The sequence below is a fragment of the Roseateles sp. L2-2 genome (genome assembly GCF_050613215.1).
Taxonomy (GTDB): Bacteria; Pseudomonadota; Gammaproteobacteria; order Burkholderiales; family Burkholderiaceae_C; genus Roseateles; species Roseateles noduli.
The window spans coordinates 2,700,659-2,756,288 of record NZ_CP192509.1 but is presented as its reverse complement, the minus strand read 5'-3'; the positions used below and the strand labels follow the sequence as shown (position 1 = coordinate 2,756,288).

Annotated in this window: 50 protein-coding genes, 1 tRNA gene and 1 pseudogene (2 of these 52 cut by a window edge); 25 read left to right on the top strand and 27 right to left on the bottom strand. The window is 68.9% G+C overall.

The features are described 5' to 3' along the window. On the top strand, nt 1-647 hold the 3' portion of the coding sequence (locus tag ACQZ13_RS12360; RefSeq protein WP_431052307.1) for a TetR/AcrR family transcriptional regulator. It extends 1 nt beyond the left edge of the window; the window shows 647 of its 648 coding nt (coding positions 2-648); its start codon straddles the left edge of the window (only 2 of its three bases are visible, at nt 1-2); the stop codon is at nt 645-647. A gap of 244 nt (nt 648-891) precedes the next feature. On the opposite strand, the gene ACQZ13_RS12355 is transcribed toward ACQZ13_RS12360, so the two are convergent. The 4 genes and pseudogenes from ACQZ13_RS12355 to ACQZ13_RS12340 all read right to left on the bottom strand — a co-directional run. Next, nucleotides 892-1,515 (bottom strand): phosphohydrolase, encoded by a 624-nt coding sequence (locus ACQZ13_RS12355; RefSeq protein ID WP_431052305.1) that lies wholly within the window; start codon nt 1,513-1,515, stop codon nt 892-894. Between the two features lie 61 nt (nt 1,516-1,576). Beyond that, complete coding sequence (locus tag ACQZ13_RS12350) at nt 1,577-2,053, bottom strand: hypothetical protein (RefSeq protein WP_431052303.1); 477 nt, start codon at nt 2,051-2,053, stop codon at nt 1,577-1,579. After that, nucleotides 2,050-3,069: a threo-3-hydroxy-L-aspartate ammonia-lyase gene (locus ACQZ13_RS12345; RefSeq protein WP_431052301.1), complete on the bottom strand. Its 1,020-nt coding sequence runs from the start codon at nt 3,067-3,069 to the stop codon at nt 2,050-2,052. The genes ACQZ13_RS12350 and ACQZ13_RS12345 overlap by 4 nt, the downstream gene beginning before the upstream one ends. An 88-nt stretch (nt 3,070-3,157) precedes the next feature. Then, a pseudogene (locus ACQZ13_RS12340) lies at nt 3,158-3,478 on the bottom strand (hypothetical protein); the annotation flags it as partial. A gap of 151 nt (nt 3,479-3,629) precedes the next feature. Here ACQZ13_RS12340 and ACQZ13_RS12335 point away from each other — a divergent pair. The 3 genes from ACQZ13_RS12335 to ACQZ13_RS12325 all read left to right on the top strand — a co-directional run bounded on the left by ACQZ13_RS12335 (nt 3,630) and on the right by ACQZ13_RS12325 (nt 5,447). Beyond that, a complete protein-coding gene (locus ACQZ13_RS12335) occupies nt 3,630-4,160 on the top strand; it encodes a gamma carbonic anhydrase family protein (RefSeq protein WP_431052299.1) in 531 nt (176 codons plus the stop codon). An 18-nt stretch (nt 4,161-4,178) separates the two neighbouring features. Then, entirely contained in the window at nt 4,179-4,772 is a 594-nt protein-coding gene (locus ACQZ13_RS12330; RefSeq protein ID WP_431052297.1) for an alpha-ketoglutarate-dependent dioxygenase AlkB, read from the top strand. A 222-nt stretch (nt 4,773-4,994) separates the two neighbouring features. Continuing rightward, nucleotides 4,995-5,447, top strand: coding sequence for a VOC family protein (locus ACQZ13_RS12325; protein ID WP_431052295.1), 453 nt, complete (start codon nt 4,995-4,997; stop codon nt 5,445-5,447). 31 nt (nt 5,448-5,478) lie between these two features. Here ACQZ13_RS12325 and ACQZ13_RS12320 read toward each other — a convergent pair whose 3' ends face one another. The 3 genes from ACQZ13_RS12320 to ACQZ13_RS12310 all read right to left on the bottom strand — a co-directional run bounded on the left by ACQZ13_RS12320 (nt 5,479) and on the right by ACQZ13_RS12310 (nt 7,010). Next, nucleotides 5,479-5,856, bottom strand: coding sequence for a DUF1801 domain-containing protein (locus ACQZ13_RS12320; RefSeq protein ID WP_431053208.1), 378 nt, complete (start codon nt 5,854-5,856; stop codon nt 5,479-5,481). Between the two features lie 185 nt (nt 5,857-6,041). Continuing rightward, nucleotides 6,042-6,455, bottom strand: a complete 414-nt coding sequence (locus ACQZ13_RS12315) for a VOC family protein (protein WP_431052293.1) — start codon at nt 6,453-6,455, stop codon at nt 6,042-6,044. Between the two features lie 84 nt (nt 6,456-6,539). Next, nucleotides 6,540-7,010, bottom strand: coding sequence for a helix-turn-helix transcriptional regulator (locus tag ACQZ13_RS12310; RefSeq protein ID WP_431052291.1), 471 nt, complete (start codon nt 7,008-7,010; stop codon nt 6,540-6,542). An 87-nt stretch (nt 7,011-7,097) separates the two neighbouring features. On the opposite strand from ACQZ13_RS12310, the gene ACQZ13_RS12305 reads away from it, so the two are divergent. The 4 genes from ACQZ13_RS12305 to ACQZ13_RS12290 all read left to right on the top strand — a co-directional run bounded on the left by ACQZ13_RS12305 (nt 7,098) and on the right by ACQZ13_RS12290 (nt 11,991). After that, on the top strand, nt 7,098-9,311 hold the full coding sequence (locus ACQZ13_RS12305; protein WP_431052289.1) for an OsmC domain/YcaO domain-containing protein: 2,214 nt from the start codon (nt 7,098-7,100) through the stop codon (nt 9,309-9,311). A gap of 159 nt (nt 9,312-9,470) precedes the next feature. Continuing rightward, on the top strand, nt 9,471-10,334 hold the full coding sequence (locus ACQZ13_RS12300) for an alpha/beta hydrolase family protein (RefSeq protein WP_431052287.1): 864 nt from the start codon (nt 9,471-9,473) through the stop codon (nt 10,332-10,334). 17 nt (nt 10,335-10,351) lie between these two features. Further along, nucleotides 10,352-11,134, top strand: a complete 783-nt coding sequence (locus ACQZ13_RS12295; protein WP_431052285.1) for a lipase secretion chaperone — start codon at nt 10,352-10,354, stop codon at nt 11,132-11,134. 32 nt (nt 11,135-11,166) lie between these two features. Further along, the gene (locus ACQZ13_RS12290; protein ID WP_431052283.1) at nt 11,167-11,991 is read left to right on the top strand and encodes a helix-turn-helix domain-containing protein; all 825 of its coding nucleotides are present in this window, start codon (nt 11,167-11,169) and stop codon (nt 11,989-11,991) included. A gap of 9 nt (nt 11,992-12,000) precedes the next feature. On the opposite strand, the gene ACQZ13_RS12285 is transcribed toward ACQZ13_RS12290, so the two are convergent. The 8 genes from ACQZ13_RS12285 to ACQZ13_RS12250 all read right to left on the bottom strand — a co-directional run bounded on the left by ACQZ13_RS12285 (nt 12,001) and on the right by ACQZ13_RS12250 (nt 19,389). Next, complete coding sequence (locus ACQZ13_RS12285) at nt 12,001-12,798, bottom strand: N-acyl homoserine lactonase family protein (protein WP_431052281.1); 798 nt, start codon at nt 12,796-12,798, stop codon at nt 12,001-12,003. Nucleotides 12,799-13,167: 369 nt separating this feature from the next. Continuing rightward, the gene (locus tag ACQZ13_RS12280) at nt 13,168-14,673 is read right to left on the bottom strand and encodes a sensor histidine kinase (protein WP_431052279.1); all 1,506 of its coding nucleotides are present in this window, start codon (nt 14,671-14,673) and stop codon (nt 13,168-13,170) included. Next, nucleotides 14,645-15,328 (bottom strand): response regulator transcription factor, encoded by a 684-nt coding sequence (locus tag ACQZ13_RS12275; RefSeq protein ID WP_431052277.1) that lies wholly within the window; start codon nt 15,326-15,328, stop codon nt 14,645-14,647. Before ACQZ13_RS12275 ends, ACQZ13_RS12280 begins: the two co-directional genes overlap by 29 nt. A gap of 136 nt (nt 15,329-15,464) precedes the next feature. Next, on the bottom strand, nt 15,465-16,172 hold the full coding sequence (locus tag ACQZ13_RS12270; protein ID WP_431052275.1) for a hypothetical protein: 708 nt from the start codon (nt 16,170-16,172) through the stop codon (nt 15,465-15,467). A gap of 245 nt (nt 16,173-16,417) precedes the next feature. Then, the gene (locus tag ACQZ13_RS12265; RefSeq protein ID WP_431052273.1) at nt 16,418-17,590 is read right to left on the bottom strand and encodes a sensor histidine kinase; all 1,173 of its coding nucleotides are present in this window, start codon (nt 17,588-17,590) and stop codon (nt 16,418-16,420) included. Then, nucleotides 17,587-18,312 carry a response regulator transcription factor gene (locus ACQZ13_RS12260; RefSeq protein WP_431052271.1) on the bottom strand — a complete coding sequence of 242 codons (726 nt, stop codon included), beginning with the start codon at nt 18,310-18,312 and terminating at the stop codon, nt 17,587-17,589. The genes ACQZ13_RS12265 and ACQZ13_RS12260 overlap by 4 nt, the downstream gene beginning before the upstream one ends. Then, the gene (locus ACQZ13_RS12255; RefSeq protein WP_088407048.1) at nt 18,290-18,613 is read right to left on the bottom strand and encodes a 4Fe-4S binding protein; all 324 of its coding nucleotides are present in this window, start codon (nt 18,611-18,613) and stop codon (nt 18,290-18,292) included. Before ACQZ13_RS12255 ends, ACQZ13_RS12260 begins: the two co-directional genes overlap by 23 nt. Beyond that, a complete protein-coding gene (locus ACQZ13_RS12250; RefSeq protein ID WP_431052269.1) occupies nt 18,613-19,389 on the bottom strand; it encodes a hypothetical protein in 777 nt (258 codons plus the stop codon). The genes ACQZ13_RS12255 and ACQZ13_RS12250 overlap by 1 nt, the downstream gene beginning before the upstream one ends. A 400-nt stretch (nt 19,390-19,789) precedes the next feature. Between ACQZ13_RS12250 and ACQZ13_RS12245 the strand changes: the two genes are divergently transcribed. Further along, a complete protein-coding gene (locus ACQZ13_RS12245) occupies nt 19,790-22,657 on the top strand; it encodes a valine--tRNA ligase (protein ID WP_431052267.1) in 2,868 nt (955 codons plus the stop codon). Here the strand turns inward: ACQZ13_RS12245 and ACQZ13_RS12240 are convergent. Then, complete coding sequence (locus tag ACQZ13_RS12240; protein WP_431052265.1) at nt 22,599-23,573, bottom strand: NAD(P)-dependent oxidoreductase; 975 nt, start codon at nt 23,571-23,573, stop codon at nt 22,599-22,601. The two genes, ACQZ13_RS12245 and ACQZ13_RS12240, sit on opposite strands and share 59 nt — an antisense overlap. 84 nt (nt 23,574-23,657) lie before the next feature. Here ACQZ13_RS12240 and galU point away from each other — a divergent pair, with 84 nt between their 5' ends. Further along, the gene (gene galU / locus ACQZ13_RS12235; protein WP_067274262.1) at nt 23,658-24,527 is read left to right on the top strand and encodes a UTP--glucose-1-phosphate uridylyltransferase GalU; all 870 of its coding nucleotides are present in this window, start codon (nt 23,658-23,660) and stop codon (nt 24,525-24,527) included. 163 nt (nt 24,528-24,690) lie between these two features. Here galU and ACQZ13_RS12230 read toward each other — a convergent pair whose 3' ends face one another. The 3 genes from ACQZ13_RS12230 to cysM all read right to left on the bottom strand — a co-directional run bounded on the left by ACQZ13_RS12230 (nt 24,691) and on the right by cysM (nt 26,511). Next, the gene (locus ACQZ13_RS12230) at nt 24,691-24,918 is read right to left on the bottom strand and encodes a sulfurtransferase TusA family protein (RefSeq protein ID WP_088406471.1); all 228 of its coding nucleotides are present in this window, start codon (nt 24,916-24,918) and stop codon (nt 24,691-24,693) included. 67 nt (nt 24,919-24,985) lie between these two features. Next, on the bottom strand, nt 24,986-25,513 hold the full coding sequence (locus ACQZ13_RS12225; RefSeq protein WP_431052262.1) for an NUDIX domain-containing protein: 528 nt from the start codon (nt 25,511-25,513) through the stop codon (nt 24,986-24,988). A 68-nt stretch (nt 25,514-25,581) separates the two neighbouring features. Then, nucleotides 25,582-26,511 carry a cysteine synthase CysM gene (cysM, locus tag ACQZ13_RS12220; RefSeq protein WP_088406469.1) on the bottom strand — a complete coding sequence of 310 codons (930 nt, stop codon included), beginning with the start codon at nt 26,509-26,511 and terminating at the stop codon, nt 25,582-25,584. A gap of 144 nt (nt 26,512-26,655) precedes the next feature. Between cysM and ACQZ13_RS12215 the strand changes: the two genes are divergently transcribed. The 8 genes from ACQZ13_RS12215 to ACQZ13_RS12180 all read left to right on the top strand — a co-directional run bounded on the left by ACQZ13_RS12215 (nt 26,656) and on the right by ACQZ13_RS12180 (nt 42,500). Then, nucleotides 26,656-26,740: transfer RNA gene (locus ACQZ13_RS12215), tRNA-Leu, on the top strand. A 514-nt stretch (nt 26,741-27,254) separates the two neighbouring features. Then, nucleotides 27,255-28,649 carry a TolC family protein gene (locus ACQZ13_RS12210; RefSeq protein WP_431052260.1) on the top strand — a complete coding sequence of 465 codons (1,395 nt, stop codon included), beginning with the start codon at nt 27,255-27,257 and terminating at the stop codon, nt 28,647-28,649. Nucleotides 28,650-28,750: 101 nt separating this feature from the next. Further along, on the top strand, nt 28,751-31,642 hold the full coding sequence (locus ACQZ13_RS12205; RefSeq protein ID WP_431052258.1) for a C2 family cysteine protease: 2,892 nt from the start codon (nt 28,751-28,753) through the stop codon (nt 31,640-31,642). Nucleotides 31,643-31,752: 110 nt separating this feature from the next. Further along, nucleotides 31,753-33,921 (top strand): type I secretion system permease/ATPase, encoded by a 2,169-nt coding sequence (locus ACQZ13_RS12200; RefSeq protein ID WP_431052256.1) that lies wholly within the window; start codon nt 31,753-31,755, stop codon nt 33,919-33,921. After that, entirely contained in the window at nt 33,918-35,261 is a 1,344-nt protein-coding gene (locus ACQZ13_RS12195) for an HlyD family type I secretion periplasmic adaptor subunit (protein ID WP_431052254.1), read from the top strand. The genes ACQZ13_RS12200 and ACQZ13_RS12195 overlap by 4 nt, the downstream gene beginning before the upstream one ends. A 123-nt stretch (nt 35,262-35,384) precedes the next feature. Then, a complete protein-coding gene (locus ACQZ13_RS12190; RefSeq protein ID WP_431052252.1) occupies nt 35,385-38,369 on the top strand; it encodes a C2 family cysteine protease in 2,985 nt (994 codons plus the stop codon). Between the two features lie 85 nt (nt 38,370-38,454). Continuing rightward, on the top strand, nt 38,455-41,760 hold the full coding sequence (locus tag ACQZ13_RS12185; RefSeq protein WP_431052250.1) for a C2 family cysteine protease: 3,306 nt from the start codon (nt 38,455-38,457) through the stop codon (nt 41,758-41,760). A 155-nt stretch (nt 41,761-41,915) separates the two neighbouring features. Beyond that, the gene (locus ACQZ13_RS12180; RefSeq protein WP_431052248.1) at nt 41,916-42,500 is read left to right on the top strand and encodes a rhomboid family intramembrane serine protease; all 585 of its coding nucleotides are present in this window, start codon (nt 41,916-41,918) and stop codon (nt 42,498-42,500) included. A 40-nt stretch (nt 42,501-42,540) separates the two neighbouring features. Here ACQZ13_RS12180 and ACQZ13_RS12175 read toward each other — a convergent pair whose 3' ends face one another. Then, entirely contained in the window at nt 42,541-43,464 is a 924-nt protein-coding gene (locus tag ACQZ13_RS12175) for an SDR family oxidoreductase (protein ID WP_431052246.1), read from the bottom strand. A 56-nt stretch (nt 43,465-43,520) separates the two neighbouring features. Here ACQZ13_RS12175 and ACQZ13_RS12170 point away from each other — a divergent pair, with 56 nt between their 5' ends. Together ACQZ13_RS12170 and ACQZ13_RS12165 are read left to right on the top strand one after the other, a co-directional pair. After that, on the top strand, nt 43,521-44,558 hold the full coding sequence (locus ACQZ13_RS12170; protein ID WP_431052244.1) for a CDP-6-deoxy-delta-3,4-glucoseen reductase: 1,038 nt from the start codon (nt 43,521-43,523) through the stop codon (nt 44,556-44,558). A gap of 83 nt (nt 44,559-44,641) precedes the next feature. Continuing rightward, a complete protein-coding gene (locus ACQZ13_RS12165) occupies nt 44,642-45,388 on the top strand; it encodes a 2OG-Fe dioxygenase family protein (RefSeq protein WP_431052242.1) in 747 nt (248 codons plus the stop codon). Here ACQZ13_RS12165 and ACQZ13_RS12160 read toward each other — a convergent pair. Next, nucleotides 45,375-46,499: a hypothetical protein gene (locus ACQZ13_RS12160; protein WP_431052240.1), complete on the bottom strand. Its 1,125-nt coding sequence runs from the start codon at nt 46,497-46,499 to the stop codon at nt 45,375-45,377. The genes ACQZ13_RS12165 and ACQZ13_RS12160 overlap by 14 nt on opposite strands. After that, on the bottom strand, nt 46,496-47,188 hold the full coding sequence (locus ACQZ13_RS12155) for a hypothetical protein (protein ID WP_431052238.1): 693 nt from the start codon (nt 47,186-47,188) through the stop codon (nt 46,496-46,498). The genes ACQZ13_RS12160 and ACQZ13_RS12155 overlap by 4 nt, the downstream gene beginning before the upstream one ends. A gap of 282 nt (nt 47,189-47,470) precedes the next feature. On the opposite strand from ACQZ13_RS12155, the gene ACQZ13_RS12150 reads away from it, so the two are divergent. From ACQZ13_RS12150 to ACQZ13_RS12140, 3 genes are all read left to right on the top strand, one after another. Next, nucleotides 47,471-48,577 (top strand): Glu/Leu/Phe/Val family dehydrogenase, encoded by a 1,107-nt coding sequence (locus ACQZ13_RS12150; protein ID WP_431052236.1) that lies wholly within the window; start codon nt 47,471-47,473, stop codon nt 48,575-48,577. Between the two features lie 245 nt (nt 48,578-48,822). Then, nucleotides 48,823-49,452 carry a CHRD domain-containing protein gene (locus ACQZ13_RS12145; protein ID WP_431052234.1) on the top strand — a complete coding sequence of 210 codons (630 nt, stop codon included), beginning with the start codon at nt 48,823-48,825 and terminating at the stop codon, nt 49,450-49,452. Between the two features lie 219 nt (nt 49,453-49,671). After that, the gene (locus ACQZ13_RS12140; RefSeq protein WP_431052232.1) at nt 49,672-51,882 is read left to right on the top strand and encodes a hybrid sensor histidine kinase/response regulator; all 2,211 of its coding nucleotides are present in this window, start codon (nt 49,672-49,674) and stop codon (nt 51,880-51,882) included. 22 nt (nt 51,883-51,904) lie between these two features. Here ACQZ13_RS12140 and ACQZ13_RS12135 read toward each other — a convergent pair whose 3' ends face one another. After that, nucleotides 51,905-52,759 carry a DUF3667 domain-containing protein gene (locus ACQZ13_RS12135; protein WP_431052230.1) on the bottom strand — a complete coding sequence of 285 codons (855 nt, stop codon included), beginning with the start codon at nt 52,757-52,759 and terminating at the stop codon, nt 51,905-51,907. Nucleotides 52,760-52,949: 190 nt separating this feature from the next. Between ACQZ13_RS12135 and ACQZ13_RS12130 the strand changes: the two genes are divergently transcribed. Next, complete coding sequence (locus ACQZ13_RS12130) at nt 52,950-53,414, top strand: hypothetical protein (RefSeq protein ID WP_431052228.1); 465 nt, start codon at nt 52,950-52,952, stop codon at nt 53,412-53,414. Nucleotides 53,415-53,420: 6 nt separating this feature from the next. On the opposite strand, the gene ACQZ13_RS12125 is transcribed toward ACQZ13_RS12130, so the two are convergent. The 4 genes from ACQZ13_RS12125 to ACQZ13_RS12110 are packed head-to-tail and all read right to left on the bottom strand — an operon-like array spanning nt 53,421 to nt 55,329. After that, nucleotides 53,421-54,026, bottom strand: a complete 606-nt coding sequence (locus ACQZ13_RS12125) for a chlorite dismutase (RefSeq protein WP_431052226.1) — start codon at nt 54,024-54,026, stop codon at nt 53,421-53,423. Between the two features lie 16 nt (nt 54,027-54,042). Beyond that, entirely contained in the window at nt 54,043-54,471 is a 429-nt protein-coding gene (locus tag ACQZ13_RS12120) for a GNAT family N-acetyltransferase (RefSeq protein ID WP_431052224.1), read from the bottom strand. Between the two features lie 4 nt (nt 54,472-54,475). Next, complete coding sequence (locus ACQZ13_RS12115; protein WP_431052222.1) at nt 54,476-54,997, bottom strand: hypothetical protein; 522 nt, start codon at nt 54,995-54,997, stop codon at nt 54,476-54,478. Nucleotides 54,998-55,005: 8 nt separating this feature from the next. Next, nucleotides 55,006-55,329: a metalloregulator ArsR/SmtB family transcription factor gene (locus tag ACQZ13_RS12110; protein WP_431052220.1), complete on the bottom strand. Its 324-nt coding sequence runs from the start codon at nt 55,327-55,329 to the stop codon at nt 55,006-55,008. Nucleotides 55,330-55,427: 98 nt separating this feature from the next. Between ACQZ13_RS12110 and ACQZ13_RS12105 the strand changes: the two genes are divergently transcribed. Next, nucleotides 55,428-55,630, top strand: partial view of a thiol-disulfide oxidoreductase DCC family protein gene (locus ACQZ13_RS12105; protein WP_431052218.1) — the 5' portion only. Its footprint extends 208 nt past the window's final position; only the first 203 of its 411 coding nucleotides appear in the window; the start codon lies at nt 55,428-55,430; the stop codon falls past the right edge of the window.

The window sequence follows — 55,630 nt, the reverse complement described above, 5'->3', positions numbered from 1 at the left end:
TGCCCACGAAGACCGCCAGGGCCGTCGCGAGGACCGAGCAAGTATTGAAGGCCGCCTACCCGGAGGACCGGGCCGAGACCAAGCGGCTGATCCTGGCGCAGGCCCTGTCGGCGTTCAACGCGCGGGGCATCGAGGCCACGACCATCGACGACCTGCGCGCGGCCAGCGGCCAGAGCGTGGGGACGATCTACCACCACTTCAAGAACAAGGAAGGCGTGGTCGCGGCGCTGCTGTTCGCGGCGGTCGACGACCAGAGCCGCGCGATCGCGGCGCAGACCGAGGGGTTGGAGGACAGCCATGCGGTGGTCGACGCCCTGATCACGGCTTATGTCGGCTGGATCACCGAGGCGCCGGATCTGGCGCGCTTCTATTTCATTGCGCGGGAGGTGGTCGCGGGCGGTCCGTTCGGGGACGACCTGCGCGCGCGGATCGCCGCGCGGTATGCCCCCATCGACGCCTGCTTCGCGCGCGACGTGAAGTACGGGCGCGTGATGCCGCTGCCGGAGGAACTGATCCCGGCGCTCGTGCTGGGCGCGGCGGAGTGGTACAGCCGCTCGTGGCTGGCCGGACGCCGGCTGGCGAGCCCCGCGGATCGCGCGGCGGTGCTGGCCGAGGCCGCCTGGCGGTCGATCGCGCGGCAAATCTGAAGAACGCCCGGCTGACTGCGTGCGGCCGCTGGCCCTCACCCCTGCCCTCTCCCGCAAGCGGGAGAGGGAGTGCGGTCGGTTCGACTCGCGGCACCGGCGACTCTTGCCCCCTCTCCCGCTTGCGGGAGAGGGAGTGCGATCGGTTCGACTCGCGGCACCGGCGACTCTTGCCCCCTCTCCCGCTTGCGGGAGAGGGTTGGGGTGAGGGCCAGCGGCGGTGGCAGTCAGCCCAACCTGGGCGGGGTCAGGTCTTGAGCGTCCGCAGCGCTTCCAGGAACCGTCCCGCCGCGATGTCCGCCGGCCACGGCTCCCACGGCGTGCCGCCGTACGCGGCGTGAAGCGGATCCGCGTCCAGCACCGGTTGCGTGATACCGAGCACTTCGCGCACCTCGCGCTCGGACCAGCCCGTGCACCGCACGGCCTCGGTCGCGGCGGCGATGCTGTCGGCGCGCTTGTGCGTCGCGTAGGTGTCGGGGGTCCATGCCGGCAGCCGGTAACGGACGGCGATGGCGGCCATCAGCCGATCGCCGACGATCCGGAACGGCTCACCCAGCGCGCGCTTGAGCGGCGAGATGCAGTCGAAGCCGAGGAAGCCTTCCTCCGCGTCGTGCAGGAGCTCGGCGCGTTGGAGCGCGGTTGAGAGCGGTTCGCCGGCCTCCTCCGCCCATCCACGGCGAAGCGCGAGCACCAGCAGCGAATGCTGGGCGACCGACAACGGCCACGGCCAGATGGACTCGCCGCCCCAGCGGTAGGTGCGCGCCAGGCGCAGCGCGAGGTCCTCGTCGGTCCAGGCGTCGGGGGACGGATTGATCAGGTCGAGTGCCGCCCCGGAGGGCAGTCGGATCCAGGCACGGGGGCTGTCGGTCATGGATCGACTGTAGCGAGCGCCGGGACGCGCCCTGTCAGCAGGGCGCAGTCCGAGGACACGCTCAGTCCATCTGCTCGCGCAGCGTCTTGGCCTTGGCGCGGTAGAACTTCGCCGAAGCGGCATTGCCCGCCTGCTCGAAGCGGTCCGCGGCGGCCGACGCGGCCTTGGCCGCTTCCTCGAAGGCCTGGACAGTCACCTGGCGGTCATCGGACGCGACGAGCTTGCCCTGCGCGAAGCGGCCGGCCATGAAGCCCTGGTCGGGGATGTCGACGACACCCAGCGCCAGTTCGCCCTTGGCGACGCGGCCGAGGAACATGCGTTTCACGGCGGAGCCCTGCTGCTCCTTGAGCACGCCCAGGCCGTCGGCCTGGTTGGGCTGGCCGGCGGCGCAGGGACCGTCCCAGCGCGCCGATCCCGCCGCCCAGCCGTCGGGCAGCGTGGTCACGTTGCAGGCCGCCAGCGCGGGCTGGAAGGCGGCGATCATGATCAGGCCGCTCAGGGCCAGCACGCGGAAGACGGCAATCGGTTGAAGTCTCATGGCGTCGGAGTATCGACGGCGGCCCGCGCGCCGACCAGCTCGCAGAAGCGCGCCATGTCGACGTTGCCGCCGCTGATCACGATGCCGACGCGCTGGCCTTTCAACTGGTCCTTCATCGCCTTCGCCGCGGCGAAGCCGAGGCAGCCGGTCGGCTCCACCAGCATCTTCATGCGCGACGCGAAGAACCCCATCGCGTCGACCAGCTCCGCGTCGCTGGCGGTGAGGACGTCGTCGACATGCTGGCGGATCAGCGCGAAGGTGATGTCGCCGAGGTGCGGTGTCTGCGCGCCGTCGGCGATGGTGCGCGGCGTATCGATGGTGACGATGGTGCCGCTGCGGAAGGACTGCTGGCCGTCGTTGCCGGCCTCCGGTTCGACCCCGTACAGCTTCGCCTTCGGCGACAGCGCGCGGGTCGACAGGGCCGTGCCCGACAGCAGCCCGCCGCCGCCCAGCGGCGCGAACACGGCGTCGAGCGCGCCCACCTCGTCGAACAGCTCCTTCGCGGCGGTGCCCTGCCCCGTCAGCACGTCGGGATGGTCGAAGGGCGGGATCAGGGTCAGGCCGTGCTTCTCGGCGAGGTCGCGGCCGATCTGCTGGCGGTCCTCGGTGTAGCGGTCGTAGAGGACGACCTGGCCGCCGTAGCCGCGCGTGGCGGCGATCTTCGCCGCGGGGGCGTCCTGGGGCATGACGATGGTGGCCGGCATGCCCAGGAGGCGCGCCGACAGCGCGATCGCCTGCGCATGGTTGCCCGACGAGAACGCGACCACGCCGAAGCGGCGCTGCTCCGGCGTGAAGCGCGACAGCGCATTGAACCCGCCGCGGAACTTGAAGGCGCCCATGCGCTGGAAGTTCTCGCACTTGAAGAAGACCTGCGCGCCGAACAGCTCGTCGACGGTGCGCGAGGTCAGCACCGGCGTGCGATGCGCGTGGCCGTCGATGCGGCGGGCGGCGGCCTCGACGTCGTCGTAGGTCGGAAGGGCCACGGGCGTGGCGGCGGAAGGGGACGTGACGCTCATCTCGACTCCTGGACAAAGGGCCGCTGCATCATGCCGCAGCGCTGTATCGCAACAGTGTCGGGCCGGCCATTCAGGCCTGCCGGACGCTTCAGGCCTGCCAGACGCCGTAACCCGCCTCGCGCAGGCCGATCGCGAGTTCGACCTCCATCTCCCGCGCGGCCTCGTAGGGCATGGGGTTGTAGACCTCGTACAGCTGCGGCAGCAGGCGCAGGCCGTAGTCGAAGACGTAGCGATTGGACTGGATGCCGGCCTTGTGCTTGTCGAAGCGCAGGTCGGGATCGAGGCCCGTCATGCCGACGTAGACGAAGGGCATGCCGAGGCGGTAGTCCGGATTCGCCTTGCGGAAGCGCGGCTCGTTCCAGACCTGGTCGGCGAGCTCGACGACGTAGACGTAGTGGTGGTGGCGCTTCTCGCGCGGTGCCTTTGCCGCGGGCTTCGAAGCGGCCGTCGCGCTGGCTTTCGGCGCCGGCTTCTTCGTGGCTCTGGCAGCAGGCTTTGCGACGGTCTGCTTCGACGCCGCGACAATGTCCTTCTTCTTCCGCTGCCCGCCCTCGCCTGCCATGCCGCTGTCCCCTTACCTCGATACTGCCCCGGTGCTCGCCGAGCGCGTCTTCGTCCATGAATCCGCGCAGGTGATCGGCGACGTCACCCTCGGTCCCGACAGCTCGGTCTGGTGCAACACCGTGCTGCGGGGCGACGTGAACCGCATTGTGATCGGCGCCGGCACCAACGTGCAGGACCTGACGATGGGGCACGTCTCGCACAAGAATCCGAAGAAGCCGGAAGGCTCGCCGCTGATCATCGGCGACCACGTGACGGTCGGCCATTCCGTCATCCTGCACGGCTGCCGCATCGGCAACGAGTGCCTCATCGGCATGGGCAGCATCGTCATGGACGACGTCGTCATCGAGGACCGCGTCATGCTGGGCGCCGGCAGCCTGGTGTCGCCGGGCAAGGTGCTCAAGAGCGGCCACCTCTACATCGGCCGGCCCGCGATGCCCGTGCGCGAACTCACCGCCGACGAGATCGCCTACCTGAAGTATTCCGCCGAGCATTACATCCGGGTGAAGGACAACTATCTGCGAGGCTGAGCGGTAGAGCGGTTTCTCATGGACCAGTCCAGCCTCTTCGACGATCTCGATCCGCCCGCCGACGCGTTGCCCGAAGGCATGACGTATCGCTCGGGCTTCCTGACGTCGGACGAGGAACTCGCGTTGATCGCACTGATCCGCTCGCTGCCGCTGGAGGCTGCGCAGTACAAGGAGTACACCGCGCGACGCCGCGTCGTGAGCTATGGCGGCAGCTTCGACTACGACGCCAACCGCCTGCGCCCGACGCAGGCGCTCATCGAGGAACTGCAGCCGCTGCGACGTCGCGTCGCGGAGTGGGCGGGCGTTGCACCGGAGGCGCTCGTGCACGCGCTGGTGGCCGAGTACTCGCCCGGCACGCCGCTGGGTTGGCATCGGGACGTGCCTGACTTCGAAGAGATCTTCGGCGTGTCGCTCGGCGCGGCGGCGACGCTGCGCTTCCGGCCCTACCCGTCCGATGCGCCCAAGCGCAGCGACGTCATCAAGGTGAGCGTCGAGCCGCGGTCGATCTACGCGTTGCGCGGTCCGTCGCGCTGGGCGTGGCAACACAGCGTCGCACCGCTGGAGCGCCTGCGCTGGTCGGTCACGTTCCGCACCGCGCGGCGAGACCGATGACGACGGCCGTCCGCGCGATGAAGCCGATCATCCGCTGATCGCACGACGAGATTTCCGGTCTTCTCGGCGAGCTTGACCACGCTCGCACCGCGCCACTACGATGGCGACCGCTCCGCAGTCCTCACGACCGCACCGAGCCGTAAGCGTTTACGTCAGCCAACGCGCAACCCCACTGGCATTCCGACGCCCTTCGCGTCATGCCGGCTTGCGCACAGGCATACCATGACCACGCATTCCACGACGGTTCGTTCCACGCTCAACCATCTGAGCTTCCCCTCCCACGACGTCCCCGCCACCGCTGCGTTCTTCGAGCATTTCCTCGGCTTCGCCGTGCTCGCGATGGGCCGCAGCCGTGTTGTGAAGAAGGACGCCCTCGACATCGTCATCGAGGACGCCCGCGATCGCGACATCAACTGGCCCGGCAACTTCCACATCGGCGTCGAGGTGTCGACGATGGCCGACCTCCAGCGCATCCACGCCGACATGATCGGCGCGGGCGTGCCGATGGAGACCGAGCTCATCTCGCACGCACGAGGCTCGCGCTTCTTCTGCTGGATGCCTGGGAAGCTGATGCTCGAAGTCAACACCCGCGAGGACGCGGCACCGGAGTTCCGCAGGACCTTCGCGAGCCAGCAGGCTGAAGCGCAAAGACTGAAGTCGACGATCGATCGCTGACGACTGAAGTCGACGTCCCGAGCCGGCGGCCTCAAGCCGCCGGCTTGGCCTTCTTCGGCTTCGCGGCTGCGTCGTTCAGCGCCGCGGCTGCCTGGAACAGCGCCTTCAACGCCGCCTCGTCGATCTTCTCGCCCTTGCGGATGTCGATCGCGCGGCGCGCGTTGCCGTCCAGGCTCGAGTTGAAGAGCTTGCCCGGATCCGCCAGCTTCGCGCCCTTGGCGAAGGTCATCTTCACGACGTCCTTGTAGGTCTCGCCGGTGCAGATCTGGCCGTTGCGCTCGAACACCGGCGTGCCGCGCCACTTCCACGTCTCCTCGACACCCGGCACCGCCTGCTTCATGAGCTTGCGCAGCCGCGCGAGCATCTCGCCGCGCCAATCGCCGAGCTCCTCGATGCGGGCATCGATCATCTTGGAAGCGTTCACGCCGGGGACGTTGTCGTCGCTGGGCGCGGCGCTTCGGAAGGTGCTCTTGACGGCCGGCTTGACCGTCTTCTTCGCCACGTACGTCGCGGCGTGCTTGGCGGAGGTCTTCGCGGCGCCGGTCGAGGGCTTCTTCTTCGGATCGGTGGTGCTGGGCATGCGGGTCTCCGGGGTCAGTTCTTGAGCTGCTGGATACGGATCATGTTCCCCGCCGGGTCGCGCACACCGAAGTCACGCACGCCGTAGGGCTGGTCGGTGGGCTCCTGCACGATCTCGGCGTCCCGCGACTGCAGGCGCTGGAAGGTCTCGTCCAGGTCCTTCGCGCCCAGCAGCAGCATCGCGTAGGTGCCCTTGGCCATCATCTCGGCGATGGTGCGCTTCTCCTCGTCGGTGAGGCCCGGCGTGGCGTTGGGCGGGAACAGCACGATGGACGTGTCCGGCCTGCCCTTGGGCCCGATCGTGATCCAGCGGTTGCCGCCGAAGGCCGCGTCCTTGCGGATCTCGAAGTCCAGTCCGTCGCGGTAGAAGGCCAGCGATTCTTCGGCGTCCGTGTGCGGCAGGAAGGTCGAGTGGATGGTGATGTCCATGTCTGTCTCCAGATGAGTGATTCCAGGTGTTGTCAGAGGGCTTGGCGGCCGTCGCCGCCAGGGTCCGGACCCTTGGAACGCAGTCTAGGGGGACGATTTCTCCGGCGCTTCTCGATTCCTGATCGGACGCGTCACCTGCTTGGCGACGCAGGACGGCAGGCCCTCCGCCTCGGCCGCGGAGTCGCGGCGGTAGACGCTGGGCGGCACGCCGACCAGCTCGGCGAAGCGCGTGCTGAAGGTACCCAGCGAGGAGCACCCGACCTCGAAGCAGACCTCGGTGACGCTCAGATCGCCGCGCCGCAGCAACGCCATCGCCCGTTCGATGCGGCGCGTCATCAGATAGGCGTAGACGGACTCGCCGTAAGCGAGCCGGAACTGCCGGCTCAGATGACCGGCAGACATGCCGATGCCCTGCGCAAGCGCGTCCACGTCCAGCGGCTGGGCGTACTCGCGGTCGATGCGGTCGCGCACGCGCCGCAGGCGCGCGAGATCGCGCAGCCGCGTGCCGGGGATGTCGGGGATGGCGGGAGTGGCCGGAGTTTCTGGGGAACTCATCCGGACATCCTATCCGCCGGTTCCGACTCTCCAGGCCCTCGAAGACCGCCCGCGATAATGCTGGATAACCCGCAGAAGAGTCATCGCATGGAAATCAAGGTCAACTTTCTCGACAAGCTCCGCCTGGAAGCCAAGTTCGATGATTTCACGGTCATCGCCGACCAGCCCATCCGCTACAAGGGCGACGGCTCGGCGCCCGGTCCGTTCGACTATTTCCTGGCCTCCTCGGCCCTGTGCGCGGCCTACTTCGTCAAGCTGTACTGCGTCACCCGCGACATCCCGACCGAGAACATCCGCCTCTCCCAGAACAACATCGTCGACCCGGAGAACCGCTACCAGCAGATCTTCAAGATCCAGGTCGAGCTGCCCGCGGACATTTCCGAGAAGGACCGCCTGGGCATCCTGCGCTCCATCGACCGCTGCACCGTCAAGAAGGTGGTGCAGGCCGGGCCGGAGTTCGTGATCGAGGAGGTCGAGAACCTCGACGCCGACGCGCAGGCCCTGTTGACGCTGAATCCGGACTCGGACGCGGCGACCTACATCCCCGGCAAGGACCTGCCGCTGGAGCAGACCATCGCCAACATGACGGCGATCCTGGCCAATCTGGGCATCAAGATCGAGATCGCCTCCTGGCGCAACCTGGTGCCCAACGTGTGGTCGCTGCACATCCGCGACGCGCATTCGCCGATGTGCTTCACCAACGGCAAGGGCGCCACCAAGGAAAGCGCCCTGGCCTCGGCCCTGGGCGAATACATCGAGCGCCTGAACAACAACCACTTCTACGCCGGCGTGTTCTGGGGCGAGGACATCGCCGACGCGCCCTTCGTGCATTACCCCGACGAGCGCTGGTTCCAGCCCGGCCCGGACGATGCGCTGCCCGAAGGCCTGCTCGACGAGCGCTGCCTCGCCTGGTACGACCCCGACGGCGAGCTGCGCGCCTCGCACCTGATCGACACCAACTCCGGCAACGTGGCGCGCGGCATCTGCGCGCTGCCGTATGTGCGGCGCTCCGACGGCGAGACGGTCTATTTCCCGTCCAACCTCGTCGAGAACCTGTACGTCAGCAACGGCATGAGCGCCGGCAACACCCTGGCCGAGGCGCAGGTGCAATGCCTGTCCGAGATCTTCGAGCGCGCCGTCAAGCGCGAGATCCTGGAAGGCGAGATCGCTCTGCCCGACGTGCCGCAGGCCGTGCTCGACAAGTACCCCGGCATCGTCGCCGGCATCCGCAGCCTGGAGGAGCAAGGCTTCCCGGTGCTGGTGAAGGACGCGTCGCTGGGCGGCGTCTATCCGGTGATGTGCGTGACGCTGATGAACCCGAAGACCGGCGGCGTGTTCGCCTCCTTCGGCGCGCATCCCAGCCTGCAGGTCGCGCTGGAGCGCAGCCTGACGGAGCTGCTGCAGGGCCGCAGCTTCGAAGGGCTGAACGACCTGCCCCGCCCCACCTTCGCCAGCAACGCCGTCACCGAGCCCAACAACTTCGTCGAGCATTTCATCGACTCCAGCGGCATCGTGTCGTGGCGCTTCTTCAGCGCCAAGGCCGACCACGAGTTCGTCGAATGGGACTTCTCCGGCCAGGGCGCCGACTCCAACGCCGAGGAGGCCGCCACGCTGTTCGGCATCCTCGAGGACATGGGCAAGGAGTCCTACATGGCCGTGTACGACCAGTTGGGCGCGACGGCCTGCCGCATCCTGGTGCCGGACTACTCGGAGATCTATCCGGTCGAGGACCTGATCTGGGACAACACCAACCAGGCCTTGGCGTTCCGCGCCGACATCCTCAACCTGCATCGGCTGGACGATGAGCAGCTGGCGGCGCTGCTGGAGCGCCTCGAAGACAGCGAGCTCGACGACTACACCGACATCGCCACGCTCATCGGCATCGACTTCGACGAGAACACGGTGTGGGGTCAGCTGACGCTCCAGGAACTGAAGCTGCTGATCCATCTCGCGCTGGGGCAGCTCGAAGAGGCGCAGGAGCTGGTCGGCGCCTTCCTGCAATACAACGAGAACACCGTCGAGCGCGGCCTGTTCTATCAGGCCGTGAACGTGGTGCTGGAAGTGCTGCTGGACGACGAGCTGGAGCTGGACGACTACGTCGCCAACTTCCGCCGCATGTTCGGCAACGAGCGCATGGACGCCGTGCTCGGGTCGGCGGACGGCAGCGTGCGCTTCCACGGGCTGACGCCGACCAGCATGAAGCTGGAGGGGCTCGACCGGCATCACCGCCTGATCGACAGCTACCGCAAGCTGCACGTGGCGCGTGCCGCGGCGGCGGCCCGCAAGGGCCAGGCGGGCTGACACGCAGCGTCCATCCCGGGGATCCATGCCGGGTTTTCCCTGAACGATCCTAGGGGGTTCCTCCCCCGGATGCGTACAAGGCACTCCGACGGTGCGCTTCCTAGACTGGGTCCGCCCTGTCGCATCTCGCGGCATGGGCGCCTCATCAAGGGAGACACCATGACTCAGAGAGCTTCGCTGCGGACCGCCCTGCGGGCCGCCGCCCTGTGCGTCGCCTTCGCCACCTTCGCCGCGGGCAGCGCCTCGGCGCAGATCGGCCCGGATCCCACGTCCGCCAGCCTCAACGCCACCGCGGGGTCGTTCGCGGTCTCGACCAGCAACGTGACGCTCGCTCGCGGCTTCGGCGGCGGCACCATCTACTACCCCACCACCGCCGGCCGCTACGGGGTCGTGGCCATCAGTCCCGGCTTCACCGCCACCGAATCCAGCATCGCGTGGCTGGGACGCCGGCTGGCGACGCACGGCCTGGTGGTGATCACGATGAACACCAACTCGACGCTGGACCAGCCCGCCAGCCGCGCCACGCAGCTGATGGCGGCGTTGAACTACGTGGTCAACAGTGCCAGCAGCACGGTGCGCAGCCGTGTCGACAGTACCCGGCTGGCGGTGGCCGGGCATTCGATGGGCGGCGGGGGCGCGCTGATCGCCGCCGAGGACAACCCGACGCTCAAGGCCGCGCTGCCGCTGACGCCGTGGAACCTCAGTACCAGCTTCACGCAGGTGCGGGTGCCGACGCTCATCGTCGGCGCGGACGGCGACACGGTGGCGTCGGTCGCCGCGCACGCGCGGCCCTTCTACGCGAGCCTGCCGGCCTCGACCTTCAAGGCCTATGCGGAACTCAACGGCGCCACCCACTTCACACCCAACAGCACCAACACGCCGATCGGCCGTTACGGCGTGACCTGGATGAAGCGCTTCGTGGATGCGGACACGCGGTACTCGCCGTTCCTGTGCGGCGCGGCGCACACGGCCTACGCCACCGCGCTGGTCTTCGACCGCTACAACCAGAACTGCCCGTACTGAGCCCGACGGAGGACGCCATGTCGCACCCATCCGATCGTCACCGGGGCCGGCGCGTCGCGCTGGTCCTCGCCGCCGGCGTGGGCGCCGTGGCGCTCCTCGGCTGGCTGGCCGCCGGGGCTCATGCGCCGGCGGCCGTTGAAGACCTGAAGACGGCCTTCCCGTGGTCGCGAGCGGCCGGGGCGTCCGCGCCGGTCGACGCGCAGACCGCGAACGCGAACGGGCTGCCTCCGTTCGACGGAAGCGTCAGCGCGCTGTCACTCGATCAGAGGTCGGCGTCGGTATCTGTGTCGGCTTCGGCTTCGGCTTCGGCGTCGGCTTCGGGGGCAGGTCTTGCCGCACCGGCGCAACGTGTCTTCCGCACCGACGCCAAGGGGCGACTGGTCGTCGACCAACCGATGCGGCTGCGCGCCGAGGCGCTGCTGGCGCTCAACGAAGGCGCGGCGCTGACCGCGCGCGTGGACGCCGAGCTGGCCGAACTGCCGGCGCCGGCCGCCGCGCGGGCGCGCGAACTGGTCGCGCAGTTCGAGGCCTACCAGACCGCGCAGGCGGCCGCCTTCCCGCCGGGCCAGGCGCCGCTGGTGCCGGAGGAGGGACTCGCGCAACTGCAGACGATGCAGGCGCTACGCGCGGCCCACTTCGGCGCGGAAGCGGCCCGGGAGATGTTCGCGCAGGACGACGCGGTCGCGCGTCGCATCCTGGAGCTGATGCGCGAAGACACGTCCACCGCGCGCAGCATGGAGGAGAAGGCGATGCGCGCGCAGCTCCGCTATGACCAGGAGCGCGGCGCGGTCCAGCCTTGACGCGATGGCGCTGCCGGTCGCAGCATGTCCTCATGACGTCTGGCAACTTCGTCGGCCCTCGTCTGGGCCTGTTGGGGGACAGCTTCATCTATGCGAGCGGCGCGGTGCGCTCGCGCGTGCGGCGCCACTCGGTCACGCTGGCCTGCGCGCTGACGCCGCAGCCGCTGCGCGTCAGCGTCGGCGGACAGCACTGGTCGGGCCGTCTGGTGGCGGTGCGCCCGTTCTCGACCCGCGCCATCGACTCCGGCGGGCAACCCGCCGTGCTGATCGACCTGGAGCCCACGCACCCACGCTACAACACCTTCAGCCGCTCCGCGGACCGCGCGCCCGTACGCGTGCTGGATGAGCAGCACTTCGCCGGCCTGCTCGACTGCGCGTCCGCCTTCGCGTACCAGGCGCTGAGCGGCCGGCGGCTGCAGGCCTCGGTGCAGATGCTCGTGGGCAGCGTGGCCGACAGCGTCGCGCCGCATCGACCGCTGGATCCGCGCGTGCTGCAGATGATGGCGGGGCTCCGGCTCGATCCGGCGCAAGACCTGGCATCGCTGGGCGCGCCGGTGGGACTGTCCGCCGCGCAGGCTTCGCGGGGCTTCCTGAAATCGCTGGGCATCTCGGCGCGGCAGTACGCGCTGGCCGTGAAGATCCAGCGCGCGGCGATGTTCTTCGGCAGCGGACGAGCGCTGACCGCCATCGCGCAGGCGTCAGGGTTCACGGACTCCGCCCATCTGGCGAAGGTGTGGGTGCGCTGCTATGGCGAATGCCCTTCGCGCTACTTCGGGCAACTCCGCAGCGCACCGGAGGGCCACGTGGACCATGCCTGGCGGCAGCGGGTCAGCTTGATGGGCGCGATCGGCGGGTGACGTCGACGGTTACTTCGCCGCCGCCGGGAACGCCGGCAGCTTGCCGATGTCGCGCGGGTCGTGCTGGATGATGACCGTCGCCTTGAGGTTCTTCTCGATCTGCTTGACGCGCTGGATCGAGGCGAGCGTCTGCGCCCGGTCGTCGTTGAAGCTGGGCACGCCGTCGTGCTCGTAGTTCTCGTGGAAGTGGACGGAATCCCCGCTGAGGATCACCGGTCCCATCTCCTTGAGGCGGACCAGCAGGATGCTGTGGCCCGGCGTGTGGCCCGGCGCGCGCAGGACCATGACGGTGCCGTCGCCGAAGACATCCTTGTCCGCGGTCAGCGGGTCGACCTTGCGCTTCTCGGCGATCCACTCGGCGAAGCCCTTCGCGTTGGCGCCGGCCATCGGCGGCGTCGCGTTGATCGCGTCCCAGTCGGCCTTGCCGATCAGCAGCGTCGCGTTCTTGAAGAGGCTCACCTGACCGGTGTGGTCGGCGTGGAAGTGGCTGATGCCGACGAACTTGACGTCCGCCGGATCGACCTTGATCTGCTTGAGCAGATCTCCCAGCGGCTTGTTGGTCGCGTTGGGCACGGAACCCGGCAGGTAGCCGGTGTCCCAGACCATCACGTCCGAGCCGTGCCGGATGACGTAGCAGCTGAAGGTGAAGGGCTTGCTGGTCTCTGTGTAGGCGAAGGTGTCGCTGAAGCGCCGCGGGTCGTTGGTCCCGTTGCCGCAGTCGAGCCGCGTCAACGTGACCTCCTGGGCCGCCGCCGACAGGGAGAAAAGTGCGCCCGCGGTGAGCGCCAACCAGAAGCGTGTCTTCATGTCCGTCTCCTTGATCGCGCGGATGATAGCCATGAAGCGGTCTGGCGTGGGCCCGGCCCCTTACGAACGCGGAACGGCGTCGTCAGCCGTGCGCGACAGGGAGCGGGCACGGCCCGAGGTTCTTGAGGGACGTCGCCAGGGACCATCCCGTCGCTCCATCCCGCGTCTTGACCTGGACCGCGCCGGCATCGCACGTCCGGCGTCCGATCACGACCAGCTCCGATTCGACGACGAGCGTCCGAGGCACGGCGCCTGGATGGCCCGACGCCACGGCGGTCGCTTCCTGTTCAGTGCTGAAGACGGAGATGGCGTCCGCCCACTGGGTCTGGTCCTCTTCGGGCTGGACGGGTTGCAAAGCCTGGCAGGCGGTCAGACCGAGAACGACCGCGAGGGCCGTCGCGCCTCTGGCGGCGCCGAGCCGATGGGGGTGTCGAGGGGGGTGCTGCATGCCGGCAGGATAGCGCCGGCCGCAGGGTCGGTCGTTGCGGGATCGGTCGAATCGGTCGTCGGTGCCATCTCGCAACGCACCTCCAATCCCGGCCCCGGCACCCGCCGGTGCGCGCTCAGCCGCCAGCCGTGCGCCGCCGCGATTTCGGTGCAGATGGCCAGCCCCAGTCCCGCGCCCTGCTCCCGCCGGTCGGCGCCGCGCCAGAAGCGCTCGAAGATGCGCGGCAGGTCCTTCTCCGCCACGCCCCTGCCCTGGTCCGAGACGGAGAAACCGTCCGCGTCCGCCATCAGCGTGACCACGCTCTCCCGCGGGCTGTGCTGGATCGCGTTCTCCAGCAGGTTCTTGAGCAATGTGAAGAGCGCGCCGCGATCCGCGCGCCAGGCCCGCAGTGAGGGGCTCAGGTGCAGGCCCAAGGTCACGTCGTGCCGCGCGGCCACGCGTTCCATGAAGTCGAAGACTTCCCGCAGCGCCGGCGTCGGATCGATCGCCTCGACGCGGTAGTTGCGCTGCTCGCTGGCCTCGGCCAGCAGCAGCAACTGCTGCACCTGGCGCGCCACGCGATCGACGTCATCCAGGATCTGCTCGCGCCAGGCGCCTGACTCCGCCTGCTCCACCTGCGCGCGGATCAGCGCCAGCGGCGTCTTCAGCTCATGCGCGGCATTCGACAGGAATTCCTGCTGCGTCTTGAATCCGCCCTGCAGCCGGTCCAGCGCCGCGTTGAAGGCCTCGACCAGCGGACGGAGTTCGCGCGGCTGGTCCGCCGCCGGCAGGCGTTCGGCCAAGGTTCTCGGCGAAATGCGACGCGCGGCGCCGGAAGCCGCGCGCACCGGCAGCAGCGCCTGCCGCAAGGCCACGTGGATCGTGATCATGAAGATCAGCACGAAGGTCGCGCCCAGCGCCGCCACGCCCTGCCGGAAGACGTCGAAGCCGATGGATTCGCGCATCTGCAGCACGATGCGATCGGTGACGGCGAACTGCACGTACCACCGCTTCCCCGCACGATCGAAGGGAACGGTCGCCGCATGCATGGCGATGCCCTGCCGCTGGAAGGCGAACGACTGCCGCCGGGGTTCAAAGCCCTTTCCCGCCGGCGCGATCGTGGCGAGCACGCCGTCCGTGGCATAGGCGACACGCCCCTCGCCGTCCGCCACGCGGAGCATCACCTCGTTGCGCAGACTGTCGAACAGCCAGGGCTCGATCGCCCTCGCCTCGATGCCGACCGGTCGCCCCTGGGCGTCGAACTCCAGGTGCTCCGCCAGCGATTTGCCGTTGCCTTCGATCTGGTGCCGCAGCACCCAGCGCGAGAAAGGCTCCCACAACACCATGGAGGCGAGTCCGACCACGACCGCGCTCAGCACCATGCTGGCCGCCAGCACGGCCAGCACGCGGTTGCGCAGGCTATTCGGCCACCGCATCTTGAAGCGCATACCCGTGGTTCCTGAGATTGACGATGCGCAGCTCCGATCCGAGCGAGCTCAGCTTCTTGCGCAGCCGGTGCAACGCGACGTCGAGCGCGTTGGGCGTCACCGCCTCCGACAGGCCCCAGGCCGCTGCCTCCAGCGCCGCGCGACGCACCGTACGCCCCTGCTGCTGCACCAGCGCGATGGCGATCTGCAGCTCCGCCGGCGCCAGCGCCACGGACACCTCGCCGCGGACCAGCAGGGCTTCCTCGATCACGACCTCGATGTCGCCGAAGACCGCGCGCGGCGGTCGCACCGCGACGGAGCGGCGCATCAGCGCCCGCACGCGCGCCACGAGCTCCTCCATCGGAAAGGGCTTGGCGAGGTAGTCGTCGGCGCCCGACTCGAGGCCGTCGATGCGGTCGTGCAGCGCGTCGCGCGCCGTGAGCATCAGGCAGGGGGTGCCTTGGTGCGCGGCGCGCAGGCGCTTGACCAGGGACAGGCCATCGCCGTCCGGCAGCCCGCGGTCGATGACCAGCGCGGCATACCCGACGTCACGATGCGCGACCCAGGCGGCCTCCATCGCATGGAAGACGTCGGTCGGAATGCCGGCGGCCTGCAGCGCCTGACGGATCAGGTCGGCCAGCCGGACGTGATCCTCGACCAGGGCAATTCGGTTCATGGGCAGCGGGGGCGGAAATGCGGATGTTAAAGGCGCATCCTCCACCGCCCCGACTTACCCGTGGCTTACCGGGCGCGCCCGCCGGCCGCGGTCGAACGGGTGGAACGGGCCGCGACGGATCGCAACCCCTGGCGCCTCAGTCCGCCTCGCAGGCCACGGGCTCGTGGTACTGCACCACCGCCACGCCGTCGCGGATCGCCTGCTCATAGACGCCCAGCATGCCCAGCGCCTCGCGCAGGTCGTCGCGGATCGCACCGGAGGCCACGACCGCTTCGTCGTCGTTGCACAGCGCGCCTTCTTCCTCGTCGTCGCGCTTGAGGCGGCAGACCAGCTCGGCGATGACGGCCGCGCGCTCGATGCGCTCGCGCAGCGTCTTCATCGCCAGCCCCACCGTGATGTCGCGCCGCGGCACGAAGTACTCGACACCGCCCGCCGCGAAGCGGCTCAGCGACGGGTACATGCGCGACTGGTAGAGGAAAGCTTCGAATTCCTCGCCGTTCAGGCGCAGCAGCGGGCGGAGCTCCAGCAGACGGCGCTGCATGAAGAGCGTCCTCGCGCGGCGCGGGGCCGGCGCGGAAGGCCCACCGGCCGTGGACATCCGCGGCGGCGCGGACGGCTCGCTGCCGCCGGCGACCGAGGCAGCGGCACCACGGGCGTCATCGGTATCCAGCGCGCGCGCGGCGAGCTCGGCACCGGGATCGTCGTCGAGCTCGTCGTCGAGGCTGGGGTGGAAGCGCGCCGGACCGCGGAAGCGGGCTGCAGCCGCGGAAGCGACAACAGAAGCGACGGCAGAGGCGGCAGAGGAGCCGGACGCACCGGCATGAGAGAAGGACATCGGGGACATGGACAACTCCAGTCAGATCGGATCAATTCATAAACATCACCTTCGTCGGGATGACATGGACCGCGCCTGACGACGCGGGAGAGGGATCTTGCTCGCGCCGCCGACAAGACCTGGCACGAAAAGATCAATGAAATCGATTCAATGAAATCGTCGGCATCGCCGCCACACGGGTTCTCGCAGGCGGACTGACTTGACTCGGTAGGCGAATCGTCAGCTCCCACTCGGATGAGTGGGCGCGCGTCCCGTCAGGGGAATCTCACGACCGCCTCGAACCCCGGTTGCGCGTTGCGCAGCTCCAGTCGACTGCCGTGCGCCTCGGCGACGAGACGGCACAGCGAGAGGCCCAAACCCACACCGCCCTCGCTGCGGGCCCGCGCCTCGTCCGGCCGGAAGAACGGCTGGCCGAGCTGCGACAGCACCTCCGGCGACACGCCCGGTCCGTGATCCCGCACCGAGAGCTTCGCGCCGCCGCCGTTACCGTCGCGCTCGACGGACACCATCACCGGACCGACGTCCGGATCGTTGTGCCGCAGCGCGTTGTGCACCAGGTTCCTCAGCAGCAGTTGCACCCGCATGCGGTCGAGCTTCAGCACCGGCAGGTCGCGGTCGATGCGCAGCGCCACGCCGGGCTGGTCGTGCTCCCGAGCCAGCGCGCCCAGATCGCAGTCGGCCACCTGCAGTGCCCGGTGGCCGCTGCCCAGGCGCTCGCTCTCCAGCAGCGCCGAGATCAGCTCCCGCATCTGCGCGAGCTCGTCCAGCAGCGCCTCCTTCGACGCGCCCTCGTCGACCAGCTCCGCATGCAGCCGCGCGCGCGTCAGCGGGCTTCTCAACTCGTGGCTGATCGCCAGCAGCAGCGCGCGCTTGCCGTCGAGCATCGCCTGGATGTCCTCGGCCATCTGGTTGAAGCGGTGCACGAGGTCGCCGATCTCGTCGCGGTGGTAGATCGGGACGCGATGGTCGAGGTCACCCCGCCCGAAAGCCTCCGCGCCGGCCGCCAGCTCGCGCAGCGGTCCCACCAGATGGCGGATGCCGCCGTAGGCAAGACCCGTCACCAGCAACAGCAGCGGCACCGCCCACAGCAGGCCGTACTCGACCTGCATCGAGGCCCACAGGATGCAGAAACCGACGCAGGCCAGCACGACGAAGATCGCGGTCAGCCGCGCGCCCAGCGAGTGCTTGAACTGCGCGTGGTGCCGGTGCCAGCGCTGGTGCCAGCGGTTGCGCGCCCGCATGTGCCAGCGCCAGCCGCGCTCGCGCGGGAACGGGATGCCTCCGGCCTCCATCTCCGCCCAGCGGCGCATCTTCTCCAGCTTGTGCATCCGGCGCATCTGCCGCGCGCGACGCCGCCATTCCTCGCGGTGCGCGTGGCGCTGGCGCGGATCGTTCCAGTGGTCGTAGGGGTGGCGCGGATCGCTCATGCGCCCTCCTCCGCCGCAGGCAGCGCAAAGCAGTAGCCCGCATTGCGCAGCGTCTTGAGCGCCTCCAGCGGTTCGAGCTTGCGGCGCATCCGGCTCACCAGGATGTCCACCGCCCGCGTGTAGAGGTCGGCCTCCTGGCCGCGCAGCCGGTTCAGGATCTCGTCGCGCGAGAACACCCGGCCGGGCTCGCGGGCCAGCATCAGGAGCAGTTCATATTCGGTGCTGGTCAGCTCGACGGGCCCCGCCGCCGCCGCCGCCGTCACTGTCATTGACACGACACGGCGCACGGTGTCGATCTCCAGGCCCGCGAAGCGCAGCAGCGTCGCCGGCACGGCCGCGGCCGGCGCCAGCCGCGTGCGCCGCAGGATGGTCTGCAGCCGCGCCGCGAGCTCGCGCGGTTCGAAAGGCTTGGCCAGGTAGTCGTCCGCGCCCAGCTCCAGGCCGACCACGCGGTCGGTCAGGTCGCCGCGCGCGGTCAGCATCAGGATCGGGATCTCGCGCCACGGCTCGGTCCCGCCGCGCACGCGCTTGCAGAATGCGAACCCGTCCATCTCCGGCAGCATGCCGTCCAGGATCAGGGCGTCGAAGCGCTCCTCGGCCAGGCGCGCGAGCGCGGCGCTGGGCCGCGTCACCGCGCTCAGCTCGAAATCGAAGCGCGCCAGGTAGCTCGCCAGCGGCGCGGCCAGCGCCTCGTCGTCGTCAATCAGCAGCAATCGATGCATCGTGACGTCCATTGTGGCTGTGCCGGACCAGCGTGATCGCCCGTTCGGGACAGGCCTTGACGCAGTGGCCGCAGGCGCGGCACACGTCGGCGTTCGGCGTGAAGGCCTGCTGCCAGCCGTGCGCGTAGCCGCGCAGCTTGCCGAACAGGTTCAGCTCCTTGCGCCGTTCCACCGGCAGCGTGCCGACCGAGAAGACACCGTACGGGCAGACCTCGACACAGTCGCCCTTGCCTTCGCAGCGGTTGCGGTCGATGACCGGGCGCAGCAGCCCTGGAGGCTGCCGGCAGTCGCGGCTGTCCATCAGCGGCTCCGGCCGTCGGTGCCGGCGGTGCCATCGCGGTCCGGGCGAACATCACCACGGCCACGGCGACCCCGCCCGTCACGATCCTCGCCGTCCCGACCAGCCCGGCGGCGCAGCCGGCGCAGCAGGAAGCGCAGCATCTGCTGCTGGTCGAAGTCCAGGGCGTCGAAGAAGTCGCCGAAGGCGGCCACCAGCGCCGGACCGGTCGCCCGCAGCGCCTCGATCTGGCCGTCGAAGAGTTCCTGCGCCTCTTCGCGCCGGAAGTTGTCGCTGTCGACGAGCCGGGCGACCTCGGGACCGCGCGCCAATGCCTTGACCGCGCGTCGCGCCGTCGCAAGCTGGACGATCAGCCGCTCCAGCAGGTCGAACTGGCTGTCGCTCAGGTCCAGAAAGGCGACGGCCCGGGCTTGCAGCCTCTCGCCGCGACCGGCGTGGTGGGCATCGGATCCCAGGCCCCCGCCGAAGCCGTCCCACCCATGACCGCCGTGGTGACCATGGCGACCGTGGTGGCCGTGGCCGCCGTGTCCGCGTCCATGTCCATGCCGCCGGCCATGGTCATGCCCCCAGCCGCGCCCCCAGCCGTGGGCGCCTCCAAGACCGCCCCACCCCCAGGGGAAACCGCCGAAACCACCGAAGCGGTACCAGGGGCCGGTGACGGGCAGCGGGCCGTAGAAGCCATCGTCACACACAGGGCCGACAGGACCGAAGCGACCATCGTGGCCGAAGTGAGCGTGCTGACGTTCATGGTGGTGGCTCCAGCGTCGAAACAGATGCATGTTGCAATTCCTCGGTAAAGCCCGGGTGTCCGGGCGGTGAATCCATGTCGCCATGATTCCCATGCCCCCTCGCCAGGGCATCTCACCGCGGTATCGCTGTTTTTCGTTTTGTATCGCCGTTGCCCTGTCCGAGGGAATGCCTCCAAGGGGGGAAACGGGCGAAACGCGGCGGCTACAGCGGCCTCTGCTGACACGACGCGTCAGGGGGTCGGGTTTCGACATCCCCCTTCCGGTCGGGACGCTCCCCTCTCTTCCCCTCTCTTTGTCCCTCTCCCGCCCTCTCTGGGGTGTCCCCCGTCTCCGGGCGCCCGGACAGGGCATCACCGGGTCCCGCCGTCCTACAATCGTCGGCTCACCTTGTCCCTCGCCCAGATGACACCGCTTCACGGCGGCGCCCCCCATGACCGAACTCGCCAAGTCCTTCGAACCCGCCTCTCTTGAAGCCCATTGGGGCCCGTTGTGGGAGTCCAAGGGCCTCTACGAGCCGACGCTCGATCCGGCCAAGCCATCGTTCAGCATCCAGCTGCCCCCGCCGAACGTGACGGGCACGCTGCACATGGGCCACGCGTTCAACCAGACCATCATGGACTCGTTGACGCGCTACCACCGCATGCGCGGCCACAACACGCTGTGGGTGCCCGGCACCGACCATGCCGGCATCGCCACGCAGATCGTCGTGGAGCGCCAGCTGCAGGGCCAGGGTCAGAGCCGCCACGACCTGGGCCGCAAGAACTTCGTCGCCCGCGTCTGGGAATGGAAGCAGCAATCCGGCTCCACCATCACCCAGCAGATGCGCCGCATGGGCGACTCGGTGTCCTGGGGCCATGAGTACTTCACGATGGACGAGAAGCTCTCGCCCGTCGTCGTCGACACCTTCGTCAAGCTCTTCGACGAGGGCCTGATCTACCGCGGCAAGCGGCTGGTGAGCTGGGATCCGATCCTGAAGTCCGCCGTCTCCGACCTCGAGGTCGAGAGCGAGGAGGAAGACGGCTCGCTGTGGCACATCCGCTATCCGATGGCCGAGGGCGAGGAGACGCTGGTCGTCGCGACCACCCGTCCCGAGACCATGCTGGGCGACACCGCCGTCATGGTCCACCCCGAGGACGAGCGCTACCGGCACCTGATCGGCAAGCAGGTGAAGCTGCCCATCACCGGCCGACTGGTGCCCGTGATCGCCGACGATTACGTGGACAAGGAATTCGGCACCGGCGTCGTCAAGGTCACGCCGGCGCACGACACCAACGACTACCAGGTCGGCCAGCGCCACAAGCTGCCGATGCTGACGATCTTCACGCTGGACGCGACCGTCGTGGACACGATGGACGAGATCCCGGCCGAGTACCGCGGCCTGGACCGCTTCGCCGCGCGCAAGCTGATCGTCAAGGCGCTGGAGGACCAGGGCCTGCTGGTCGAGGTCAAGAAGCACAAGCTGATGGTGCCGCGCTGCACCCGCACCGGCCAGATCATCGAGCCGATGCTGACCGACCAGTGGTTCGTCGCCACCAGCAAGCCCGGCCGCGACGGCAAGTCCATCGCGCAGAAGGCGATCGACGTCGTCGCCAGCGGCGAGGTGAAGTTCGTCCCCGAGAACTGGGTCAACACCTACAACCAGTGGATGAACAACATCCAGGACTGGTGCATCTCGCGCCAGCTCTGGTGGGGCCACCAGATCCCCGCCTGGTACGGCAGCAACGGCGAGATCTTCGTCGCCCATGACGAGGCCGAAGCCCAGGCGAAGGCCGCCGCGGCCGGCTACACCGGCGCGCTCAAGCGCGACGAGGACGTGCTGGACACCTGGTACTCGTCGGCGCTGGTGCCCTTCTCGACGCTGGGCTGGCCGGCCAAGACGCTGGAGCAGGACCTCTTCCTGCCGTCGTCGGTGCTGGTGACCGGCTACGACATCATCTTCTTCTGGGTCGCCCGGATGATCATGATGACGACGCACTTCACCGGCCGGGTGCCCTTCAAGCACGTCTACATCCACGGCCTGGTGCTGGACGCGCAGGGCAAGAAGATGAGCAAGTCCGAGGGCAACGTGCTCGACCCGGTCGATCTGATCGACGGCATCGAGCTGGCCCCGCTGCTGGACAAGCGCACCCAGGGCCTGCGCAAGCCCGAGACCGCGCCCAAGGTCCGCAAGGCCACGGAGAAGGAATTCCCCGAAGGCATTCCCGGCTACGGCGCCGACGCGCTGCGCTTCACCTTCGCCGCGATGGCGACGCTGGGCCGCAGCGTCAACTTCGACAGCAAGCGCTGCGAGGGCTACCGGAACTTCTGCAACAAGCTGTGGAACGCCACGCGCTTCGTGCTGATGAACACGCAAGGCCAGGACTGCGGCCTGGTGGAGCACACGAAGGAGCAATGCGCCCCCGGCGGCAGCGCCCACGGCTACCTGCAGTTCTCGCAGGCCGACCGCTGGATCGTCAGCGAGCTGCAGAAGGTCGAACAGGCCGTCGCGCAGGGCTTCGCGGACTACCGCCTGGACCAGGTCGCCAACGCGATCTATTCCTTCGTGTGGGACGAGTACTGCGACTGGTACCTGGAGCTGGCCAAGGTGCAGCTGCAGACCGCGCAGGCCGACCAGAACGGTAGCAACGAGGCCGCGCAGCGCGCCACGCGCCGCACGCTGATCCGCGTGCTGGAAACCATCCTGCGCCTGCTGCACCCGATCGCGCCCTTCATCACCGAGGAACTCTGGCAGACGGTCGCCCCGATCGCAGGCCGCAAGGCCACCGACTACCTGGTGACGGCCGCCTATCCGGTCGCCCAGCCGGAGCGCATCGACCCGCAGGCCGTCGCCTGGGTCGAGCAGTTGAAGTCCGTGGTCGGCACCTGCCGCAGCCTGCGGGGCGAGATGGGCCTGAGCCCGTCCGACCGCGTGCCGCTGCTGGCCGGCGGCGACCTGTCCTTCCTGCGTGAAGCAGCGCCCGCGCTGAAGGTGCTCGCCAAGCTGCAGAGCGTCGAGTTGATCGAGGACGAAGCCGCGTTCAACGCGCAGAGCGCGATGTCGCCGGTGCTGGTGCACGGTGCCGCGCGCCTGGCGCTGAAGGTGGAGATCGACGTCGAGGCCGAGCGCGCGCGCATCGCCAAGGAGATCGCACGTCTGGAAGGCGAAGTGGCCAAGGCCACCGCCAAGCTGGGCAATGAGAGCTTCGTGGCGCGTGCGCCGGCGGCCGTCGTGGAGCAGGAACGTCAGCGCATCGCCGACTTCAGCGCCACCGTGGTTCGGCTAAAAGATCAGGCAGCGCGCCTGGGTGGGTCGGCCTGAACTCAGGCTGGACGGCGGGCGTGGCCAGGATCTCCGAGATCCGCCGCGCCACGCTCCACGCGGCGCGCATTCTGGACTCGCGCGTCGTCGCCGCGATCCGCGGCGTGACCTGCAATCCCGGCACGCCGTGCAGCGGACGTCCGGCCTCCATCAGGCCGGGCTCCATCAGATCGAGCCAGGCCGCCAGCAGACGGCCCGCTTGCAAGGCATCCGCCAGCGCCTGTTCGTCGAACAGCGCCGAGTGCGAGGTCGACACCATCACCTGCGACGGCTTGCAGAAGTTCAGGACGCGCTCGCCGATCAGGCCGCGGTAACGCGGGAAGTAGGCCAGCTGCACGCTGACCGCATCGGCGGCCTGCATCAGCTCACGCAGTCCGTAGGGCTCGATGCCCCACTGCCCCCACAACGGATCGGCGTGGTGCAGGCTGGGGTCGTAACCGATCACGCGCGCACCAAACGCCGGCAGCAGCGTCGCCAACTGGCGCGCGGACGGCGTCAGGCCGACGAGGCCGACCGTGGCGCATCCGAGTTCACGTCCGACCCAGTTTCCATCCGCCCCCTGCACCGGCACGCGGCGCAGCAGCGCCAGCAACGCGCCGATGACGAACTCGGCTTCCGCCGACGCGGCCGCGGTCGGCGCACGCACCACCTCGATGTTGGCGGCCCGGCAGGCTTCGAGGTCGATGTTCTCTGCACCGGCCCCGATACGGCCGACGGCCCTCAAACGGGGGGCCCGACGAACCATCTCCGCATCCAGCGCGATCGAGGCGGGCAAGAAAATTGCCTGGGCCTGCGCAACATGCTCTCTCAAGGTCAGCGGCGCCTCCGCCAGGTCGGGTGCGGCCTGGATGACGTGGCGCTCCGCCAGCCATTCCAGGACGTCAGCCTCCAGCGGTTCCAGGACTAGCACTGCCATGAGTGGTTTGGAGAGGTTTGTTTGATTTTCTTTCAGCTGCGCCGTGCAAGAATGCCGGCGCAATTACCGTCGGAGTGTACGTAAATGGCCCTCATCAACAAGGCAATCTTCCCGGTTGCCGGACTCGGCACACGCTTTCTGCCCGCCACCAAGGCCCAGCCCAAGGAGATGCTGCCGGTGGTCGACAAGCCGCTGATCCAGTACGCGGTGGAGGAAGCCTACGCCGCGGGTATCCGCCAGATGATCTTCGTGAACGGGCGTAACAAGCGCGCCATTCCGGATCACTTCGATACCGCGTTCGAACTCGAGACCGAACTGGAAGCCGCCGGCAAGAAGGAACTGCTGGCGATGGTCCATTCGATCAAGCCCGACGACATGGAGTGCATCTACATCCGCCAGCCCAAGGCCCTGGGCCTGGGACACGCGGTGCTGTGCGCCCAGTGTGTCGTCGTCAACGAGCCCTTCGCGGTGCTGCTGGCCGACGACCTGATGGTCGGCAAGCCGCCGGTGCTCAAGCAGATGGTGGACCAGTTCTCCGAATGGCAGGCGTCCATCCTGGCCGTCCAGGAAGTGCCGGCCGAGCACACCAAGCGCTACGGCATCGTGGCCGGCGCGCCGATCAGCGACCGCCTGATGGACCTCACCCACATGGTGGAGAAGCCCGCCCCTGAAGACGCGCCGTCGCGCCTGGGTGTGGCCGGCCGGTACATCCTGACGCCGGGCGTGTTCCGCGAGATCGCCACGCAGCCGCGCGGTGTCGGCGGCGAGATCCAGCTGACCGACGGCATCGCCGCGCTGATGCGCCGCGAGAAGGTCTTCGCCTTCCGTTATGAAGGCAAGCGCTACGACTGCGGCAGCAAGGAAGGTTTCCTGCAGGCCAACGTGGAACTCGCGCTGGCTCACCCGGAACTGGGCGCCAGTTTCCGCGAGTACCTCAAGGCCCTGGAAATCTGACCGCGCGGAACTCGCGCGCAAGCCGCGCTGAACTTCTGACGGCAGGACTTCCCGTCACCGACCCGTCATGAAGCGCGAAGGCCACGCAGAGCGTGGCCTTCTTCGTTTGCGGGACCAAGTGCGGGACTGCGTTTGCGAGGCCCCACGGTCCGGCGTTGCCGATTCAGCGCCGCTTGAGCACGTGGATGAACTCGTCCCCCGCCGCCGTCTGCTCGACCAGCTCGTTGCCGGTCTGCCGCGCGAAAGCCTGGAAGTCGCGTGTCGAGCCGGGATCCGTCGCGACCACCTTCAGCAGCTGACCGCTTTCCATCTCCGCCAGTGCCTTCTTGGCCTTGAGGATGGGCAGCGGGCAGTTCAGGCCGCGGGTGTCGAGTTCCTTGTGAATGTCCATTGAGAGCGTCCTTGCCGCCGATGACCGGGGCGATGAGGCGAGATTCTAGTCAGCCGGCCCCGCCGCTTCACGTGCGGGGCGGCATCCACTTCGGTTCGATGCCGCGCCCGCGCAGCCAGTCGGCCAGGGCCTGCCCGGTACCGGCGGGCCAGCATTCGAGCTGCTCCGGCGGTGTCAGCGTGTACTCGACCAGCTCGGGCGACAACGTGACCTCGCCGCGCGCGGGCACGTGGTACGCGATGATGACCTGGTTCTTCTTCTGGAAGTCGTAGACGCCGACCAGCGTCGCGCCCAGCGCCTCCAGCGAGGTCTCCTCCAGCACTTCGCGCCGGATGCCCTCCTCCGGCGACTCCCCGGCCTCCATGAAGCCGGTGATCAGGCCGAAGAACGGTCCCGGCCAGGCCGCATTGCGCGCGAGCAAGACCTGGCCCTCGCGGTCCACACACTCGACGACGGCGGCCAGCACCGGCGTCGGGTTGTTCCAGTGCGTGAAGTCGCAGTTCGGGCAACGCAGCCGGGTCTTCGGGCCGCCGTCTTCCGGCAGTTCGATCCATGCCAGCTCACTGGCGCATTGCGGGCAGAAGCGGAAGCTCATGAGGCGTGGGCGCCGTAGCGCCTGCGTGTCGCGGAACAGGCATCATCCCCGATCCGCGGTCCCGCTGCTCAGGCGGGAAACACCCCGGTGGAGAGGTAGCGGTCGCCGCGATCGCAGACCACGAAGACGATGGTCGCGTTCGACACCTGCCGTGCGATCTGCATCGCAACCCAGCAGGCGCCTGCTGCCGAGATGCCGCCGAACAGGCCTTCCTCGCGCGCCAGGCGGCGGGCCATGTCCTCGGCATCGGATTGGCCGACCAGCACCAGTTCGTCCACGGTCTCGGGTCGGTAGATCTTGGGCAGATAAGCCGCCGGCCACTTGCGGATGCCAGGGATGCGCGATCCTTCGGCCGGCTGCGCGCCGACGATGCGCACGTCGGCGTTCTTCTCTTTCAGGAAGCGCGACACGCCGGTGATCGTGCCGGTCGTGCCCATCGCGCTGACGAAATGCGTGATCCGTCCGCCGGTGTCGCGCCAGATCTCCGGCCCGGTGGTCTCGTAGTGGATGCGCGGGTTGTCGCTGTTGGCGAACTGGTCCAGCACCCGACCCTTGCCGTCGCGCTGCATCTGCTCGGCGAGATCGCGGGCGTACTCCATGCCGCCGGAGCGCGGGGTCAGGATGAGCTCGGCCCCGAAGGCCTTCATCGTCTGGGCGCGTTCGACCGACAGGTCCTCCGGCATGATCAGCACCATGCGGTAGCCGCGGATCGCCGCGGCCATCGCCAGCGCGATGCCGGTGTTGCCGGACGTCGCCTCGATCAGCGTGTCGCCGGGCTTGATCTCGCCGCGCTCCTCCGCGCGCCGGATCATGCTGATGGCGGGTCGGTCCTTCACGGAGCCCGCCGGGTTGTTCCCTTCCAGCTTGGCCAGCAGCACGTTGCCGCGCGCGGCCAGCTCGGGACCGAGCACCCGCTGCAGTCGCACCAGCGGCGTGTTGCCGATGACATCTTCCAGGGTCGGATAGCTCGTGGGGTCGAAGGCGCTTGCATCACTCATAACCACGCATTCTCTCAGTGGAGGTCAGGTCTTGCGTGGCATAATGGCTTTCTCATTTCGCGGCGCTCCGTTGCCTCCACGTCAACGGTCACCAGCCGCACGACGGTCGCCCACGGCGGCCTTCAGAAGAAGCAAAACCGTGCCGCCCGGATGGCGAAATCGGTAGACGCAGGGGACTCAAAATCCCCCGCCGCAAGGTGTGCCGGTTCGAGTCCGGCTCCGGGCACCAGGTTCTTGCTTCCCAGCGCTGTCTCGCAGCGCTCCCCCTCTCCTTCCCTCCGCACTTCCCCCTGCTGTCGTCAGGTCTACACCTGCTGCGACTGCCCCTGCGCGCCGTTTTTCGGTCGGATTGCAAGGCTGAGCTGAGCATATTTGCTAGCCCACATTAACTATACAACCCACCTATTTAAACTGCATTCCTTGAGCCACCCCACCAATCAACAGTAGTTTCTAGTGTCGAGCCCGTCTATTCCAGGCAGACGCCGACAGCCAATCCTCTCACTTCAATAGCAGGTTCTGACAAAACCGCGAAAACACCCACCAACGCCACCGAATTCGTGGAGTTTCCACAGGCCTTCAAGTTTCACTCCGAAAATCTCGACCAGCCCATTTATCTAGCGCCCTGACATGAATCTAATGCGCCCCATGGTTGAACACCGCGGACGCAGCGTTCAACCGTTCCAGCAATCCGGACGTCCTCCGATGTCCGACACGTTCGCGCCACGGCGCGGGGGAACTGACACATGGACGCACGATTCATCCGGCACTGGCGACGCTCCACGGGTATCGCCACCATCGCCTGGCTCCTGCTGGGCCACCCCGCGCGGGGTGCAGATCTTCCCGGATGCGATGTTCCGGCCGCCTCCGACGGACCGTTGACGCTGACCGCGGCCGTCGACGCCGCACTCTGCCGCAACATCAAGACGTCGACGGCGTGGCAGACCGTCCAGGCGCGCACCGCCGAGGTCGGCATCGCCCGCGCCGCCTCGCTGCCCACCGTCAACGCCAGCCTCCTCGCACAGGACACCACCACCCGGACGCCAGGCGCCTTCGATCCGACCAACCGGATCCGAGGACTGGGCGGATCCGTCGGCGTGAACTGGCGCCTGTTCGACTTCGGGGAGCGGGCTGCCAACCAGTCCGCCGCGGACAGCCTGCTGGCGGCGGCAGTCGCCAGCCGTGACGACGCCGTGCGCAAGACGGTCGCCGAGACCGTTCAGGCCTATTTCGCGGCCCTGCAGGCGCGGGCCACGCTGGAGGCCCGCCAGCAGGCCGCCCGCCAGGCGGCCCGCACGCTGGCGGCGGCCGAGCGGAGAGAGGACCGCGGCATCGCCGGCCGCAGCGACACGCTCCAGGCGGAGACCGCCCTGGCCCGCGCCCGACTGTCCCGCCAACGCGCCCAGGCGGACGTCGACAAGGCGTTCTCGTCGCTCGGCTACGTGATCGGCGCCCCCGTGGGCACGCCGCTGACCCTCCCGGCCCGCACGCCGTTCGACGCCGACACGCCGACGCCCGACCTGGGCACGCTGCTCGACGAAGCCCGGCAGCGTCACCCGGCCATCCTGGCCGCCCGGGCGCAACGCGACGCCGACGCCCGCAAGGTGTCCGCGACCCTCTCCCAGGGCCGACCCACCGTCGATGTCAGCCTGTCCCACCAACGCAACGGGCCCTCCAGCTCGGGCGCCGCATCCGGACGGTCGAGCACCGTTTCCGCCGGCTTCACCCTGAATATCCCTCTATTCGACGGGTATTCCAACAAATACCAGGTACAGCGCGCCCAAGCACAGGCCAGGAATTCCGAAGCCCAGGTCACCGACGCCGAGCAGCAGATATTGAGCGAACTCGTCACCGCCGTCGCGGACATCCAATCCTCACGGGCCTCGCTGGATTCGTCGAAACAATTGCTGGATACCGCCACCACCGGCCTGGAATCCGCGGAAAACCGTTACCAACGCGGTGTCGGCGACATCCTGGAACTGATCAACGCCCAGAACGCCCTCGGGGACGCCCTGGAATCCCGGGCCCAGTGCGAATCCCTGTGGCATGCGGCGCGTCTGAAACTGCTGGCTGATATCGGCCAGTGGCAAGGCAACACGGATATCGCCTCCGTCCGGCCGGCCGCCTTCCCCGCCCGCTGAATTCCCCCTCGGTCCTCCGTCGCGACGGCCATGACGCCGACCGCGCGCGCTGAGTCGCGCCCCGCCCGGAACGCCTCTTCGACCCCCTTGCCCGTGTTGCCATGACCAACCTCACCAATCCCAACGCCTTGAATCAAGCCGCGTTCTCCGCCCTGAGCGCGGTTGAGATCCAGCAGATTCCGACCTCCGCGCTCGGCGGACTCGACAAGAACCATTACCGGTGGCTCACGAAGACGCAGGTCGCCGCGATGTCGACCCAGCAGATCGCGGCCCTGGCGCATCCCGACTGGCTGCCGCCGGCTGCCGTCAGCGGTCTCACCGCCCAGCAGGTGGCTGCGATCAGCATCTCCTGGTACTGGATGTCGGCGGACTGGCTCAATGCGCTCTCCCCCGCCGCATTCGCCGGCATCCCGCCTGCGGGCATCGAACAGTTGTCGGATGCGGCGGTGAAGGGTCTCGGCAAGGCGGACGTCAGCGCCATGACTGCGCAGCAGGCAGCCGCCCTCCTCCATCCGGAATTGCTGTCGCCGGCGGCCGTCTCAGGGTTGACGCCGTCGGCGGTTGCCGCGATCGCGCCCCAGGCCTGGGGCAAGGTGTCGTCCGATTCCCTGAACGCGCTGACGCCTGCCGCCTTCGCGGCCCTTCCGCCCTCGGCGATCGCCAACCTCAGCGCCGCGGCCGTCCGGGGACTTCCCGACGCCAGCGTCCAATCGATGACCGCGGCCCAGTTCGCGGCCATCGCCGACACCGACTGGGTGCCCCTGTCGGCCGCCGCCAAGCTCAAGCCCGAGCAGCTCAAGCTCGCCACGGACTGGGATTCCGCCAGCGCGCGCTGGCTCAATGCCCTGTCCACCGACGCCTTCGCCGCGATCCCGGCGGCCGGCATCAATCAGATGTCGCTGGCCGCGCTGCAGGGCCTGGATGCCACTCGTCGCGCCATCGCGCTCAAGAGTGCGGATGAAGTGCATACGGGCTACCTCGACATGGCGTCGAAGGACGCCTCGATCAATTACGACAGCGTGCTGACCAAGCTCCAGACGATGACCGCCGGCATCGGTGCCGGCGGACTGAGCGCCGCCCAGTTCGACGCTTTCAACAACACGCTGGCCTCGGCCAGGAGCGCCACCGGCGACCCGAGCTACGTGTCGTCGCTGATGGGCTGCATGCTCCGCGACGGCGTGCAGGTGAACATGAGCGCGGATGCGTTCAAGCAGTCCGTCGACAAGTGGTTCCTGGGCAGCAACAGCGCCACCGCCGACAGCTACGTGGACGTGTCCGATCAGCCGCTGTTCGCCGGCTCCATCCAGCAGGCGACGAACCGCCTGGCCCAAGGCGGGCTCGGCGACTGCTGGCTGATCTCGTCGCTGGAAGACATCGCCGCCGACGCGCCGGAGCGTCTCAACGGCCTGATCAGCGCGAACGGCAACGGCACCTACGCCGTCAAGTTCTTCAACGGCGGCACCGATCCGGTCTTCGTCACGGTCGACGGCAAGGTCGCCAACTACGGCGCCGGCACCGACGCCGGCGGATGGGCGCGACTGGTCGAGGAAGCCTACGTCTCGGCTTGCGCCAGCGGGATGTTGCAAGGCAATGGCTATGACACCCCGTGGGCCAACAAGACCGATCAGCTCGACGGCGGCGTTCCCGCCTACGCCTTGCGGACGATCGCAGGCGGCCACGACTACACGAACTATGAGAGCGGCGCCGACGCCTGGGAAGCCGTCAAGGCCGCGCTGGAAAGCGGATCGGGTCTGGTCAGCTACGCGTCGAGCGACAAGGTGTCGACCGGCAGCGACGGCAAGACCAACCTGGTAGGCAGTCACGCGTTCTCCGTCATCGGCGTCGACGAGACCAATCACAAGTTCATCTTCCGCAATCCGTGGAGCGCGGACCTGGTGTTCGAACTATCGCCGCAGGAACTGGACGCCATCGCCGGCAGCGGCGAGTTCACCGTGATCGCGACGCCGGCGGACTACGGCAGCGCGGTCGCCCATTTCGCCGGCGTGGACTGGACGGGCGTGAGCGCCGACTGGATCAACGGCCAGACGCCGGCCATGATCGCCGCCATCACGCCGCAGGCGCTGAGCCAGCTCTCCGCAGCAACCGTCCAGGGACTGAGCGCAACCACCCTGCAGCACTTGGGCACGCAGCAGCTGGCATCGTTGTCCCACCTGGACCAGTTGACGGCGTCGGCGATCACCGGACTGTCGGAGGACCAGTTCTCGGCATTGGGTCCGGACTGGTTCAACGCGCTGTCGCCGGCCGCCGTCGCCGCCCTGCCGATCGAGGCCATCCGGAACCTGTCGACTGAAACCGTCGCGGGACTGTCCCCCACGATGGTTCACGCGTTGACGCCGCAACAGGTGGCGGCCATCGCACATCCCGACAAACTGTCCGCTGCCGCCTTCGGCGGCCTGACGGCCGCGCAGGTGCCGTCGATCTTGGTGTCGTGGTACTGGATGTCGGCCACCCAGATCAACGCCATGCCGCCGGCCGCCATCGCCGCGCTGTCCGCCCAGGCCATCAAGGACATCGAGTCCTCCGGTGCCGGCCGAGGCCTCAGCGCCTCGACGATCCACGCCATGACCGCGCAGCAGATCGGGGCCATGGCGCATCCGGACTGGCTGTCCGCGAGCGCCTTCTCCGGCATGACTGCGGCACAGGTGCCCGCCATCGCCATCTCGTGGGGATGGATGTCGGCCGACCAGCTCAACGCCCTGTCCCCAGACGCCTTCGCCGCCATCCCGGCCGCTGGCGTCAATCAGATGACCCAGGCCTCGCTGCAAGGCCTGGACGCGACGCACCACGACCTCGCGCTCAAGCGCGCCGATGCGACGCACGCCGGCTATCTGGCGCCTGCACCGGTGCCGACGGGCAGTGCCGCGCCGCTGGTCCAGGCCATGGCGGGCTTCAACGTGCCTCCACCGGTGACAACCGGCGCCCACGGACACCCGGGCACGCATTCGCCGTACACGCTGGTCAAGGCGCACTGACGCCGCCCTGCGCTTCCCCACGTCGCCTCACGCCGCGGACCGATGCCGGTTCCGCAGCGTCACTCCCCCTCCAACCGGTCGTCACCGCGACCGGCTACCGCGAGACCCCCATGGACACGACGATCACGGACATCGCCCCCGACGTTCCCAAGCCCGACACCGGCCTTCAATGCCTGCTGGCGATCGCCTCGCTGCACGGCGTCGCGGCGGACGAGGCCCAGCTGCGCCATCGATTCGGGAGCGACCCGTTCAATCGCCAGACGCTGCTGCTGGCCGCCCAATCGCTGGGCCTGAAGGCCAAGGCCGTGCGCCAGGCGCCGGACCGCCTGCAGCAGGCGCCGCTGCCCGCGATCGCCAAGGACAAGCGCACCGGCGACTATCTCGTCGTCGCCCAGTACCGCCAGCAGGAAGGGCAGCCGGCCCAGCTGCTGATCCAGTACCCGGGCCAGGCGCCGAGGATCCTGTCGGTCGAGGATTTCCTCGCCCGCTGGAGCGGCACGCTGATCTATTTCGCAAGCAAGGCGAGCTTCGCGGGCGACATGGCGAAGTTCGACTTCACCTGGTTCATCCCGGCGATCGTGCGCTACCGCCGCATCCTGACCGAGATCCTGGCGATCTCGCTGGTGATCCAGCTCATCGGCCTGGTCACGCCGATGTTCTTCCAGGTGGTCATGGACAAGGTCCTGGTCAACCACGCGATGCGCACGCTGGACGTGGTCGCGGTCGGACTGATCGCCGCCACCGTCTTCGAAGTGGTGCTCACCGGCATCCGTTCCTGGGTCTTCTCGCACACCAGCAACAAGCTCGACGTCGAGCTGGGCGCGCGGCTGTTCCGCCATCTGGTCGCCTTGCCGCTCGCCTACTTCCAGGCCCGGCGCGTGGGCGACTCGGTGGCCCGCATCCGGGAGCTGGAGAACATCCGCTCCTTCCTCACCGGCAACGCGCTGACGCTGGTGCTGGACCTGGTGTTCTCGGTGATCTTCTTCGGCGTGATGCTGTGGTACAGCCCGACCCTGACGCTGATCGTCGCGCTGTCGATCCCGCTGTACCTGATCCTGTCGGTGGCCGTGACGCCGGTGATGCGCGCGCGGCTGGACGTCAAGTTCAACAAGAGCTCGGAGAACCAGTCCTTCCTGGTCGAGACCATCAGCGGCATCGACACGGTGAAGGCCATGGCCGTGGAACCGCGCTGGATCCAGAAGTGGGAACAGCAGCTGGCCGGCTACGTCGCGGCGGGACAGTCCGTCAACAACGTCGCCACCATCGCCAGCAGCGGCGTGACGCTGGTCAGCAAGCTGGTGAGCGCGGCCATCATGTGGGCCGGCGCGATGCTGGTCATCGACCGCAAGCTGAGCGTGGGCGAGCTGGTCGCCTTCAACATGCTCGCCGGCCAGGTCTCCAGTCCCATCCTGCGCCTGGCCCAGCTCTGGAACGACTTCCAGCAGGTCGGCATCTCGGTCGCCCGACTGGGCGACGTGCTGAACGCGCAGCCGGAGATCGCCGGCGCCAAGACCCGCCTGCCCCGGCTGCAAGGCGCGATCGAATTCGACAACGTCGCCTTCCGCTACAAGCCCGACGCGCCGGACGTGCTGCGCGGCGTGAGCCTGCGGGTCGAGCCGGGCCAGGTGATCGGCATCGTCGGCCGCTCGGGCTCGGGCAAGAGCACGCTGACCCGGCTGGTGCAACGGCTCTACGTGCCCAACCGCGGGCGGGTGCTCATCGACGGCCAGGACGTGTCGGTCGTCGACACCGCCTCGCTGCGACGCCAGGTCGGCGTCGTGCTGCAGGACAACGTGCTGTTCAACCGCTCGATCCGCGAGAACATCGCGCTGATCGATCCGGCGCTGCCCATCGAGGCGGTGATCCGGGCGGCCAAGCTCGCGGGGGCGCATGAATTCATCTGCGCGCTCCCGGACGGCTACGACACGATGGTCGGCGAACACGGCACCGGTCTGTCCGGCGGGCAGCGTCAGCGCATCGCGATCGCCCGCGCGCTCATCGGCAACCCGCGCGTGCTGATCTTCGACGAAGCGACCAGCGCCCTGGACTACGAGTCCGAAAAGATCATCCAGGACAACATGCGCGCCATCTGCGAGGGGCGCACCGTCCTGATCATCGCCCACCGCCTCTCGGCGGTCCGCGACGCCGACCGGATCGTGGTCATGGAACGCGGCGAGATCGCCGAGTTCGGCACCCACCACGAACTGCTGGCCAATCCGCAAGGCATCTACACCCATCTGAACGCGCTGCAGCACGGCGCCCACGAGGTGACGGCATGAACGTCCTGTACCGACTCCAGGCGGCCGGAGACCTGATCGCCCGCTATATCGGCACCGCACGCGAAGCCTGGCGCCACGAGGCCACCGACAGGACGCCGCGACGCACGGCGCGCGAGGCCGAGTTCCTGCCCGCGGCCCTCGCGCTGCAAGCCAGTCCGGTGTCGCCCGCCGGCCGCTGGGTGGCGCGCATCCTGATGCTGATCGTCGTGTCGACGTTGGCGTGGTCCTTCCTCAGCCACGTCGACATCGTGACCGTCGGCCAGGGCAAGGTGGCCGTCAACGGCGAGACCAAGACGATCTCCTCGACCCAGGTCGCCAGCGTGCGCGTTCTTCACGTGAGCGAGAACCAGCAGGTCCGCGCAGGACAGTTGCTGATCGAGCTGGACAACCGCGAAGTCGACAGCGAGCTGGACAAGGCCGAAGGCGAGCGCCAGGCGGCCGCCGTGCAGGTGGCCGTGCAGACCGCGCTGATCGATGCGCTGAACACGGGCCGCGCGCCGCGGCTGCCGGCGCTGGCCGAGTTGTCCGCGCAACGCCGACAGGAGGCCGATCAGTCCCTGTCCAGCGCCTGGAACGACTATGCCGCCCGCCGCGACCACCTGACGACGGACATCGCGCGCTACACCGGCGCGCTGCCGATCGCGATCGATCGGGAACGCGAATACGCGGAACTGGCGCGGACGCGCGACGTGGCGCAGGACGCCTTCCTGCAGCGGAAGATGACCCGCATCGAGCTGGAAGGCCAGCTCTCGCAGGCCCGCAGCCAGCTGCGCGAACTGACCGCCACCACCCGCAAGCAGGCGGACGACCGCCTGGCCGAAGCCGCCCGCGTCACGCAATCCTCGCGCCAGGACGTGGTCAAGGCCGCGGCGCGCCAATCGCTGCTGCAGCTGCGCGCCCCGGTCGACGGCACCGTCCAGCAGTTGACGACGCACACCGTCGGCGCCGCCATCCCGGCAGCGCAGCCCCTGATGCAGATCGTTCCGCTGAACAGTCGCGTCCAGTTCGAGGCCTTCATCGAGAACCGCGACGTGGGCTTCGTGCGCGAAGGTCAGGAGGTCGCCGTGAAGATCGACGCCTTCGACTACACGCGCTACGGCACCTTGAACGGCCGGGTCGCGCATGTCTCGCGCGATGCGGTGCAGGACGAGAAGCGCGGACCGATCTACGCCGTCTCCGTAACGCTGGAACAGACCGCCCTCGACGTCGAAGGCCGGCGCATGCCGATCGGCCCGGGCATGACCGGCACCGTGGACATCCGCACCGGCACGCGACGTGTCATCGACTACCTCCTGTCGCCGCTGATCCAGCACCAGCGCGAGAGCCTGCGGGAGCGCTGACAGTCCCCGCCCGATTTCCTCCCGATTTCCCTCCGCTTTCCACCCGAGTGGCCGCTCCCGTTGGCCACGCCTCCATGCGTTCCGACCGGGACGCCTTCCCTCCCTCCACGCCAGCCCTCCATCATGATCGACCTCACCAAACCCAACGCCCTCAGCCAAGCCGCATTCACCGCGCTGACACCGGACCAGATCCAGCAGATCCCCATCGCCTCGTTGGCCTCGCTAGACCAGACCCACTACGGATACCTGACCAGCGGCCAGGTCGCCGCGATGTCCGCGGCGCAGATCACCGCCCTGAAGCATCCGGAATGGCTGACCCCCGCCGCGGTGGGCGGACTCAGCGCGCAGCAGGTGTCCTCGATCGCCTCGACGGCCTGGGGCCAGGTGTCCTCGGCCTGGATGAACGGCCTGACGACCGACGCGTTCGCCGCGGTGCCCGCCGCGGGCATCGGCTCGCTCGGCGCGGCGGTCATCCGCGGCCTGTCCGACGCCGACTTCCAGGCCATGACGGCGGCCCAGTTCGCCGCCATCGCCGACAACGACTGGATCCCGCTGTCGGCCGTCGCCAAGCTGCGTCCGGATCAGGTGCAGACCACCACCGACTGGGACTCCACCAGCGCCCGCTGGCTCAACGCGCTCTCGCCCGAGGCCTTCGCCGCCATCCCCGCCGCCGGCATCAACCAGATGTCGCTGGCCGCGCTGCAGGGTCTGGACGCCACGCGCCGCGCCATCGCGCTCAAGAGCGCCGATGAGATGCACGCCGGCTACATCGACATGGCCTCCAAGGACGCCTCGGTCAACTACGACAGCGTGCTGGCCAACCTGCAGCTGATGTGCTCGAACATCGGCTCCGGCGGCCTGAGCGCCGCCCAGTTCGACGCCTTCAACAACACGCTCGCCGCGGCCAAGGGCACCTCGGGCAACCCGACCTACGTCTCGTCCCTCATGGGCAGCATGGGCGTGCAGCTCAACATGAGCGCCGACGCCTTCAACCAGGCCGTCTGCAAGTGGTTCCTGGGCACCAACAACCCGACCGCCAAGGGCTACGCCGACGTGTCCGACAGCGCCCTGTTCAACGGCTCGGTCCAGCAGGCCGCCGTGGGCGTGGCCCAGGGCCAGATCGGCGACTGCTGGCTGATCTCCTCGCTGGAAGCCCTGGCGGCCACCGCGCCGGAACGGCTCAACGGGCTGATCAGCGCCAACGGCAACGGCACCTACGCCGTGAAGTTCTACAACGGCAGCGCCGACAAGCCGGTCTTCGTCACGGTCGACGGCAAGGTGGCCAACTACGGCGCGAGCACCAGCGCCGGCGGATGGGCCCGGCTGATCGAGGATGCGTTCGTGGAAGCCTGCTCCAGCGGACTGCTGCAGGCCGACGGCTACACGAACTGGAAGAACGACATGGGTCAGCTCGACGGCGGCGTGCCCGCCTGGGCCATGATGGCGCTGACCGGCGGCACCAGCCAGAAGTTCACCTCGGGCGCTTCGGCCTGGGACGCCGTCAAGGCGGCCCTGGAGGACGGCTCCGGCATCGTGACCTACGGCTCCTACAGCAAGGCCTCGAAGGACAGCCAGGGCAACACGCAGATGGTGAGCGGCCACGCCTTCGCGATCGTCGGCGTCGACGAGGCCAATCACAAGTACATCTTCCGCAACCCCTGGGGCTCGAACTACGTCTTCGAACTCTCGCCGGACGAGCTCGACGCCATCAGCGGCAACGGCGAATTCATGGTGATGGAGTCGCCGATCGAGTACGGCAGCGCCGCGGCGCATTTCGCCGGCACCGATTGGACCACCGTGAGCGCCGACTGGATCAACGGCCAGTCCGCGGCCATGATCGCCGCCATCCCCACCACGGCGTTGAAGCAGCTGTGCGGTTCGACGGTCAACGGGTTGAGCGCCTCGACGCTGCAAGACATGAGCACGGACCAGCTGCTGTCGCTGCCTCATCTCGATCAGTTGTCCTCCTCCGCCGTCGCGGGCCTGCTCGCGGCGCAGTACAAGACCCTCACCGCCGACTGGTACAACGGTCTGTCGCCCGAAGCCTTCGCGGCCATCCCCGCGTCCGGCATCAACCAGATGTCGAAGGAGGCTCTGCAAGGTCTGGACAAGACGCATCACGACCTGGCCCTGAAGCTCGCGGACCCGACGCACGCGGCGATCCTCAACCCCAAGACTCCGGTGGCTCCCGTGACCCCGGTGACCCCGGTGACCCCGGTGACTCCCGTGACTCCCGTGACTCCCGTGACTCCCGTGACTCCGGTGACCCCGGTGACTCCCGTGACCCCGGTGACTCCGGTGACTCCCGTGACCCCGGTGACTCCGGTGACTCCGGTGACTCCGGTGACCCCGGTGACCCCGGTGACCCCGGTGATCCCGGTGATCCCGGTGATCCCAGTCACTCCGGTGATCCCTGTCACGCCCGTGATCCCTGTCACTCCGGTGTTCCCTGTGAATCCGGTGTTCCCGGTGAATCCGGTGTTCCCGGTGAATCCCGTGACTCCGGTGACTCCGGTGACTCCGGTGACTCCGGCGGACTGGAGCCGGATGACCGCGGCCCAGATGAACGCGATGTCGGCCCAGGCCTTGGCGTCCGTGGCGCCCGAGGATCTCCAGAAGCTACCGGTCGACACGATCAAGGGGTTGAGCGCGACCACCATCACCGCCCTGAGCGACAAGCAGGTCGCCCAGTTGCCCGCCATCGAGACGCTGTCCGCGAGCGCGGTCGCCGCCCTGCGGCCGAATCAGGTCGTGGCGATCTCTGCGACTGCGAACTGGTCCAAGGTCGATGCGAAGTGGCTCAACGCCTTGTCGTTCTCGGCCTTCGCGAGCGTGCCGTCCGGCGCGATCAACCACCTGTCGAGCGCCGCGCTGCAAGGGCTTGATACGGCCCACCGGGGCATCGCGCTCATGAGCGCCGATGCGGCGCACATCGGCTACCTCCTGCCCACACCGATGCCGACCCCTGCGCCGATGTCGACGCCGACGATCGGGGCCGCGCCCCTGGTCCAGGCCATGGCGAGCTTCAACGTGCCGACGTCGGTGACGACCTCGGGGCACGGAACCTCGAGCGCGAACTCGCCGTTCACGCTCGTCAAGGCGCACTGACGACGCCCTCCGCCGCGTGGCCAGGGGTGCCTGGCCACGCCCCTGACGCGTTCCGGACGGAACGCGTCCTCGACGCCTTTCCACCATGATCAACCTCACAAAGCCCAACACCTTGAGTCAGGCCGACTTCGGCGCCCTGACCGCAGACCAAGTCCGGCAGATCCCCACCGCCTCGTTGGCCTCGCTAGACCAGACCCACTACGGATACCTGACCAGCGGCCAGGTCGCCGCGATGTCCGCGGCGCAGATCACCGCCCTGAAGCATCCGGAATGGCTGACCCCCGCCGCGGTGGGCGGACTCAGCGCGCAGCAGGTGTCCTCGATCGCCTCGACGGCCTGGGGCCAGGTGTCCTCGGCCTGGATGAACGGCCTGACGACCGACGCGTTCGCCGCGGTGCCCGCCGCGGGCATCGGCTCGCTCGGCGCGGCGGTCATCCGCGGCCTGTCCGACGCCGACTTCCAGGCCATGACGGCGGCCCAGTTCGCCGCCATCGCCGACAACGACTGGATCCCGCTGTCGGCCGTCGCCAAGCTGCGTCCGGATCAGGTGCAGACCACCACCGACTGGGACTCCACCAGCGCCCGCTGGCTCAACGCGCTCTCGCCCGAGGCCTTCGCCGCCATCCCCGCCGCCGGCATCAACCAGATGTCGCTGGCCGCGCTGCAGGGTCTGGACGCCACGCGCCGAGCCATCGCGCTCAAGAGCGCCGATGAGATGCACGCCGGCTACATCGACATGGCCTCCAAGGACGCCTCGGTCAACTACGACAGCGTGCTGGCCAACCTGCAGCTGATGTGCTCGAACATCGGCTCCGGCGGCCTGAGCGCCGCCCAGTTCGACGCCTTCAACAACACGCTCGCCGCGGCCAAGGGCGCCTCGGGCAACCCGACCTACGTCTCGTCCCTCATGGGCAGCATGGGCGTGCAGCTCAACATGAGCGCCGACGCCTTCAACCAGGCCGTCTGCAAGTGGTTCCTGGGCACCAACAACCCGACCGCCAAGGGCTACGCCGACGTGTCCGACAGCGCCCTGTTCAACGGCTCGGTCCAGCAGGCCGCCGTGGGCGTGGCCCAGGGCCAGATCGGCGACTGCTGGCTGATCTCCTCGCTGGAAGCCCTGGCGGCCACCGCGCCGGAACGGCTCAACGGGCTGATCAGCGCCAACGGCAACGGCACCTACGCCGTCAAGTTCTACAACGGCAGCGCCGACAAGCCGGTCTTCGTCACGGTCGACGGCAAGGTGGCCAACTACGGCGCGAGCACCAGCGCCGGCGGATGGGCCCGGCTGATCGAGGATGCGTTCGTGGAAGCCTGCTCCAGCGGACTGCTGCAGGCCGACGGCTATACGAACTGGAAGAACGACATGGGTCAACTCGACGGCGGCGTCTCGGCCCGGGCGATGAAGACGCTGACCGGCGGCACCAGCAAGAGCTTCTCCTCCGGCGCCGCGGGATGGGATGCGGTCAAGGCGGCGCTCGAAGACGGTTCGGGCATCGTGACCTACGCGTCCTATGGCAAGGACTCGAAGGACGGCCAGGGCAAGACCCAGATGGTCAGCGGCCACGCCTTCGCGATCACCGGGATCGACGAGGCCAATCACAAGTACATCTTCCGCAACCCCTGGGGCTCGAACTACGTCTTCGAACTCTCACCGGACGAGCTCGATGCCATCAGCGGCAAAGGCGAATTCGTGGTGATGGAGTCGCCGATCGAATACGGCAGCGCCGCGGCGCATTTCGCCGGCACCGACTGGACCACCGTGAGCGCCGACTGGATCAACGGCCAGTCCGCCGCCATGATCGCCGCCATCCCCACCACGGCGTTGAAGCAGCTGTGCGGTTCGACGGTCAACGGGTTGAGTGCGTGGACGCTGCAGACCCTGAGCGTCGACCAGTTGACGGCGCTGCCTCATCTCGACCGGTTGTCCGCCTCCGCGGTCGCCGGGCTGCTCACCGCGCAGACGAAGGCGCTCGGCGCCGACTGGTACAACGGCCTGTCGGCCGCGGCCGTCGCCGCCCTGCCGGTCGCCAGCATCGGCTCCCTGTCGCAGACCGTTCTCCAGGGACTCGACGGCGCCGCGATCGGTGCGATGACGCCGCAGCAGGTCGCCGCGATCGCGCACCCCGACTGGCTGAGCCCGGCCGGTGCGTCCGGGCTCACCGCCGCCCAGATCGCGGTCCTGGACACCTCCTGGAGCTACCAGTCCGCCGACTGGTTCAACGCGCTGTCGCCGGCCGCCGTCGCCGCCATGCCGGTGAAGGCCATCCAGAACATGTCCTCCGCCGCGTTCCAGGGCCTCGCCGCCGCGACCATCCACGCGATGACGCCGCAGCAGGTCGCCGCGTTCGCCCATCCCGACAAGCTGTCCGTCGCCGCCTTCGGCGGCCTGACGGCGGCGCAGGTGCCGTCAATCTCCATCTCGTGGTACTGGATGTCGGCCGCGCAGCTCAACGCCCTGTCGCCCGAGGCGTTCGCCGCCATCCCGGCGGCCGGCATCAACCAGATGACCAAGGCCGCGCTTCAGGGGCTGGATGCGACCCATCGCAGCATCGCCTTGCGCAGCGCCGACGCCGATCATGCGAACGACATCAAGACGGCGCCCGTGCTGATCTCGGACTGGAGCCAGGTCACGGCGGCTGACGTCAACGCGCTGTCCCCTCAGCAGTTGGCCGGCGTGGCGCCGGCGGACCTGCAGACGCTCCCCGAGGCGGCAATCCGGGGTCTGAGCACCGCGACCGTGGCCGCGCTCAGCCCGCAGCAGATCGCTGCCATCGCGCATCCCGACTGGATGTCCACCGACGCGTTCAGCGGGCTGACCGCGGCGCAGGTGCCCGCCGTCGCCATCTCCTGGGGATGGATGTCGGCCGCGCAGATCAACGCCATGTCGCCGGCCGCCATCGCCGCCCTGCCTGCCCAAGCCATCAAGGACATCGAGGCCTACGGCGCGAGCAGCGGCCTCAGCGCCTCGACGATCCATGCCATGACGGCGCAGCAGATCGGCGCCATGGAGCACCCCGACTGGCTGTCCGCGAGCGCCTTCTCCGGCATGACCGCGACCCAGGTGCCCGCCATCGCCATCTCCTGGGGATGGATGTCGGCCGACCAGCTCAACACCCTGTCCGCCGACGCCTTCGCCGCCATTCCGGCGGCCGGCGTCAACCAGATGTCGAAGGCGTCCCTGCAAGGATTGGATGCGACGCATCACGACCTCGCGCTCAAGCGCGCCGATGCGACACATGCGGGCTATCTGACCCCGGCGCCGGTGTCGTCGGGCGGTGCCGCAACCCTGGTCCAGGCCATGGCGGGTTTCAACGTGCCGGCGGCAGTGACGACGGGCGCGCAGGGCCACATGGGCGCGCACGCGCCGTTCACGCTGGTCAAGGCGCACTGACCCGCTGACGCAAAAGCCGATGCACCGCCGTGCGCGGGCCGATACGGGGCACGCGCACGGCGCGGCTACACTGGTCCGAACGCATTGGCTGGATTCCAGGTCCATTGCGCCTTCCCAACGCGCCGGCCGCGGTGCTTTCTGAAGACGCCCGACTCATGCCCTTCATTCCTCCGGTGACCAAGGCCTTCATGCTGATCTGCGTGGGCCTGTTCTGTCTGTCCGTCTTTCCTCCGTTCGGCCAGATGAACGTCCTGATGGCGTTGTGGCCACTGAACTCCGGCAGATTCGAGTTCTGGCAGCCGATCAGCTACGCCTTCCTGCACGGCAGCTTCGCCCACCTGTTCTTCAACATGTTCGGGCTCTGGATGTTCGGCTCCGAACTGGAGACGATCTGGGGCGGCAAGCGCTACGCGCAGCTGCTGGTGGCCAGCGCGCTGACCGCCGCGGTGGCGCAACTGGTGTTCACACTGCTGATGAACTCGAACGCGCCGACCGTGGGCGCCTCCGGCGCGCTGTTCGGGCTGCTGCTGTCCTACGGGCTGCTGTTCCCCGACCGGGTCATCATGCCGCTGTTCCCGCCGATCCCGATGAAGGCCAAGTACTTCGTCGCCATCTTCGGCGCGATCGAGCTGTTCCTGGGCATCAGCGGCGGCAGCGGCATTGCCCACTTCGCCCACCTGGGCGGCATGCTCGGCGCCTGGCTGATGATCAACTACTGGCGCGGCAGCCGCCGGCGCTGACCGGTTCCGCGCCCAGCCGGTCCGCGTCAGTCCCTCCGCGTCAATCTTCGACGGCGAGCAGCCCCTCGCGCGGCGTCGGGTAGCGCAGCCGCAGGCGCAGCTCGCGCTTGAGGCGCCGGTTGTCCATCCGGCGCGATTCGTTCATGAAGCTCATCTGCATCGGCGAGAACACGCCCGGTGCCTCGGCCCGCGTGACGCGCGCCGGCGGCGCCAGGCCGCACAGCGACGCGGCCAGCTCGAAGTAATCCCCCATCAGCAGTTCGCTGTCGTCGCTGGCATGCAGGATGCGTTGCGTCGGGCCGCGCATCAGCGCGAGCAGGCAGGCGCGGGCCAGATCGTCGGCCTGGATGTGGTTGGTGTAGACGTCGTCCTCGCGCGCCAGCACCGGCAGCCCTTTTCCGAGGCGTTCGCGCGGATGACCGCCCTCGCGATCGAACGCGTAGATGCCGGGCACGCGCAGGATCGTCACGTGAGCGCCGGTCACGCGGCCCCACTGGCGCAGTTGATCCTCGGCGTCGACCCGCCGCCAGGCGCGGTCGTTGGACGGCTTCGTCGCACGCGTCTCGTCGATGCGCGCGCCGCCGCAATCGCCGTAGACGCCGCTGGTACTCGCGTAGACCAGTTGCGCCGGGATCGCCGAGCGCGACAGCGCCTGCAGCAGGCGTCGGGTGCGCTCGTCGGTACGCCCCTGCGCGGCCGGCGGCGCGAGATGCAGCACGCGGTCCGCAAGCCCCGCCAGGCGGCCCAGCGTCCCGGCGTCGTCCAGGTTCCCGATCAGCGGGATCGCCCCGGCCGCCCGCAGTTCATCGATGCGCGCGGCGCTGCTGGTCAGGGCGAAGACCGTCCATCGCCCGGCCAGCTGCCGCAGCACACGCATGCCGACATCGCCGCAACCGACGATCAAGAGGCGGCCGCGACGGCGACGGCGGTTGACGGAAGGCGAAGCGGGATTGGCACCGGGCATGGGGGACTGAGCGAGGCTGGGGCAAAATGGCGGGTTAGTTTAGTCATCTCCCCACCATGAGCTTCCAGGTCACCGTCCTGCCCGCCGGCCGCAACTTCACCGTCGACGACGACGAAACCGTGCTGGCCGCGGCCATCCGCCAGGGCATCGGCCTGCCCTACGGCTGCAAGGACGGCGCCTGCGGCTCCTGCAAGAGCCGGCTGATGGAGGGTCAGGTCGTGCACGGCGAGCACCAGACCAAGGCGCTGCCGCCCGAGGACGAGGCCGCCGGCTTCATCCTCACCTGCTGCGCGAAACCGCAGACGGATTGCACCGTCGAGGCCCGCACCGTGCCCGGCGCCGGCGAGTTCCCGGTGCTGAAGCTGCCCAGCCGCGTGATCACGGTCGAGAAGCCGGCCGGCGACGTCGCGGTCATCAAGCTGCAGCTGCCGGCCAACCAGAACCTGCAGTACCGCGCCGGCCAGTACGTCGAGTTCATCCTGCGCGACGGCGCGCGACGCAGCTACTCGATGGCCAACGCGCCCAGCCGCCTGGGCACGCCGCCGGCGATCGAACTGCACATCCGCCACATGCCCGGCGGCAAGTTCACCGACCACGTCTTCGGCGCGCTCAAGGAGAAGGACATCCTGCGCATGGAAGGGCCGTTCGGGAGCTTCTTCCTGCGCGAGGACAGCGACAAGCCGATCGTGCTGCTCGCATCCGGCACGGGCTTCGCGCCGATCAAGGCGATCCTGGAGCGCATCCAGGACCAGGGCATCACCCGTCCGGTGACCCTGTACTGGGGCTGCCGATCCAAGGCCGACCTCTACCTGCACGACTGGGCCGAGGCGACCGCGGCCGCGATGCCCTCGTTCACCTACGTGCCGGTGCTGTCCGAGCCCAAGGCCGAGGACGGCTGGACCGGTCGCACCGGCTTCGTCCACCAGGTGCTGATGGCGGACCTGCCCGACCTGTCTAAACACCAGGTCTACGCCTGCGGCGCGCCGGTGATGGTGGAGTCGGCGCAGCGCGATTTCGTCGCGGCCTGCGGCCTGCCCGCCGAGGAGTTCTACGCCGACGCGTTCACCTCCGAATTGGACAAGCACACCGGCTGACCGGAACGCTCAACGCACGGCGAAGTCCGCGTTGGCGGCGTGACATGCGCCATCCCGGGGCGCGGAGCCCGATACTTTCAGCCATGAAGCATTTCCCGCCGCCCTACTCCAGCGCCGCGCAGTTCGAACAGCAACTGCAGGACCTCGGCCACACGGTGATCGCGCCCGAGAGCCTGACGCACTGGCTGCACTGCCAGGCGGGCGATCTGCGCGGGCTGCAGACCTACTGGAACGACCTGCCCCCCGACGCCTACCTGCGCGACGGCGGCCGCTACCGCTTCCGGCGGCATGCGAGCTTCGTGGTGGACTCGCAGGCCGATCCGTCGGTGCGGCTGGCGCCGCATCGCGCGCACTGGCAGCCGGTGGACTACAACGCGCTGCACGGCGGCATCGAACGCTGGTTCGAGCCCATGGACGCCGCCGCGGTCGACCTGCCGATCTGGCCGCGGCTGCTGCTGGGGCTGGCCTCGGTGGCGGACCGGCTCAAGGGCGCGCGACCCTGGTTCGTCGAGGCGCACCAGTTCCGCATCGACACCGCCGGCGGCATCGGCCGGCCGACGCCGGAAGGCGCGCATCGCGACGGCGTGGACCTGGTGGCGGTCTTCATGCTGGCGCGTCAGGGCATCAAGGGCGGCGAGTCCCGCGTCTTCGAGGCCGACGGCCCGCGCGGCCAGCGCTTCACGATGATGGAGCCCTGGACGCTGCTGCTGCTCGACGACGAACGCGTCATCCACGAGACCACGCCCATCCAGCCCTTCGATCCCGCGCATCCCGGCCACCGCGACACGCTGGTCGTGACGCTGCGGGCGGATGCGTTCATGGGGCGTTGACGGCCGTTGTCGTTGTCGTTGTGGTTGTGGTCGACGTCGATGCCGCGCAGGCGACGCCTGACGCCGTGGTCGGCGCGGGCGACTGACCGTCCACCAGCGCCACCGACATCAGATCCCCGCGGAGATTGCGCACCAGCGCCCAGCCGCAGTCCTCGCGGCGCAGCACGGTGCCGCGCTCGAAGCGCTTGTTGAGCCCTTCCCAGTAGCGCAGCGTCCGCTCCGGCTCGGTGCCGGTCGCATAGGGGTCGCCGTCCTGCGCCGCGCCGTCCGTGGCCAGGCGCAAGACCTGACCCAGCAGCGCCGCCGTGGCCTCGCGCAGGCGCGTGCCCTCGTTGTCGCCCCAGGCCTGCTGGGGCGTCAGCGCGGACGGGGCCGGCGGCGCGTGCAGCCACACGTGGCGCTGCCAGACCGGATCCGTGTCGCCGCGCTTGACGACCGCGACGTCGGCCTCCAGCAGCAGGCCGCGATGGTCCTGCGTCATCCAGAACAGCGGCGCGAAGCGCAGCGTCATGTCCTCGTCCGCCACCTCGTCGGCGCCGACGACGCGGACACGGTGAGGGATGCGCGAGACCTCCACCGCCTGCGGCAGCAGGTCCGCGAAGCGCAGGCCGCTCATGGCGGGACGATAGGGCTCCAGCACCTTGTTGGCGGCGGCCTCCTCCCGGTCCCGCGCGGCGGTGCGCATGCCGTCGTTGATGGCCGCGTGCGTGGCCAGCGCCACGAAGAAGCCGGCCAGGCCGGGGCCGTACATCATGGTGCCGGCCGTGCCGCGCGCGGAGTCGTTGGCCGTCATCGCGCGGAAACGCGGCGCCGCCTCGGCCGGCAGTCGCACGGCCAGCGAGCGCCTGGGCGCGACGGGCACCGGCGCAGCGGCGGCCTCCAGCGCCGGAGCGGAAGCGGCCTCGGACGCCATGGGGGCCAGGGAGGCCGTGGGCGCAGCGGCCGGGGTGACCGACGGCGGCGGCTCGACGGAGACGGCGTCGACCGGCGCGGCAACGGCGCGCGCCGCCGGCAGCAGCGCCAGGAGCGTCACCAGCGTCACCAGCGTCGCCGAGCCCGCCCCGCGGCACGCCCGGCGTGCCCGGGGTGCCACGACGGCGGCGGCGGTCATTGCGCCTTCTGCAGCGGCTGCAGCAGCTGCTCCTTGGCCATCTCGATGGCTTCGTAGTAGGCGTTGGTCAGGCCGGGGAACTTCGGCGGCTCGTCCCACTTGCCGGAGGCCGGCTTGCGGATCTCCACCGGCTTGAGCCAGTCGTAGGCGCCGCTGCGCAGGTCGACGACCGCGCCGGTGGCCTTGACCCAGGCGAGCGGATCGCTGGTCGGGAAGTACGAGGAATAGGTGCGCTGGAAGCCCACGCCCTCGACGCTCACCAGCAGCAGGCGGTCGATCTGGTACTGGTCGCGCAGGCGTGCGAAGTCGCGGTCGGCCTGGCCGGGCACGCGGGTGCGCTCGGGGAACTTGGCGACGTCGAAGTCGCCGTCGATGGCCACGGCCTCGACGCCGCGCTGCTTGAGCGCCTCGACGATCTGGGCCTTGACGGCCGCGAGGTCGTCGGACGGCAGCGTCTTGGCGTGGGCGGTCAGCGACGAGTTGGCGACCGAGGCGGCCGCCAGGCACAGCAGGCAGCCGGCGCCCGGCAGGTAGGTGTCGGCCTTGGGCACGGCGGTCAGCGCCACGCCGACGCGGGCCTGCGGCGCGATGGCCTCGGACTTCATCTGGACCGGCAACTGGGGCTTGGTGGCGCATCCCGTCAGGGCGGCCGCAGCCATCACCCAGGCGATGGTGACGATACGGATCATGAAATTACTCCCTCGTGGCCCGGGCGCCGTCCACATCGACAGGTGCGGATCGTGTCGCCTCCGGCAAAGCCGCCTCCGCGGCGCAGCGGATTCTAGGGACCGGCGCGCCCCGACGGCTGCGGGCTTTCACGCAAGCCGCCCCCTTGACCCCGGGGGAGAAATCCCGAGGAATTACACTGCGGGCTTCGCGTGCCACAAGCGCGCGGAAATCCTGCCGGCGCCAGGCCGCCGGCGGTCCGCGGACCCGGTCCGCCTCATCACGCATCACAAGTGCAGCTTCCCATGAACGCCATCACCGACATCGCCCGCGCGCTCGCCGCCGGCTCGACCGACGCCATCCCCTCCTCCCTCTTCGGTCTGCCCGACCAGGCCCCGCACGAACGCGTGCTGCTGGCCGCCGATCCGGTGACCGGCCTCAAGGCGATCCTGGCGGTGCACAGCACCGCGCGCGGCCCGGCCTTCGGCGGCTGCCGCTTCTGGAGCTACGACAACGAGCTGGCCGCGCTGAACGACGCGCTGCGCCTGTCGCAGGGCATGAGCCTGAAGAACGCGCTGGCCAACCTGCCCTTCGGTGGCGGCAAGGCCGTGATCATCAAGCCGCAGGGCGACTTCGACCGCGCCGCGCTGTTCGCGGCCTTCGGCCGCGCGGTGCAGTCGCTGCAGGGCGCCTACATCACCGCCGAGGACGTCGGCACCACCACGGCCGACATGTTGGGCATGATGGCCCAGACGCAGTATGTGTCGGGCATCCCGCGCGAAGGTGCCTTCGGCGGCGACCCCAGCCCCAAGACCGCGTACGGCGTGTTCGTGTCCATCGACGAAGGCGTCAAGCGCGTGCTGCGCCGCGATTCGCTCGAAGGCGTGCGCGTCGCGCTGCAGGGCCTGGGCGCCGTGGGCTGGCACCTGGCCGAATACCTCCACAAGGCCGGCGCCAAGCTGGTCGTCGCCGACGTGAACGCCGAGAAGGTCGCGCGCGCGCAGACCGAGCTGGGCGCCAAGGCCGTCGGCATCAACGAGATCCTGTCGGCGGACGTCGACGTGGTCGCGCCGTGCGCGCTGGGCGCGACGCTGAACGCGCAGTCCATCCCGCTGCTGCAGGCCGCGCTGATCGCCGGCGCCGCCAACAACCAGCTGGCCACCGCCGCCGACGGCGACGCGCTGCAGGCCCGCGGCATCACCTACCTCCCGGACTACCTGGTGAACGCCGGCGGCATCATCAGCGTCGCGCGCGAGTTCCGCAACGAAGGCGAAGAGAACGCGGTGATGGCCGAGGTCGGCCAGATCCGCGGCCGCGTCGCCGAGCTGCTGGACCGCATCCAGGTCAGCGGCCAGACGCCGGCGCGCGAGGCCGACGCCTGGGCGCGTTCGCTGCTGGTCAAGCCGGCCTGAGCGACCTCCGCTCCGACGAAGACGGCGCCCGCGTGGCGCCGTTTTTCTTTGTGCGCTGGCGTACAGACAAGCGCTTCACCTCCCCCTGTGCCGGAGTCCGTCCATCCGGTTGCCTGCCGTCCCCGGGAGCGACTTCAAGTCCCTTCGCCGCCGCACCGATCGCGCACAAGCCCGATGTCGTCGACGTATACCGCCGCCTGAGTTCCGCGCAGCCCGTTGCGGAGCCGAACCCAGGAGACCTCTCCATGACATCCAAGAAGTCCTTGAAGCCCGCCGCTCCGCTCGCCGGGATGGCGCTGGCCCTCGCGGCCGCGAGCCTGGCGATGCCCGCCCTCGCGCACGACATCGTGTACACCGCGCCGCTGTCCGGCGCGGCGGAATTTCCGCCCAACGCCTCCGCCGGCACCGGTCTGGCGCGGGTGACCTTCAACGACGACGACTTCACCATGCGCGTGCAAGTCACCTTCGCCGGGCTGACCGGCACGACGACGGCCTCGCACATCCACTGCTGCACGGCGCTCGCGGGGGCCGGCAACGCCGGCGTGGCGACGACGACGCCGACCTTCCCCAACTTCCCGCTGGGCGTGACCTCCGGCTCGTACGACCAGACCTTCGACCTGACGCTGCCCGGCAGCTGGAACGCGGCCTTCATCACTGCCAACGGCGGCACGATCGCGAGCGCCTTCGCGGCGCTGTCGACCGGCCTGGCGGGCGGGAATGCGTATCTGAACGTGCATTCCACCTTCGCGCCGGGCGGCGAGATCCGCGGTTTCCTGGTCGCGAGCGCGGTGCCCGAGCCGTCGACCTACGCGCTGATGATCGCGGGCGTGCTGACGGTCGGCGGCCTGGCGCGGCGACGTTCGCGCCAGGGCTGACCGGGGCCTGAAAGCCCCCGCCTGCCGCCCGGCAGACCGCGCCGCCCTGTCATCGCCCGACACACGTCGGGGACACGCGACGCGGTCCAACCCCTTCCTGCCTCGGTATGCTCCAGGCTCCGCCGCCCACGGGGAGCCCGCACGATGAACGGGCCTCCGATCGGAGCGGCCGCGGGAGCAATGGGGAGGAACAGCGGCATGGTGCTCGAGAGGTTTTGGTTGCGTTGGCCTGCGGCGGTGCTCGTCTTCATCGCCGCGACCTGGCTCAACCTGCACCTCCAGCCGGCGCTCAACAGCCGCGAGCCGCTGCTCCCCTACTTCCCTTCGCTGGTGATCGTCGGTCTGGTGTGCGGCCTCGCGCCGGCGCTGGCCTTCCTCGTCGCGGCCAGCCTGGCCATCCTCTACTTCTGGATCGAACCCGTCGGCCAGTTCCTGCCGGTCAATTCCATTGCGGATGCGGCGCTGGTGGTGCTGTTCCTGATGACGGGCTCGCTGGTCGCGTCCGTGTCGGCCTGGGCGGGCCGGCTGATGCTGAAGGAGCGCAACAGCCGTCGCCGCCTCAACCTCGCGCTGGCCGCGGGCCGCATGATCACCTGGGACTGGGACGCGGTCACCGGCTTCGCCACCACCGGCGGCGGCGCCAAGCAGCTGTTCGGCCAGCACTGGAGATCCATCGACGACATGCTGGCGGGCATGTCCGCCGAGGACGCGACCCGCTTCCGCGACCGCTATCGATACGCGACGCAGAGCGGGGGCCGCTTCAGCCTGGCCTGCCCCATCACGCGCGCGGACGACGGCGAGATCGTCTGGACCCAGTTCGACGGCTACGTGAGCCTGGACGCCAAGGGTCGGGCGGTGCATGCCTACGGCGTCGCGGTGGACGTCACCACGCAGCAGGAGGCGCTGCGCGCGAGCCAGGCGGCGGAGGAGCGTTTCCACCTCGCGCTGCAGAGCGGCAAGGTGATGGCGTGGGAATGCGACGTCCAGGGCCGCTACACCTGGGCGTTCAACACGCCGATGGGCTTCACGCGCGAGGCGCTGATCGGCGCGGAGGTCGGCAGCCTGGTCGGCGAGCCGGAGTTCGCCGGCATCGTCCGCGAGGCGGTGGTCACGGGCCAGGCGATGAACCTGGCGCAGCGCACGACGCACAGCGGCAGGACCTACCAGCTGCTGACGTCACTGAGGCCGATCACGACGGAGGACGGCCAGGTGCAGCGGGTGATCGGCGCGACGGTCGACGTCACCGAGCTGTCGGCGGCGCAGGAGGAACTGCGGCGCGAGAGCGAGCGCAAGGACTCCTTCCTGGCGACGCTGGCGCACGAGCTGCGCAACCCGATGGCGCCTATCCGCTACGCGGTCGCGATGCTGAGGCAATCGTCCTCGGACGACGCGCGCGCGCAGGCCACGGACATCATCGCGCGGCAGTCGGCGCACATGGCGCGACTGCTGGACGACCTGCTCGACATGAGCCGCATCACGCGCAACGTGGTCGAGCTCAAGCGCCAGGTCATCGACCTGCGCACGGTGGTGAGGCAGGCGCTGGAGGCGATCGAGCCGCTGTACGTCGAGATGAAGCACCGCGTCACGCTGTCGCTGCCGCCCACGGCGGTGCCGGTGGACGGCGATCCGACGCGGCTGCAGCAGGTGCTGGGCAACCTGCTGGACAACGCGGCCAAGTACAGCCCGGAGCCGGGCGAGGTGGATGTGAACGTCGCGGTGGTCTCGGGCCGCGCCCAGATCACGGTGACGGATCGCGGCGTGGGCATTGCGCCGGCGATGCAGCCGCGGGTATTCGAGCTCTTCACGCGCATCGACGCGCGCGGTCCCGCGCCGTCCGGACTGGGCATCGGCCTGGCGGTGTCCAGACAACTCGTGCAGTTGCATGACGGCACGATCGCGGTGGCGAGCGATGGCCTCGGCCACGGCAGCCGCTTCACGGTCAGCCTGCCGCTGGTGGCGGCCGGGCTGGACATTCTCGACAGCGAGGCCGGGACTTCAGGCGACGGAGGGCGCGCGGCGGCGACGCCGACGCGCAGCCAGACGCTGGTCCTGGTCGTCGACGACAACGTGGACGCCGCCAACACGCTCGCGGAGGTGCTGCGCGGCGTCGGGTATCGCGCGACCGTGGCCTACAGCGGCGAAGAGGCGCTGGCGGTCTTCGAGCGCACGTCGCCGCGCGTGGTGCTGCTGGACATCGGCCTGCCGGGGCTGTCCGGGACGGACGTCGCGCGGCAGCTGAGATCGACGCAGGGCGCCGGCCCGCTCGCGCTGATCGCGATCACCGGCTGGGGACAGCGCTCCGACCGCGAGGCCACGGCCGCCGCAGGCTTCGACGCCCACCTGGTGAAGCCGGTGGAGTTCAACGAGCTGGAGCAGGTAATGGAAGAGCTGCTCGATGCCGGGCGACTGCCCGCCGCCGATCGTCTCTGAGCGCCGTCGGGCAGTCGTCGGCTCAGCCGAGCATCGCCGCGGCGAAGACCAGCGCCACCATGCCCACCAGCAACATCGGCAGATAGAGCCCCGCGAGCACGCCGCCGCGCCAGATGCCGCCCCACCAGGTGGTGCCGTAGACGGTCCGCAGCGCGATGACGCCGTGCAGCAGGACCAGCGCGACGATGCCCGCCGCTGCGGCCGGCACGACCAGCGCCAGCAGATAGGCGGCGAACCAGCAGGCGTGCAGGTGGAGCGCGAAGACGAAATGCTCGGCGTACTTCATCCGCCGCCGCAGGAAGATCAAGGCCAGCAGGGCAGCGAAGACCGGCTGCATCAGCAGCATCGCGTACGGCGCGAGCTTGTCCAGACGCTTCTGCACCTGCACGGCGGAGCTGCTGGCCAGACGCTCGCCGACGCTGTCGAGGCGACGTTGCCATTCGCTGCAGTTGCTGCCGGGGCTGGAGCAACTGCCCTGGCGCGCCTGCGCGACGGCCTGCTCGTCGCGGGTGACGTTGAGGCCGTGATCGCCGGGCAGCAGATGCACGGCGACGAAGAACACGAAGCTGAGGCTCAGGTACAGGCGCAGCGGTTGGACGTAGCGGCGGCGACGGCCGAGGAAGTACTCGCGCGTGAGACGCCCGGGCAGGAACAGCATCGCCCACAAGGTCCGCCACAGCGGGCCTTCGAGCGCGACGTAGTGGCCGACGAATTCATGGATGAACTCGCGCATCGAAGCCGCATGCAGATGGGCTTCCTGGCCGCAATGGGGACAGAAATGCCCGCCGGGCTGCAGCGCGAGATCGCAGTTGTGGCAGGTCGCGTTGTCGGCGGCCACCGCGTGGGTCGAGGATGGGACCGAAGGAAGAGGCGTCATTGCAGGCGGCTCCGAAGTCGTCGTTGGCTCGCCGGCTGTTCACTCCCTGCCGGTCGGGCGGGCCCGATGATAGGTCGCGGACGCGGGCGGCACGGGTCGGGTTCCCCCGGGCACCGCGGCGCTGGCATGCCGGTTGCCTGTTGTCGGCGAGGGCCTCAGGAGGAGGCCGCCATCACAACAGGAGCACCGCATGTCCCTTCGTCACCTCGCTGTCGCCCTCGTCGGCGCCGCCGCCCTGCTCTCCGGCATCGGCGCCTCGGCCCAATCCGTCGGCAAGGCCTCCGACCCCGAACGGGACGTGGGTCGGGCCGCGCCCGGGCAGGACAACTCCTACTTCAACGTCACGGCGAAGAACCGCATCCCGGCGCCGCTGCTGCCGCTCAAGAAGGGCCAGTGCGTGATCTGGTATCCCGAGAAGGGCATCGCCGAACACACCGGACCGATGTCCTGCTCGCCGCTGCCCAAGGTCGAACCGGGCGGCTGGCTGATCGCGCCGTCGAAGGATCCGGTGATCCTGGAGGCGGCGGTCTATCACGCCGAGAACCCCGGCGTCGTCATCGCCCGCGGCGCCTTCGACGCCCGCACGCGTTACCTCGTGCGCACGCTGGATCCGGACAGCAAGATGGATGTGGAGAAGACGAAGGCGAAGCGCTGAAGAGCGTCAGCCTTCGCGCACCAGCCGCAACTCGACCTCCCAGTCGACATAGGCCCACTCGCGCGTCGCGCGCAGATCCCGCAGCAGCGTGTCGAAGACGGGCTCGTCCTGCGGCGCGTATTCGAACCAGGTCAGGAAGTCGAAGGGCTCCGACGTGGGCAGGTCGCGGCAGTGGTGCAAGCGGCGCGCGATCGCTGGCAGGGCTTGCAGGCCGATGGCGATGTGGCGGGAGTCCGCTTCGAAGATCCCGCGACGTTCGTCCTGGCTCAGCGCCCACCAGGCTGCGTTCTTGCGGATGGGAATCAGCGCAGCGTGGGTGGCGGCGGGACGCCCCAGGGACTCCTGCCGGCCGACCAGCGCGACCTTCTCGTCGCGCTCCACGTAGCGCTCGTTGCTCGTCACGCCGCTAAGCAGCCAATGAGCGGAAGTAGGCGTGGGCGCAGTCGGCGGAAGGAGCGTCAGACCGGCCACATCCGCGAGCGCTTCGCCGACGATCACCCGCTGATCGAGCACCTTCCAGTCGCCGCGATCGACCCCGGCGAATCGGAAGTACCGCGCGCTGTGCGATGGGGCGCCATCGATCCCACCGTCAGCATTCGCTCGTGTGCTCATCTTCATTTCTCCGTGATCAGACGCGCCGCCGCATCTCGGCGGGATAGTCGATAAAGCCCAGCGAGCGATAGAGCTCGCGGGCTTCCAGCGTGGCACCGAGGTTGAACTCGCGCACGCCCATCGCTTCGCATTGCGCCATCGCGTTGGCGACGAGCGCGCGGGCAATGCCATGGCCTCGATGTTGAGGATCGACGAAGACATTCGCGACACGCCCCATGAGTCCGTCCGGATTGGCTCGCGTCGGGCCCCAGTCCAGCAGCACGACACCTGCTCCGCCGATGACCGCGCCGTCCCGGATCGCAAGCAGGCCGATGTATCGCCCGTCGTCGATGCGAGGGGCCAGCCATTGCGCATAACCCGCGCGGCGGTGCGCGTCCTCATCGCGATAGCAGGCGTGCATGGCAATCTGGGAGGCATCCGAAGCGAGCACCGGACGTTCGCTCACGCCGTCAGTCTTCATGCTTGCTGGCCGTGCGGTACGCCGAATATCCCAGGAAGCCGGAGAAGGCCAGGATTGCCAGGACAAAGGATCCCTTGCCGATCTCCGACATGGTATTCGCGCCAATGGCGTACTGCAGTGAGAGTTGCTCAACGCCGTTGACCCACAGTCCGTAGGTCCGCACGCCGTTGTCCCCGATGACCCAGTACTTCCTGTTGGCCGGCACATAAGTGCGCACGACCATGGGGCCCTCCCGCCAACTCGGATGCACGCCGTTCACTGCCGAGCTGAAGAAGATCGGGCTGTGTCCCTGCAGCCGAAAGCTCATCGAGATGCCGGCGCTCCTTCCTTCCGGCCTGTGCGTCTCAAGATGGGTGACCACGCCTTCCACGGGAACAAAGTCCGACTCGGAGAGTGCGATCGTGTTCTCCGCGGGAAGCATCCAGAACGCGCTGCAGGCGACCACCACGCAGCCGATGGCTTGTCCGAAGAATTCAGAGCGCGCGGCGCTGTTGGCGGGAGGCAATCGCATGAACGGACTCAGGCGCTGCGGCGCGAGGTCTTCGCGGCGGCGATGGCCTTGCTTTCCTTGCGCAGCTTCGTGGAGACGGGACAGACCTGCTGCACGAAGCTCGTGAGGGTGTTGGCCAGACTGTCCTTCTGCAGGCTGTAGAAGACGAACTGGCCGCGCTTCTCGGCCTTCACCAGGCCGGCGTGCTCCAGGATCTTGAGGTGCTTGGACAAGGACGGCTTCGTCATCTCGAAGCGGCTCGCGATGTCGCCCGCCGAGAGCTCGGTCTCGGAGAGATAGGCGAGGATCTTGCGCCGCGGCGTTGACGCCAGCGCTTCGAAGACTTTATCCATGGGCGCATCTTATCCGCCGCGCCGATCGCATTCTCCAATTAGCTAGTTAGCCATTTAGCTAATTAACGGTTATGCTGATTCCCATCGCAGGAGTTCGCATGTCCGCAGATCCCCTTCCCTCCGCCTCACCCGCCGTTGACGATGTCGCCCGACGTCACACGGTCTACTACAACAGCGCCTGCCCGGTCTGCGACGCCGGCGTGTGTGCCATGCGGGCGCGCATCGACGAACACGGCGTCGAATGGGTGGACGTGCATCGGCACCCGGAGCGCCTCGCACCGCTGGGCCTCGATCTGGAAGA

Excerpts from the sequence above, each read along its gene's own strand:
- ACQZ13_RS12255 (WP_088407048.1), bottom strand. The coding sequence starts at position 18,613 with ATGGACAGCCGCGACTGCCGGCAGCCTCCAGGGCTGCTGCGCCCGGTC.
- cysM (WP_088406469.1), bottom strand. The coding sequence starts at position 26,511 with ATGAGTGATGCAAGCGCCTTCGACCCCACGAGCTATCCGACCCTGGAA.
- ACQZ13_RS12145 (WP_431052234.1), top strand. The coding sequence starts at position 48,823 with ATGACATCCAAGAAGTCCTTGAAGCCCGCCGCTCCGCTCGCCGGGATG.
- ACQZ13_RS12270 (WP_431052275.1), bottom strand. The coding sequence starts at position 16,172 with ATGTCCCCGATGTCCTTCTCTCATGCCGGTGCGTCCGGCTCCTCTGCC.
- ACQZ13_RS12200 (WP_431052256.1), top strand. The coding sequence starts at position 31,753 with ATGGACACGACGATCACGGACATCGCCCCCGACGTTCCCAAGCCCGAC.
- ACQZ13_RS12305 (WP_431052289.1), top strand. The coding sequence starts at position 7,098 with ATGGAAATCAAGGTCAACTTTCTCGACAAGCTCCGCCTGGAAGCCAAG.
- ACQZ13_RS12325 (WP_431052295.1), top strand. The coding sequence starts at position 4,995 with ATGACCACGCATTCCACGACGGTTCGTTCCACGCTCAACCATCTGAGC.
- ACQZ13_RS12355 (WP_431052305.1), bottom strand. The coding sequence starts at position 1,515 with ATGACCGACAGCCCCCGTGCCTGGATCCGACTGCCCTCCGGGGCGGCA.
- ACQZ13_RS12295 (WP_431052285.1), top strand. The coding sequence starts at position 10,352 with ATGTCGCACCCATCCGATCGTCACCGGGGCCGGCGCGTCGCGCTGGTC.
- ACQZ13_RS12275 (WP_431052277.1), bottom strand. The coding sequence starts at position 15,328 with ATGAACCGAATTGCCCTGGTCGAGGATCACGTCCGGCTGGCCGACCTG.
- galU (WP_067274262.1), top strand. The coding sequence starts at position 23,658 with ATGGCCCTCATCAACAAGGCAATCTTCCCGGTTGCCGGACTCGGCACA.
- ACQZ13_RS12210 (WP_431052260.1), top strand. The coding sequence starts at position 27,255 with ATGGACGCACGATTCATCCGGCACTGGCGACGCTCCACGGGTATCGCC.
- ACQZ13_RS12190 (WP_431052252.1), top strand. The coding sequence starts at position 35,385 with ATGATCGACCTCACCAAACCCAACGCCCTCAGCCAAGCCGCATTCACC.
- ACQZ13_RS12315 (WP_431052293.1), bottom strand. The coding sequence starts at position 6,455 with ATGGACATCACCATCCACTCGACCTTCCTGCCGCACACGGACGCCGAA.
- ACQZ13_RS12180 (WP_431052248.1), top strand. The coding sequence starts at position 41,916 with ATGCCCTTCATTCCTCCGGTGACCAAGGCCTTCATGCTGATCTGCGTG.
- ACQZ13_RS12265 (WP_431052273.1), bottom strand. The coding sequence starts at position 17,590 with ATGAGCGATCCGCGCCACCCCTACGACCACTGGAACGATCCGCGCCAG.
- ACQZ13_RS12335 (WP_431052299.1), top strand. The coding sequence starts at position 3,630 with ATGCCGCTGTCCCCTTACCTCGATACTGCCCCGGTGCTCGCCGAGCGC.
- ACQZ13_RS12170 (WP_431052244.1), top strand. The coding sequence starts at position 43,521 with ATGAGCTTCCAGGTCACCGTCCTGCCCGCCGGCCGCAACTTCACCGTC.
- ACQZ13_RS12205 (WP_431052258.1), top strand. The coding sequence starts at position 28,751 with ATGACCAACCTCACCAATCCCAACGCCTTGAATCAAGCCGCGTTCTCC.
- ACQZ13_RS12330 (WP_431052297.1), top strand. The coding sequence starts at position 4,179 with ATGGACCAGTCCAGCCTCTTCGACGATCTCGATCCGCCCGCCGACGCG.
- ACQZ13_RS12115 (WP_431052222.1), bottom strand. The coding sequence starts at position 54,997 with ATGCGATTGCCTCCCGCCAACAGCGCCGCGCGCTCTGAATTCTTCGGA.
- ACQZ13_RS12280 (WP_431052279.1), bottom strand. The coding sequence starts at position 14,673 with ATGCGCTTCAAGATGCGGTGGCCGAATAGCCTGCGCAACCGCGTGCTG.
- ACQZ13_RS12285 (WP_431052281.1), bottom strand. The coding sequence starts at position 12,798 with ATGAAGACACGCTTCTGGTTGGCGCTCACCGCGGGCGCACTTTTCTCC.
- ACQZ13_RS12225 (WP_431052262.1), bottom strand. The coding sequence starts at position 25,513 with ATGAGCTTCCGCTTCTGCCCGCAATGCGCCAGTGAGCTGGCATGGATC.
- ACQZ13_RS12230 (WP_088406471.1), bottom strand. The coding sequence starts at position 24,918 with ATGGACATTCACAAGGAACTCGACACCCGCGGCCTGAACTGCCCGCTG.
- ACQZ13_RS12250 (WP_431052269.1), bottom strand. The coding sequence starts at position 19,389 with ATGCATCTGTTTCGACGCTGGAGCCACCACCATGAACGTCAGCACGCT.
- ACQZ13_RS12290 (WP_431052283.1), top strand. The coding sequence starts at position 11,167 with ATGACGTCTGGCAACTTCGTCGGCCCTCGTCTGGGCCTGTTGGGGGAC.
- ACQZ13_RS12185 (WP_431052250.1), top strand. The coding sequence starts at position 38,455 with ATGATCAACCTCACAAAGCCCAACACCTTGAGTCAGGCCGACTTCGGC.
- ACQZ13_RS12125 (WP_431052226.1), bottom strand. The coding sequence starts at position 54,026 with ATGAGCACACGAGCGAATGCTGACGGTGGGATCGATGGCGCCCCATCG.
- ACQZ13_RS12300 (WP_431052287.1), top strand. The coding sequence starts at position 9,471 with ATGACTCAGAGAGCTTCGCTGCGGACCGCCCTGCGGGCCGCCGCCCTG.
- ACQZ13_RS12320 (WP_431053208.1), bottom strand. The coding sequence starts at position 5,856 with ATGATCGATGCCCGCATCGAGGAGCTCGGCGATTGGCGCGGCGAGATG.
- ACQZ13_RS12240 (WP_431052265.1), bottom strand. The coding sequence starts at position 23,573 with ATGGCAGTGCTAGTCCTGGAACCGCTGGAGGCTGACGTCCTGGAATGG.
- ACQZ13_RS12310 (WP_431052291.1), bottom strand. The coding sequence starts at position 7,010 with ATGAGTTCCCCAGAAACTCCGGCCACTCCCGCCATCCCCGACATCCCC.
- ACQZ13_RS12345 (WP_431052301.1), bottom strand. The coding sequence starts at position 3,069 with ATGAGCGTCACGTCCCCTTCCGCCGCCACGCCCGTGGCCCTTCCGACC.
- ACQZ13_RS12260 (WP_431052271.1), bottom strand. The coding sequence starts at position 18,312 with ATGCATCGATTGCTGCTGATTGACGACGACGAGGCGCTGGCCGCGCCG.
- ACQZ13_RS12245 (WP_431052267.1), top strand. The coding sequence starts at position 19,790 with ATGACCGAACTCGCCAAGTCCTTCGAACCCGCCTCTCTTGAAGCCCAT.
- ACQZ13_RS12160 (WP_431052240.1), bottom strand. The coding sequence starts at position 46,499 with ATGACCGCCGCCGCCGTCGTGGCACCCCGGGCACGCCGGGCGTGCCGC.
- ACQZ13_RS12350 (WP_431052303.1), bottom strand. The coding sequence starts at position 2,053 with ATGAGACTTCAACCGATTGCCGTCTTCCGCGTGCTGGCCCTGAGCGGC.
- ACQZ13_RS12110 (WP_431052220.1), bottom strand. The coding sequence starts at position 55,329 with ATGGATAAAGTCTTCGAAGCGCTGGCGTCAACGCCGCGGCGCAAGATC.
- ACQZ13_RS12155 (WP_431052238.1), bottom strand. The coding sequence starts at position 47,188 with ATGATCCGTATCGTCACCATCGCCTGGGTGATGGCTGCGGCCGCCCTG.
- ACQZ13_RS12195 (WP_431052254.1), top strand. The coding sequence starts at position 33,918 with ATGAACGTCCTGTACCGACTCCAGGCGGCCGGAGACCTGATCGCCCGC.
- ACQZ13_RS12130 (WP_431052228.1), top strand. The coding sequence starts at position 52,950 with ATGTCCCTTCGTCACCTCGCTGTCGCCCTCGTCGGCGCCGCCGCCCTG.
- ACQZ13_RS12135 (WP_431052230.1), bottom strand. The coding sequence starts at position 52,759 with ATGACGCCTCTTCCTTCGGTCCCATCCTCGACCCACGCGGTGGCCGCC.
- ACQZ13_RS12165 (WP_431052242.1), top strand. The coding sequence starts at position 44,642 with ATGAAGCATTTCCCGCCGCCCTACTCCAGCGCCGCGCAGTTCGAACAG.
- ACQZ13_RS12175 (WP_431052246.1), bottom strand. The coding sequence starts at position 43,464 with ATGCCCGGTGCCAATCCCGCTTCGCCTTCCGTCAACCGCCGTCGCCGT.
- ACQZ13_RS12150 (WP_431052236.1), top strand. The coding sequence starts at position 47,471 with ATGAACGCCATCACCGACATCGCCCGCGCGCTCGCCGCCGGCTCGACC.